This window comes from Cobetia sp. MC34 (assembly GCF_018340035.1).
GTDB classification, from domain to species: domain Bacteria; phylum Pseudomonadota; class Gammaproteobacteria; order Pseudomonadales; family Halomonadaceae; genus Cobetia; species Cobetia amphilecti.
This window is the reverse complement of sequence record NZ_JADPPY010000003.1, coordinates 173,015-230,138: the sequence shown is the minus strand read 5'-3', so window position 1 is coordinate 230,138 and position 57,124 is coordinate 173,015. Positions and strand designations below refer to the sequence as shown.

At 64.1% G+C, this 57,124-nt stretch carries 44 protein-coding genes and 1 pseudogene (1 of these 45 only partly in view); 16 read left to right on the top strand and 29 right to left on the bottom strand.

Annotated elements, in window-relative coordinates:
• Nucleotides 1-587: 587 nt before the first annotated feature.
• Together cobA and IZU87_RS03155 are read right to left on the bottom strand one after the other, a co-directional pair.
• On the bottom strand, nucleotides 588-1,574 hold the full coding sequence (gene cobA, locus IZU87_RS03160) for a uroporphyrinogen-III C-methyltransferase (protein WP_249330406.1): 987 nt from the start codon (nucleotides 1,572-1,574) through the stop codon (nucleotides 588-590).
• Nucleotides 1,543-4,407, bottom strand: coding sequence for a nitrate reductase (locus tag IZU87_RS03155; RefSeq protein ID WP_213113648.1), 2,865 nt, complete (start codon nucleotides 4,405-4,407; stop codon nucleotides 1,543-1,545). Before IZU87_RS03155 ends, cobA begins: the two co-directional genes overlap by 32 nt.
• An 828-nt stretch (nucleotides 4,408-5,235) precedes the next feature.
• On the opposite strand from IZU87_RS03155, the gene IZU87_RS03150 reads away from it, so the two are divergent.
• From IZU87_RS03150 to nirD, 3 genes are read left to right on the top strand one after another with little or no spacing between them, the layout of a single operon-like run.
• On the top strand, nucleotides 5,236-6,678 hold the full coding sequence (locus tag IZU87_RS03150) for an NAD(P)/FAD-dependent oxidoreductase (protein ID WP_213113647.1): 1,443 nt from the start codon (nucleotides 5,236-5,238) through the stop codon (nucleotides 6,676-6,678).
• Nucleotides 6,675-9,332 carry a nitrite reductase large subunit NirB gene (gene nirB / locus IZU87_RS03145; RefSeq protein ID WP_213113646.1) on the top strand — a complete coding sequence of 886 codons (2,658 nt, stop codon included), beginning with the start codon at nucleotides 6,675-6,677 and terminating at the stop codon, nucleotides 9,330-9,332. The genes IZU87_RS03150 and nirB overlap by 4 nt, the downstream gene beginning before the upstream one ends.
• On the top strand, nucleotides 9,329-9,793 hold the full coding sequence (nirD, locus tag IZU87_RS03140; RefSeq protein ID WP_213113645.1) for a nitrite reductase small subunit NirD: 465 nt from the start codon (nucleotides 9,329-9,331) through the stop codon (nucleotides 9,791-9,793). Before nirB ends, nirD begins: the two co-directional genes overlap by 4 nt.
• A 450-nt stretch (nucleotides 9,794-10,243) precedes the next feature.
• Here nirD and IZU87_RS03135 read toward each other — a convergent pair whose 3' ends face one another.
• The 6 genes from IZU87_RS03135 to IZU87_RS03110 all read right to left on the bottom strand — a co-directional run bounded on the left by IZU87_RS03135 (nucleotide 10,244) and on the right by IZU87_RS03110 (nucleotide 17,327).
• Complete coding sequence (locus IZU87_RS03135) at nucleotides 10,244-11,173, bottom strand: branched-chain amino acid ABC transporter permease (RefSeq protein WP_199852415.1); 930 nt, start codon at nucleotides 11,171-11,173, stop codon at nucleotides 10,244-10,246.
• A gap of 73 nt (nucleotides 11,174-11,246) precedes the next feature.
• Nucleotides 11,247-12,134 carry a branched-chain amino acid ABC transporter permease gene (locus tag IZU87_RS03130; RefSeq protein WP_043334657.1) on the bottom strand — a complete coding sequence of 296 codons (888 nt, stop codon included), beginning with the start codon at nucleotides 12,132-12,134 and terminating at the stop codon, nucleotides 11,247-11,249.
• Between the two features lie 107 nt (nucleotides 12,135-12,241).
• On the bottom strand, nucleotides 12,242-13,423 hold the full coding sequence (locus IZU87_RS03125; protein ID WP_213113660.1) for an ABC transporter substrate-binding protein: 1,182 nt from the start codon (nucleotides 13,421-13,423) through the stop codon (nucleotides 12,242-12,244).
• A gap of 246 nt (nucleotides 13,424-13,669) precedes the next feature.
• Complete coding sequence (locus IZU87_RS03120) at nucleotides 13,670-14,443, bottom strand: ABC transporter ATP-binding protein (protein WP_474373301.1); 774 nt, start codon at nucleotides 14,441-14,443, stop codon at nucleotides 13,670-13,672.
• Nucleotides 14,444-14,451: 8 nt separating this feature from the next.
• Nucleotides 14,452-15,285, bottom strand: coding sequence for an ABC transporter ATP-binding protein (locus IZU87_RS03115; protein WP_213113643.1), 834 nt, complete (start codon nucleotides 15,283-15,285; stop codon nucleotides 14,452-14,454).
• A gap of 659 nt (nucleotides 15,286-15,944) precedes the next feature.
• Entirely contained in the window at nucleotides 15,945-17,327 is a 1,383-nt protein-coding gene (locus tag IZU87_RS03110) for an L-serine ammonia-lyase (protein ID WP_213113642.1), read from the bottom strand.
• A gap of 258 nt (nucleotides 17,328-17,585) precedes the next feature.
• On the opposite strand from IZU87_RS03110, the gene IZU87_RS03105 reads away from it, so the two are divergent.
• The 3 genes from IZU87_RS03105 (at nucleotide 17,586) to IZU87_RS03095 (ending at nucleotide 20,224) form a co-directional block, all read left to right on the top strand.
• On the top strand, nucleotides 17,586-18,596 hold the full coding sequence (locus IZU87_RS03105) for a LysR substrate-binding domain-containing protein (protein WP_082388931.1): 1,011 nt from the start codon (nucleotides 17,586-17,588) through the stop codon (nucleotides 18,594-18,596).
• A gap of 153 nt (nucleotides 18,597-18,749) precedes the next feature.
• Nucleotides 18,750-19,484, top strand: coding sequence for a hypothetical protein (locus IZU87_RS03100; protein ID WP_107335965.1), 735 nt, complete (start codon nucleotides 18,750-18,752; stop codon nucleotides 19,482-19,484).
• Between the two features lie 413 nt (nucleotides 19,485-19,897).
• Nucleotides 19,898-20,224 (top strand): S24/S26 family peptidase, encoded by a 327-nt coding sequence (locus IZU87_RS03095; protein WP_054557224.1) that lies wholly within the window; start codon nucleotides 19,898-19,900, stop codon nucleotides 20,222-20,224.
• Between the two features lie 211 nt (nucleotides 20,225-20,435).
• On the opposite strand, the gene rpoD is transcribed toward IZU87_RS03095, so the two are convergent.
• The 3 genes from rpoD to rpsU form a co-directional block, all read right to left on the bottom strand.
• On the bottom strand, nucleotides 20,436-22,274 hold the full coding sequence (rpoD, locus tag IZU87_RS03090) for an RNA polymerase sigma factor RpoD (RefSeq protein ID WP_043334650.1): 1,839 nt from the start codon (nucleotides 22,272-22,274) through the stop codon (nucleotides 20,436-20,438).
• Between the two features lie 326 nt (nucleotides 22,275-22,600).
• Entirely contained in the window at nucleotides 22,601-24,697 is a 2,097-nt protein-coding gene (gene dnaG, locus IZU87_RS03085) for a DNA primase (protein WP_213113641.1), read from the bottom strand.
• A gap of 228 nt (nucleotides 24,698-24,925) precedes the next feature.
• A complete protein-coding gene (gene rpsU, locus IZU87_RS03080; RefSeq protein WP_024951433.1) occupies nucleotides 24,926-25,141 on the bottom strand; it encodes a 30S ribosomal protein S21 in 216 nt (71 codons plus the stop codon).
• 425 nt (nucleotides 25,142-25,566) lie between these two features.
• On the opposite strand from rpsU, the gene tsaD reads away from it, so the two are divergent.
• On the top strand, nucleotides 25,567-26,607 hold the full coding sequence (gene tsaD, locus IZU87_RS03075) for a tRNA (adenosine(37)-N6)-threonylcarbamoyltransferase complex transferase subunit TsaD (RefSeq protein WP_213113640.1): 1,041 nt from the start codon (nucleotides 25,567-25,569) through the stop codon (nucleotides 26,605-26,607).
• A 180-nt stretch (nucleotides 26,608-26,787) separates the two neighbouring features.
• Here tsaD and folK read toward each other — a convergent pair whose 3' ends face one another.
• Both folK and folB read right to left on the bottom strand, forming a co-directional pair.
• The gene (gene folK / locus IZU87_RS03070; protein WP_213113639.1) at nucleotides 26,788-27,327 is read right to left on the bottom strand and encodes a 2-amino-4-hydroxy-6-hydroxymethyldihydropteridine diphosphokinase; all 540 of its coding nucleotides are present in this window, start codon (nucleotides 27,325-27,327) and stop codon (nucleotides 26,788-26,790) included.
• On the bottom strand, nucleotides 27,324-27,701 hold the full coding sequence (gene folB / locus IZU87_RS03065; protein ID WP_213113638.1) for a dihydroneopterin aldolase: 378 nt from the start codon (nucleotides 27,699-27,701) through the stop codon (nucleotides 27,324-27,326). Before folB ends, folK begins: the two co-directional genes overlap by 4 nt.
• A 161-nt stretch (nucleotides 27,702-27,862) precedes the next feature.
• On the opposite strand from folB, the gene IZU87_RS03060 reads away from it, so the two are divergent.
• Nucleotides 27,863-28,483: a glycerol-3-phosphate acyltransferase gene (locus tag IZU87_RS03060; protein WP_213113637.1), complete on the top strand. Its 621-nt coding sequence runs from the start codon at nucleotides 27,863-27,865 to the stop codon at nucleotides 28,481-28,483.
• Between the two features lie 213 nt (nucleotides 28,484-28,696).
• On the opposite strand, the gene IZU87_RS03055 is transcribed toward IZU87_RS03060, so the two are convergent.
• The 8 genes and pseudogenes from IZU87_RS03055 to IZU87_RS03020 form a co-directional block, all read right to left on the bottom strand.
• Nucleotides 28,697-29,941 (bottom strand): tRNA nucleotidyltransferase/poly(A) polymerase-related protein, encoded by a 1,245-nt coding sequence (locus IZU87_RS03055; RefSeq protein ID WP_213113636.1) that lies wholly within the window; start codon nucleotides 29,939-29,941, stop codon nucleotides 28,697-28,699.
• A gap of 91 nt (nucleotides 29,942-30,032) precedes the next feature.
• Nucleotides 30,033-30,359, bottom strand: coding sequence for a thiosulfate sulfurtransferase GlpE (glpE, locus tag IZU87_RS03050; RefSeq protein WP_054557228.1), 327 nt, complete (start codon nucleotides 30,357-30,359; stop codon nucleotides 30,033-30,035).
• A 78-nt stretch (nucleotides 30,360-30,437) separates the two neighbouring features.
• Entirely contained in the window at nucleotides 30,438-31,277 is an 840-nt protein-coding gene (locus IZU87_RS03045) for a symmetrical bis(5'-nucleosyl)-tetraphosphatase (protein ID WP_043334635.1), read from the bottom strand.
• Nucleotides 31,278-31,348: 71 nt separating this feature from the next.
• Nucleotides 31,349-31,729 carry a Co2+/Mg2+ efflux facilitator ApaG/CorD gene (gene apaG, locus IZU87_RS03040; protein ID WP_043334633.1) on the bottom strand — a complete coding sequence of 127 codons (381 nt, stop codon included), beginning with the start codon at nucleotides 31,727-31,729 and terminating at the stop codon, nucleotides 31,349-31,351.
• A 185-nt stretch (nucleotides 31,730-31,914) separates the two neighbouring features.
• Nucleotides 31,915-32,703, bottom strand: a pseudogene (gene rsmA / locus IZU87_RS03035) (16S rRNA (adenine(1518)-N(6)/adenine(1519)-N(6))-dimethyltransferase RsmA); the annotation flags it as partial.
• Between the two features lie 194 nt (nucleotides 32,704-32,897).
• On the bottom strand, nucleotides 32,898-33,914 hold the full coding sequence (gene pdxA / locus IZU87_RS03030; protein ID WP_213113634.1) for a 4-hydroxythreonine-4-phosphate dehydrogenase PdxA: 1,017 nt from the start codon (nucleotides 33,912-33,914) through the stop codon (nucleotides 32,898-32,900).
• 27 nt (nucleotides 33,915-33,941) lie between these two features.
• Nucleotides 33,942-35,225, bottom strand: coding sequence for a peptidylprolyl isomerase (locus IZU87_RS03025; protein ID WP_043334629.1), 1,284 nt, complete (start codon nucleotides 35,223-35,225; stop codon nucleotides 33,942-33,944).
• A gap of 82 nt (nucleotides 35,226-35,307) precedes the next feature.
• Nucleotides 35,308-37,692, bottom strand: coding sequence for an LPS-assembly protein LptD (locus IZU87_RS03020; RefSeq protein WP_213113659.1), 2,385 nt, complete (start codon nucleotides 37,690-37,692; stop codon nucleotides 35,308-35,310).
• 381 nt (nucleotides 37,693-38,073) lie between these two features.
• On the opposite strand from IZU87_RS03020, the gene IZU87_RS03015 reads away from it, so the two are divergent.
• The 4 genes from IZU87_RS03015 (at nucleotide 38,074) to speD (ending at nucleotide 41,902) form a co-directional block, all read left to right on the top strand.
• Nucleotides 38,074-39,321: an aminoglycoside phosphotransferase family protein gene (locus IZU87_RS03015; protein WP_213113633.1), complete on the top strand. Its 1,248-nt coding sequence runs from the start codon at nucleotides 38,074-38,076 to the stop codon at nucleotides 39,319-39,321.
• Nucleotides 39,321-40,190 (top strand): nucleotidyltransferase family protein, encoded by an 870-nt coding sequence (locus IZU87_RS03010; protein ID WP_213113631.1) that lies wholly within the window; start codon nucleotides 39,321-39,323, stop codon nucleotides 40,188-40,190. The genes IZU87_RS03015 and IZU87_RS03010 overlap by 1 nt, the downstream gene beginning before the upstream one ends.
• 178 nt (nucleotides 40,191-40,368) lie before the next feature.
• Nucleotides 40,369-40,794, top strand: a complete 426-nt coding sequence (locus IZU87_RS03005; RefSeq protein ID WP_043334623.1) for an OsmC family protein — start codon at nucleotides 40,369-40,371, stop codon at nucleotides 40,792-40,794.
• Between the two features lie 313 nt (nucleotides 40,795-41,107).
• Nucleotides 41,108-41,902, top strand: coding sequence for an adenosylmethionine decarboxylase (speD, locus tag IZU87_RS03000; RefSeq protein ID WP_043334620.1), 795 nt, complete (start codon nucleotides 41,108-41,110; stop codon nucleotides 41,900-41,902).
• 121 nt (nucleotides 41,903-42,023) lie between these two features.
• On the opposite strand, the gene IZU87_RS17870 is transcribed toward speD, so the two are convergent.
• From IZU87_RS17870 to IZU87_RS02980, 4 genes are all read right to left on the bottom strand, one after another.
• A complete protein-coding gene (locus IZU87_RS17870; RefSeq protein WP_213113630.1) occupies nucleotides 42,024-42,908 on the bottom strand; it encodes an ion transporter in 885 nt (294 codons plus the stop codon).
• A gap of 141 nt (nucleotides 42,909-43,049) precedes the next feature.
• Entirely contained in the window at nucleotides 43,050-43,817 is a 768-nt protein-coding gene (locus IZU87_RS02990) for a hypothetical protein (protein ID WP_213113628.1), read from the bottom strand.
• A gap of 79 nt (nucleotides 43,818-43,896) precedes the next feature.
• Nucleotides 43,897-46,986 (bottom strand): bifunctional [glutamate--ammonia ligase]-adenylyl-L-tyrosine phosphorylase/[glutamate--ammonia-ligase] adenylyltransferase, encoded by a 3,090-nt coding sequence (glnE, locus tag IZU87_RS02985; RefSeq protein WP_213113627.1) that lies wholly within the window; start codon nucleotides 46,984-46,986, stop codon nucleotides 43,897-43,899.
• A gap of 102 nt (nucleotides 46,987-47,088) precedes the next feature.
• Nucleotides 47,089-47,460 carry a diacylglycerol kinase gene (locus tag IZU87_RS02980; protein ID WP_043334615.1) on the bottom strand — a complete coding sequence of 124 codons (372 nt, stop codon included), beginning with the start codon at nucleotides 47,458-47,460 and terminating at the stop codon, nucleotides 47,089-47,091.
• Between the two features lie 287 nt (nucleotides 47,461-47,747).
• On the opposite strand from IZU87_RS02980, the gene nhaB reads away from it, so the two are divergent.
• On the top strand, nucleotides 47,748-49,280 hold the full coding sequence (nhaB, locus tag IZU87_RS02975) for a sodium/proton antiporter NhaB (protein ID WP_213113626.1): 1,533 nt from the start codon (nucleotides 47,748-47,750) through the stop codon (nucleotides 49,278-49,280).
• 198 nt (nucleotides 49,281-49,478) lie between these two features.
• The gene (locus IZU87_RS02970; protein WP_213113625.1) at nucleotides 49,479-50,456 is read left to right on the top strand and encodes an MDR family oxidoreductase; all 978 of its coding nucleotides are present in this window, start codon (nucleotides 49,479-49,481) and stop codon (nucleotides 50,454-50,456) included.
• A 303-nt stretch (nucleotides 50,457-50,759) separates the two neighbouring features.
• On the opposite strand, the gene dacB is transcribed toward IZU87_RS02970, so the two are convergent.
• From dacB to IZU87_RS02955, 3 genes are all read right to left on the bottom strand, one after another.
• On the bottom strand, nucleotides 50,760-52,310 hold the full coding sequence (gene dacB, locus IZU87_RS02965; RefSeq protein ID WP_249330404.1) for a D-alanyl-D-alanine carboxypeptidase/D-alanyl-D-alanine endopeptidase: 1,551 nt from the start codon (nucleotides 52,308-52,310) through the stop codon (nucleotides 50,760-50,762).
• 67 nt (nucleotides 52,311-52,377) lie between these two features.
• Nucleotides 52,378-52,707 (bottom strand): DMT family transporter, encoded by a 330-nt coding sequence (locus IZU87_RS02960; protein WP_043334608.1) that lies wholly within the window; start codon nucleotides 52,705-52,707, stop codon nucleotides 52,378-52,380.
• 4 nt (nucleotides 52,708-52,711) lie between these two features.
• Nucleotides 52,712-53,161: a PACE efflux transporter gene (locus IZU87_RS02955; protein WP_213113624.1), complete on the bottom strand. Its 450-nt coding sequence runs from the start codon at nucleotides 53,159-53,161 to the stop codon at nucleotides 52,712-52,714.
• Between the two features lie 141 nt (nucleotides 53,162-53,302).
• Between IZU87_RS02955 and IZU87_RS02950 the strand changes: the two genes are divergently transcribed.
• Complete coding sequence (locus IZU87_RS02950; RefSeq protein WP_192839139.1) at nucleotides 53,303-54,229, top strand: LysR family transcriptional regulator; 927 nt, start codon at nucleotides 53,303-53,305, stop codon at nucleotides 54,227-54,229.
• A gap of 6 nt (nucleotides 54,230-54,235) precedes the next feature.
• On the opposite strand, the gene trmB is transcribed toward IZU87_RS02950, so the two are convergent.
• Nucleotides 54,236-54,925: a tRNA (guanine(46)-N(7))-methyltransferase TrmB gene (trmB, locus tag IZU87_RS02945; protein ID WP_213113620.1), complete on the bottom strand. Its 690-nt coding sequence runs from the start codon at nucleotides 54,923-54,925 to the stop codon at nucleotides 54,236-54,238.
• A 478-nt stretch (nucleotides 54,926-55,403) separates the two neighbouring features.
• On the opposite strand from trmB, the gene IZU87_RS02940 reads away from it, so the two are divergent.
• A protein-coding gene (locus tag IZU87_RS02940; protein ID WP_213113658.1) for a beta-ketoacyl synthase crosses the window boundary here: on the top strand, nucleotides 55,404-57,124 show its 5' portion. It continues 154 nt past the right edge of the window; the window shows 1,721 of its 1,875 coding nt (coding positions 1-1,721); the start codon lies at nucleotides 55,404-55,406; the stop codon falls past the right edge of the window.

Below are 57,124 nucleotides of genomic sequence, written 5' to 3'. Positions count from 1 at the left end.
ACCAAACTTGGTTCAGAGTCAAACTTCTCGTGAGAGGCTTGCTCCGATATTTGGTGACCTTGTCACCACTCATCGGCAAGCGCTCACACGAATTACCTGATCAAATTTTTAAAGAGCGTCGCTGTTAAGCGAGGAGGCACATTCTACTTGGAACGCTTGAGAAGTCAAACACTTGATGATGAGTCAGTCGACTGCCTCTAAGCATCATCAAGCGGTGAGGAGCATTGCTCGATCACCTGTTCCGTAAGGAGTGCGGCGTATTCTAGCGAATCGCCCGGGATTGTCAATCGATGATATCGAAGCGGACTTCAAAAACATCAAGCAAAACAATCACCTGCAAACCTCTTTCACCGCTGGCAACGCCATGCGTCCCCGGCAGCGGATGCGTACTTTACGCACGAACCGCCGTGAGGGCAAGGGCTTTTTGGCCACAATGTCCAAAACAGTGCAAAACGGGCCTATGCACTTATCTAGCGCCAACAGGACGACATCTATAATGGGTTCAAGATGGGAGCCCTCTATACAGACACTTCCTTCTACCGGTGCTTCCAGCGCCGCCCCATCAAGCGCACCTTCCATTCTCCCCCTCAACAAGCTTCTTCAAAAGCTTCCCTGCAAGACATGTGAGCCGCTGCATGCGCGACAGCATCGGCCAGCGCACTCTCTCGCCCCGCCGCCATCTGGCAGACACTGCCCACGATGATCAGGCACGGTGTCGGCAATGGATGCTCGGCCAGACGACTCACCATATTGCCGAGCGAGCCGTGCAGTGTCTGCTGCTCGGGAAGGCTGGCATTGGCGACCAGCATTATCGGCCAGTCCGCCGGCAGCCCATGACGCTGCAACTCATCACAGATCACCTCGAGACGATTGAGTCCCATATAGAAGAGAAGCGTTTCATCACGACGCGCCAGCTGCTGCCATTCAGGTTGCTCGCTCTTGCTGCAGAGCTGAGCGGTCACGAAACGCAGGCGCTGTGCATGCGCCCTGTCCGTCAATGGCATCCCCAGAGCAGCGGCCGCACCGGAAGCCGCGGTGATGCCCGGCACGATATGCCGCGGGATGGCGGCATCATCGAGGGCCGCCAGCTCTTCCCCCATGCGACCGAAGACACCGGGGTCACCGCCCTTGAGGCGCACGACTCGCATGCCCTCCCCCGCCAGGCGCACCATCAGCGCGCCGATCTCATCCTGCGGCACGCTATGATTGCCGCAAGCCTTGCCAACGTAGTAGCGCTCACAGTGCACCGGTAGCTGAGCGAGAATCTCATCGCCGACCAGGCGGTCATAGACCACCGCATCCGCGGCATTCAGCATTCGCCAAGCCTTGAGCGTCATCAGGTCCGGATCCCCCGGCCCCGCGCCCACCAGCGCGACCTGGCCCGGAAGAAACGCCTCCCAGGCGGGAGAAATCCCGTTGGCATCGCTGCGCGCTGGCACATGCCGATTCTCGCCACTCCACTCGCGCCGCGACATCAGGCCATCGGTCAGCCGCGACATGAGAATCCCGAGAGACTCTGCACTGCTGGATACCGACATCAGGTCACGCCATTTCCAACGAATCAGTCCGCTCATCGGATCGCTCCTCTTCCACAAGACGTTTGAGTTCAGGCAGGCAGGAACCGCAGCGAGTGCCGCAGGCCAGTCGCGCGCCCAGTGCTTCCACGGAACCGTCACCGGACTGGATGGCCTGACGAATGGTCAGCTCGCCGACCTGATGACAGGCGCAGACCATCGCCCCGACATCCGCCTGCCCGGAGAGACGGCCGGCCAGCAGGCTGCGCCGCTCATGCGCGGAGAGCTGCTCTGATGCGAAGCATTCGCCCAGCCAGGCGATATTGGGTTGGCGATCGAGGCGTGCGTCACCCGGCATCACCTTCAGCCACCAGACAAGGCGTCCATCACGAAAGCCCGCTGCGCTGATGCCGCCCTGAGCGGCGTCCTGTGCCCAGAGCCCCGCCGGGACACCCAGATGGCTTTCGCACCAATGCTGCCAATCCGGCTGGCCCTGACCTGCCAGCTGGTAGCGCACCAATGCCGATTGCGGAATACGCGCCCAGTAGCGCCCGTCGAGCTGGGCCACGGCATCCACCAGATCCTCACGCCCGGCCAGGATGGAGGGGGTAATCAACAGAGTGGCCTGCCACTCGCATGGCAATGGCGCGACCTCGACCGCGCCATGCTTGGATTCCGGCTGTCCGGAGAAGGGATCGACGAGCCCCGCCAGCAGCGCACCGGCCCGAGCGTGACTCGCGAAGTGGTCGCTCCAGTGCATCGGAATGAATACCTCCCCGCGACGCTGACCACTGCTGATGCGGACGCGAGCCCGATAATCTCCACGCAGCCCGCCCTGCTCATCGCGCCCCTTGAGCTGCGCGAGACCGCCATCCTGCAAATCGCGAGCCGCCGCATCCTGCGGATGAAGCTCCACGAAAGGCTCGGCACGATGATTCATCAGGCGAGCACTGCGCGCGGTGCGCGTCATGGTGTGCCACTGATCACGGATACGTCCGGTATTGAGGCGCAGCGGCGCCGCATCGCTCAGCGTCTGTTGTGGCAATTGCGGTACCACGGGCACCAGGCGGGCGCGCCCATTGGGGGTGTTGAAGGTGGCATCCTCGAACAGGCGCGGCGTGCCGATCAGCTCGCCCTTGTCCCCGCGGTGTACCGGCCACTGGATCGGCTTGAGCGCGTCGTAACCCGCGCGATCCAGCTCCGCCAGCGCCGCGATGTTGAACAGCCGCTTGACCGAGGAAGTCGCCGATGGCTTGCGACCGGCCTTGAGACGCGGCGCAGAATTGCGAAACCCCGAAAGACGAGCGTGCTCACGAAAGATCGCGTGGGGCCCCGAGTAGTCGAAAGCCTCCTGATAGCCCATGCGCTTGCCGACCTCCGCCAGCTGCCACCAGTCATGACGCGCCTCACCCGGCGGAGTGAGCAGGCCACGCTGGCGCGAGATGCAGCGCTCGGAGTTGGTGACGGTGCCATCCTTCTCGCTCCAGCTGCTGGCCGGCAGCACCACATCGGCGTACGCCAGGGTGTCACTGTCGGCCATGCACTCGGAGACGATCACCAGTGGGCAGGCCGCCAGCGCCGCACGCACTCGCGCGCTATCCGGCAGGCTCACCGCCGGGTTGGTCGCCATGATCCACAGCGCCTTGATCTCGCCACGCCCCAGCGCCGCGAACAGCTCGACGGCCTTGTGACCAGGCCCCTCAGGCAGATTCGGCGCCTTCCAGAACTCGCTGACCAGCGCCCGCGCGCCCGGCGTGTCGTAATCCATATGTGCCGCCAGCTGGTTCGCCAGCCCACCGACTTCGCGACCGCCCATTGCATTGGGCTGCCCGGTGATGGAGAACGGCCCCGCGCCCGGTAGCCCGATCTTGCCGCCCGCCAGATGGCAATTGATGATCGCATTGCCCTTGTCGGTGCCACTGGTCGATTGATTCACGCCCTGGGAGAAGAGCGTGACCACGTGCAGCTGGGTGGCGAACCAGTAATAGAAGGTCTCGAGACGCTCCACATCGATATCGCAATCCCGCGCAATCGCGGAAAGCGAGCAGTCGTCACGCTTTGCCTGCTTGAGTGCCGCATCGAAACCCTGGGTGTGGGCCTCCAGATAGAGGCGATCGGTGCGTCCGCGCTCGGCCATATAGGCCAGCAAGCCATTGAAGAGGCGCGCGTCGCTGCCGGGGCGAATGCCCAGATACAGGTCCGCGATCTCGCAGCTGTCGGTCAGGCGCGGGTCGATCACCACGATACGCAGCAGCGGATTGTCGATACGCGCCTGCTTGAGACGCTGGAACAGCACCGGGTGATTCCAGGCCAGATTGCTGCCGACCAGCACCACCAGCTCGGCACGCTCGAGATCCTCATAGCTGCAAGGCACGGCGTCTGCCCCGAAGGCACGCTTGTGCGCCACGACCGCCGAGGCCATGCACAGCCGCGAATTGGTATCCAGGTGCGGCGTACCGATGAAGCCCTTGAACAGCTTGTTGGCGAGGTAATAGTCCTCGGTCAACAGCTGCCCCGACAGATAGGCGGCGATGCTGTCCCCACCATGGGTGCTGCGCAGCTCACCGAAGCGAGCGGCGATCAGCTCCAGCGCCGTATCCCAGCTCACCTCTCGCAGCACGCCTGCGGCGTCGCGTATCTGAGGCCGTGTCAGACGGCCGCTGGGTGACAGTGTCTCGGCAAGCGCAGACCCCTTGACGCACAGACGCCCGTAATTGGCCGGATGGTCGTTATCGCCGCTGACGGCGGTGATCCTGCGCTTGAGCTCACCGCCCTCCTGCACCTGGGTTTCCAGCTCAAGCGATACGCCACACCCGACACCGCAATACGGGCAGGTCGTCGAGGCGCTGCAGGAGGAAGACTCACTTGTGCTCTGGGGCTTGCTGGCCTGCATCGACATCACTCCCTGGTGCAGTAAGCATGAAAAAAGGCGCCTGATGACCCGCCACGTAATGTGCGGTCATCAGGCGCCTTTGCCTGTCGTTGTCAGTCCTGGTCTGCCCTGCAGACTGACAGTGGATACGGTCTCGTCATGCCGATGGGTGCGCAATCTCGTCTTCGAGACGTCGACATGGCGTGCATGATTGAAGAGCCGCCGTTGGCCGGTTCGCGAGTCTCGCAACAGTGAAGCTTGCGGAGACGCGAACCCTCAATCAGGTATCACACCAATGACCTGACAGACGCACTTAACAGACCAACCCTGACCAATCATCAGAAATAACAATCACTTGGCCGTCATAAGCTACCGAAGCAGGAGGCGAACAGCGCGAGACGGCCAGCGCCAGGCACCGCTGACGCACCAGCCATGTGCATCAGCGCATGCGACTGCACCAATCCCTGCCTTGACGCCTCCCGCAACCGCGACCGGCTCGACCATGCCAGGACCTCGCCTCGAGCATCTTCAACTGCAAGTAAATGAAAAATAGCGACTTTCTCTGAAGCGGCACCGAATTCGCCTGAGTATCGGCAGGTTGGGTCAATGAAGACCCCGAATCGCAGGTCTCGCAGCGCATCACTCCGATGAGTGACATGCAGCAGCCAACGGTCCGCCAGACCTGCCGCAGTTGCAGGTGACAGCGACATCGTCACCTGACGCTGCAACTCGCTATCCAATGCTTAGCCCTCATCTTCCAGGCAAAGGCGCCTGCTTGACGTCGTGATCATCACGGCGGCAAGCAGGCGCTTTTTTTATGCGTCCAGAACGTCAGCGCAAGGAGGCAGAATGCATCCGTCATCTACCACCCGCGAGCCTACGCCAGCACTGGTCATCATCGGCCACGGCATGGCGGCACAGAAGCTGCTGGAACAGCTGGTCTCGCTGAGCCCTGATCAGCAGCTGCCCTGGCCGGTCACGGTGATCGGCGAGGAGCCCCACCTCCCCTACAACCGCATTCAGCTCTCGCCGCTATTGGCCGGTGAGACACAAACCGACGGCCTTATCAGCCAGCAGGCCGACTGGTTCTCGCGGCACGGCATCACACGGATCAGCGGCGACCCCGTCAGCCAGATCGATCGCGCCGCCCGCTGTGTCGAGACCGCCAGCGGTGGCCGCATCCCCTATCAGCGGCTGGTGATCGCGACCGGCTCACGCCCGGCGTTACCCCTGCCTCTGCCCGCTCACCTGCCAAAGGCGTCGTGCGCCAATGACTGGCCGCCGGGACTGATGGGCTTTCGCGATCTGAAGGATGTCGAGCAGATGCAGGCCGCCTGCCTTGCCGGACGGCAGGCGGGCACCGGCGCACTGGTCATCGGCGGCGGGTTGCTCGGGCTCGAGGCCGCCGAGGGCCTGCGCAAGGGTGGCCTTGAGGTGACGCTGCTGCAGCGCAGCGAGCGCCTGATGAACCGTCAGCTGGATCAGGTCGCGGCCGGACTGCTGGAGCAGGAACTTCGCGAGCGTGGCCTCGACATCATCACTGGCGCGCACCTCGAAGAGTGGCTCGAGTCCCCGGCGGGCCGCATCAGCGGCGTGCGCCTCAAGGATGGCCGCGAACTTCACGCCGGACTGACCATCGCCGCCACCGGCATTCGCCCCGAAATCGAGCTTGCGCGTGCTTCAGGGCTGGCCTGTCAGCGCGCCATCCAGGTCGATGGCCATCTGCTCACGAGCGATCCGCACATTCATGCGCTGGGCGAATGCTGTGAGGTGGCTGGCGAGACCTTCGGCCTGATCGAGCCCATCTGGGCGCAGATCGAAGTGCTCGCCCGCCAGCTTCTCGCGCAACCGACTCCGCCCTATCGCAATGCGCCACTGGCGACGCGCCTCAAGGTCAGCGGCATCGACCTCTATAGCTGCGGCGAGCTTGCCCCCCAGCCGAATGACGAGGTGCTGGTCTATCAGGACCACGCCCTGGGCGACTACCGCCGACTGCTGCTGCGCGAGGAGCGCCTGGTCGGCGTGGTGCTCTACGGCGACGTCAGTGCCGGCAACGCCCTGTTCGAAGCGCTCAAGGCCGGCACACCACTGACCAGGATTCGCGAAGACCTCCTGCTGATGCCGGCAGAAGCCCTGGCAGGACTGACCCAGGACGGCCCGCCGACGGCGCCCGATGACCCCAGTGGCAAGCCGGGCACTCAAGACATGACAGACCAGCATCGTGATCGCGACACCACAAACAAGACCGACAAGACCGACAACACCCCTGACACCTTCGAGGAGGCCGCATGAAACACCTGATCATCATCGGCAATGGCATGGTTGGCCATCACTGCGTCGAGCAGCTGATCGCACTGGGCGCCACCGCGCACTACCAGATTCATGTCTTCGGCGAAGAACGCCACATCGCCTACGACCGCGTGCATCTCTCGGAGTATTTCACCGGGCGTGATGCCGAATCACTCGCGCTCGGCACCGCCGACGACTACCGCAAGGCGGGCGTCACCCTGCATCTCGACGAGTGCGTCACCGCCATCGACCGCGATGGCGGCCATGTCATCACCTCGCGCGGGCGCTACCCCTACGACAGCCTGGTGCTGGCGACCGGCTCGACCCCCTTCGTGCCGCCCATCCAGGGCCTCGGTGAGCCGGGAAGCGAGGCCGCCGCCAGCAATCGTCTGGTCTACCGCACCCTGGAGGACCTTGATCAGATTCGCGCTGCGGCCGATGGCAAGACACATGGCGTGGTGGTCGGCGGTGGCCTGCTGGGGCTGGAAGCCGCCAATGCCCTCAAGTCACTCGGCCTGGAAGCGCATGTCGTCGAATTCGCGCCACGCCTGATGCCGGTGCAGCTGGATGAGGATGGCGGCCTTGCGCTCAAGCAACACATCACTGCGCTGGGCGTGGGGGTGCACCTCAATCGCGCCACCACCGACATCGTGCCCGGCGAGCACCATCAGTGGCGGATGAACTTCGCCGATGGCGAATATCTGGAGACCGACCTGATCGTGTTCTCCGCCGGCATCCGCCCTCAGGATGCGCTGGCACGCAGCGCCAGCCTCGAGATCGGCGAGCGCGGCGGCATCATCATCGATGATGAATGTCGCACCTCGGACCCGGAAATCTTCGCCATCGGCGAGTGCGCTCTGTGGCAATCGCGCATCTTCGGGCTGGTCGCGCCGGGCTATCAGATGGCACGCGGCGTGGCGTCCCTGCTGGCCGCCAGCGCTGGCGATGCGGCAAGCGCCTCTCAGGAGAGCTTCCGCTTCCAGGGTGCCGACATGTCCACCAAGCTCAAGCTGCTGGGCGTGGATGTCGGTTCCATCGGCGACGCCCATGGCAAGAGCGAGGGCGCGATCAGCTATCGCTACTGTGACGAGGCCGACGGTGTCTATCGCCGCCTGATCGTCTCGCAGGACCGCAAGCAGGTGCTGGGCGCGGTGCTGATCGGCGACAACTCACGCTACGACACCTTGCTGCAGTACGTCACCAATGGCATCGCGGCGCCCAAGGACCCGGCGGCACTCATCCTGCCGGATGCCAGTGGCGAAGCCATCACGCTGGGCGCGGATGCCCTGCCCGACAGCGCCACGCTGTGCTCCTGCCACAACGTCTCCAAGGGCGATGTCTGCAGTGCCATCGATGCCGGCAACAGTGACCTGGGCGCCATCAAGGCCTGCACCAAGGCCAGCACCGGCTGCGGGGGCTGTGCGGCGCTGCTCAAGAAGGTGGTGGATGCCGAGCTGGAAAGTCGTGGCGTCGAGGTCGACCGCTCACTGTGCGAGCACTTCGCGCACACGCGTCAGGAGCTCTACTCGCTGGTGCGCGTCGAAGGCATCGAGACCTTCGCCGAGCTGATGGCCAGCCACGGCCGCCATCCGGACGCCCTGGGCTGCGAGATCTGCAAGCCGGCGGTGGGCTCGATTCTGGCCTCGTGCTGGAACGCGCCGATCACCGAGTCCTCGCACATTCCGCTGCAGGACACCAATGACACCTTCATGGCCAACATGCAGAAGAACGGCACCTATTCCGTAGTGCCGCGCATCCCCGGCGGCGAGATCACGCCGGACAAGCTGATCGCCATCGGCGAGATCGGCAAGCGTTACAACCTCTATACCAAGATCACCGGCGGTCAGCGCATCGACCTCTTCGGGGCCCAGCTGCATGAACTGCCGGACATCTGGAGTGAGCTGATCGCCGCCGGCTTCGAGACCGGCCACGCCTACGGCAAGTCCACCCGCACGGTGAAATCCTGCATCGGCAGCACCTGGTGTCGCTATGGCGTACAGGACAGCATGGCGATGGCGCTGACGCTGGAAGACCGCTACAAGGGCCTGCGTTCACCGCACAAGCTCAAGTTCGCCGTCTCCGGCTGTACCCGTGAATGCGCCGAGGCCCAGAGCAAGGATGTCGGCGTGATCGCCACCGAGAACGGCTGGAACCTCTACGTCTGCGGCAACGGCGGCATGCGCCCGCGTCATGCCGAGCTGTTCGCGACCGACCTGGATGACGAGAGCCTGATCCGCACCATCGACCGCTTCCTGATGTTCTACATCCGCACCGCCGACCGCCTGCAGCGCACCTCCGTCTGGCGCGAGGGCCTCGAAGGCGGCCTCGACTATCTGAAAGAGGTGATTCTCGAGGACAGTCTGGGGCTTGGTGAGACCCTCGAAGAACAGATGCAGCAGGTGGTGGACCGCTACGAATGCGAATGGGCCAATGCGCTCAAGAGCCCCGAGAAACTCAAGCGCTTCCGCAGCTACGTGAATGACCAGCGCCCGGACCCTGACGTGGTCAATATCGTCGAGCGCGACCAGATTCGCCCCGCCAGCCGCGATGAACTGGTCAGTGGCAATCTGATCATCAGCGACGGTGGCGCCCGCGAAGCAGTGGCAGAACACCAACCTCAGTCAACGACCCACCTGGCCACGGAGGTACGCTCATGACATCGCCTGCACTCGCCACGACATCTACCGATCCGCTCTCCAGCCCGTCCTTTACAACACAGGACACCTCTGCCGCGGCACAGACGCCGCTACGCTGGGTGACACTCTGCCAGCGCGAGGACCTGGTGCCGGGCTCCGGCGTGGCCGCCTGGCTTGAGGCGGACGGCCAGGCCTGCCAGATCGCCCTGTTCACGCTGCCGGCCACAGCCGATAGCGATGACCTCACACTGTTCGCCATCGACCATCATGATCCGGTGTCAGGCGCCAACGTGATTGCCCGCGGCCTGCTGGGTGATCACGCCGGAGAGCCGCTGGTGATCTCGCCACTCTACAAGCAGCGCTATCGACTCAGTGATGGCCAATGCCTGGACGACGACACACTCGCATTGACGGTGTGGCCTGTGCGTCTGGCTGGCGGCGAGGTACAGGTACAGTGCCAGCGGGCAGACGATGCCTGCTAGCCACACCCGCTATCCACACCCGCAAGCCACATAAGTTATTGATGACGTACGCATATGCTCGAAAAACGGCACATATTTGGTGCACAGCCATGCTGCAACGCACCATGAATCGCCCAACAGCGCGCACACCTCGAGCCATCTGACCGCCCGCAAACAGGCATCAACATCTCAAGCCATTGTTTTTATTGAGGATACTGAAAAGCTGGCATCGAGCATGCAATCTATACAGCGAGATGGCAAATGGCGGCTATCTCGCATGGCGTGCTCATTGCTGAGTCGAGGATCTGGGACCGGCGTATCCCCCTCGATATACAATGGCATTTAAGTCCATCCTATTTGGGGTGGACTTTTTTTATGCCTGCAGACAGCGACAAGTCATTGATTTCTTTGCTTCAGAGCACGATGGGCCACTCACACTGTCTTGCTTCCCCCCCTCTCGCTTCTCGCCACTCATTTTTCTTCCCGCTGCTGACGACGCGCGATCCAGCGCTGACATTCCCCGATGATGCCGCTGCGGAAGCTGAGCACGCAGACCACGAAGATGGCGCCCAGAATCACGCTGACCCAATCCCCCAGCGCGGATTGCGCCAACTGATGCTGCAGCCCGATGACCAGCCCGGAGCCCACCAGTGGCCCGAGCAGCGTGCCGACGCCGCCCAGCAATGTCATCAGGATCACCTCCCCCGACATGTGCCAGCTGGCATCACCCAGCGAGGCGAGCTGGAACACCAGCGTCTTGGTCGCTCCCGCCAGGCCTGCCAGCCCCGCCGACAGCACGAAGGCCACCAGCTTGTAGGCATCGGTGTGATAGCCCAGCGAGATGGCGCGCGGTTCATTCTCGCGGATGGCCTTCAGCACCTGACCGAAGGGGGAATGCACCACGCGCCGGATCAGGGCAAAGGCCGCCACGAAGATCGCGAACACGAAGTAATAGAGGGTGTGGTTGTTCGCCAGATCGAACACGCCGAACAGCTCACCGCGCGGCACGCCATGCAGGCCATCTTCTCCGTGGGTGAACGGCGCCTGGATGAAGAAGAAGAACATCATCTGGGCCAGGGCCAGCGTGATCATCGCGAAGTAGATGCCCTGCCGCCGGATGGCCAGCGCCCCGAACAGCGTCCCCAGCACTACCGCGCCGAGCGTACCGGCCACGATGCCCAGCGCCGGACTCAGGCCCGGATATTCCGCGAGCAAGAAGCCGGTGATATAGGCGCCCGTGGCCAGGAAGGCGGCATGCCCGAAGGACAGCAGCCCCACGAAGCCGAGCAGCAGATTGAAGGCGCTGGCGAACAGCGCAAAGCACAGAATCTTCATCAGAAAGACGGGATAGGCGACCCAGGGTGCCAGCAACCCGAGCAGGAACAGCACGAGATACAGCATGCCCAGCGGGGTGATTCTGCGCGGCGCGCTGCCTGCACGCGCGGCCTGGTGATCCTGTTGCAGTACGGCCATGTCAGGCCTCCTTTCCGAACAGCCCGGCAGGGCGAAGCATCAACACCATCACCATCACCACGAAGATCACGGTATTGGCGGCCTCGGGATAGAACACCTTGGTCAGCCCCTCGATCAGCCCCATCGCAAGCCCGGTGAGGATGGCGCCGAGAATCGAGCCCATCCCGCCGATGACCACCACCGCGAACACCACGATCAGCAGGCTCGAGCCCATGGTCGGCGAGACGGGATACAAGGGCGCGGCCAGCACGCCGGCGAAGGCGGCAAGCGCCACGCCGAGTCCGTAGGTCAATGACACCATCAAGGGCACATTGATGCCGAAGGCCTGCACCAGCTCGGGATTCTCGGTTCCCGCGCGCAGATAGGCGCCGAGGCGCGTGCGCTCGATCAGGAACCAGACTCCGAAGCAGACCACCAACGCCGCCACCAGCACCCAGGCGCGGTAGGTGGGCAGGAACATGAAGCTCAGCTTGAAGCCGCCACTCAGCGCCTCGGGGATCGGATAGCTCGACCCCGAGACACCGAACAGATTCACCAGCGTGCCCTCGAAGATCAGCGCCAGCCCGAAGGTCAGCAACAGGCCATAGAGGTGATCAAGATGCTGGATGCGCCGCAGCAGCAGACGCTCGACCACGATGCCCAGGGCCCCTACCACCAGCGGCACCACGATCAGCGCCGTCCAGTAGTTGAGCCCCAGATATTGCGCTCCCAGCAGCGCCGCGAAGGCGCCCAGCATGTACTGGGCACCATGCGCGAAGTTGATGATGCGCAACAGACCGAAGATCACCGCTAGCCCAAGGCTCAGCAATGCATAGAAGGCACCGTTGATCAGCCCCAGCATCAGCTGACCGAACAGCACCATCAGGGGTATTCCAAAAATCATGGTCATCCGCACATTCCTTTTCAGCGCCCATTCGCGTCAGCCGCTCGGCGCTGCCGATCATCCGACCGGCAGCGCCATGTCATACCCCTCAGCGACTCGACTGACGTTCGGCTTCAGCCCTTGACCAGCTCGCACTGGCTGTCCGCCAGCGGTCGGTAGGCTTCAGCGCCGGGAATGGTGCGGATCACGTCATAGACATCCCACTCGCCTTGGGACTCGGAGGGCGCCTTGACCTTGACCAGATACATGTCATGCACCATGCGCCCATCGGCACGGATGGTGCCGTTGTTGGCGAACATGTCGTTGACCGGCGTCTCGCCCATTCTGGCGCGCACGGTGGCGGTGTCATCGCTGCCGGTGGCCGCGACCGCATTCAGGTAATGCAGGGTGCTGGAGTAGATACCGGCCTGCACCATGGTCGGCATGCGCTCATTGCGCTCGTGATAGCGCTGGGACCAGGCGCGTGTCTCGTCATTGAGGTCCCAGTACCAGCCGGTGGTGAGCTGCAGCCCCTGCGCCACCTCAAGCCCCAGGGCATGCACGTCATTGAGGAAGATCAACAGCCCCGCCAGCGACTGCCCCGCCTGCACCACGCCGAACTGACTCGCCGTGGTCAACGCATTGACGGTGTCCGACCCGGCATTGGCCAGCCCGACGATCTTGGCCCCGGAGCCCTGCGCCTGCAGGATGTAGGAGGAGAAATCACTGGTCGGGAAAGGATGGCGTACCTTGCCGACGATGGTGCCGCCGTTCTCGTTCACCACCTTTTCCACATCGCCTTCCAGGGCATGACCGAAGGCGTAGTCCGCGGTCAAAAGGAACCAGCTGTCGCCGCCTTCATCGACGATCGCCTTGGCCGTGCCGTGCGCCAGCGGATAGGTGTCATACACCCAGTGGACATGATTGGACGTGCAATGCTCATTGGTGATGCTGGAAGCCGCCGAGCCGGAAACGATACCCAGCGTGTCCTGTTCGGCGAGAATCCGCGTCACCGCGATGCTCACCGATGAGGCCACCAGCCCGGCGACCATGTCGACATTCTGCTGATCGATCCAGCCGCGCACCGTATTGGCACCGACATCAGCGCTGTTGCGGTCATCGGCACTCAATACCTCGATCGGCATGCCGTTGACGCTGCCGCCGAAGTCCTCGACGGCCATCTTGAGCGCATCGAGACCGCCCGGGCCGGCCAGGTCACGATAGGTGCCCGACATGTCGGCCAGATAGCCGATCTTGATCACGCCGTCGCTGATATCGGCCTGCGCGATTCCTGCCGACAGCAGTGACCCCATCATGAGCGCGGACAGCGGCAACAGGCGCCGGCGTGTGGCCGCCGTGATGCGGCGTGACAACGGTGACGCGGCAGGGGTGGCGTTGGATGTAGCAGTGGCGTTGGATGAAGCGGTGGCGTGCATGACATCTCCAGACCGGATTGCCCGGCAATATTGTGATTGTTGTGATGAGACGTACGGACTTCAGATTGGCGAGTGAAAAGGCCGTGCATGGCGGCCAGCCCTGTGCAGCTCAGCTCGAGCGGGAGCTCAGACCCCCAGTACCTTGTGCAGATATTCGTGGCGGGCCGGCAATTCGGCCGCGCTGATCTCTTCCAGAATGGTGCCGTGCTCCATCAGGTAATGACGGTCGGCCAGCGGTGCAGCAAAGCGGAAGTTCTGCTCCACCAGCACGATGGTCATGCCGCGCGCCTTCAGCATCATCAGTACTTCGGCCAGCTTCTGGTTGATGACCGGCGCCAGACCCTCGGTGATCTCATCCAGCAGCAGCAGGTCTGCCCCGGTGCGCAGGATGCGCGCCAGCGCCAGCATCTGCTGCTCGCCACCGGAGAGACGCGTGCCCTGACTGGTGCGCCGCTCATGCAGATTGGGGAACAGCGCATAGAGCTCATCCAGCGACAGGCCCTGGCCTTGGCTCTGGTCATGTCCTGTGCTCCTGACCAGCGGTGGCAGCAGCAGATTCTCCTCGACGCTCAGGCTGGCGAAGATGCCACGCTCCTCGGGGCAGAAGCCGACACCGAGGTGGGCGATGCGATGCGGCGCCAGCCCCATGCTGTCCTGCCCCTTGATGAGGATGTCGCCGCTGCGCCGGCCGACCATGTTCATGATCGCGCGCAGCGTGCTGCTGCGACCGGCCCCGTTGCGCCCCAGCAAGGTCACCAGCTCGCCGCGCCGCACCGTCATGTTGACGCCATGCAGCACATGGGACTCGCCATACCAAGCGTTCAGCTCGCGCAGGCAGAGCTGCTCTTCCCCCAGCGGCGAGTTGGCCGCCGAGGCTTGCCTGTCCGTCGCCTGCTCCATAACCACCGTCATGAAACCTCCTTGTGCTCATCCGCCGTGGACTCGGGCACTTCACTGCCCAGATACGCTTCACGCACCTCAGGATTGGCCGACACGCTGGCGTAGTCGCCTTCCGCCAGCACCCGGCCGCGCGCCAGCACGCTGATGCGATCGCACAGACGGCTGACCACGCTCAGATTGTGCTCGACCATCAGCACCGTACGGCCCCGCGCCGCGACACGAATCAGCTCGACCACGCGGTCCACATCCTCGGCGCCCATGCCCTGGGTCGGCTCGTCCAGCAGCATCAGCGTGGGCTCAAGCGCCAGCGTGGTCGCCAGCTCCAGCGCGCGCTTGCGGCCATAGGGCAGACTGGCGGTCACACGGTGAGCGTCATCGCGCAGCCCTACCTGCTCCAGCAGATGCAGCGCCTGCTCGTTCAGGCTGTCGAGGCTGCGTTCCGGCTTCCAGAAATGAAACGAGGTGCCCTGGGGGCGCTGCAGGGCGACCCGCACGTTCTCGAGCACCGTCATCTGGGAAAACACCGCCGATATCTGGAAGGAGCGCACCAACCCTAGGCGCGCGATCTCATGCGACTTCATGCGAGTGATGGATTTGCCGCGATAGAGAATCTCGCCGCGGGTGGCCGGCAGAAAGCGCGTCAGCAGATTGAAGACTGTCGTCTTGCCGGCGCCATTGGGGCCGATGAGGGCATGGATATGCCCTTCCTGCACCTGGAGATTGACGTCATCGACGGCCGTGAAACCCCGAAAATCCTTGCTCAAGCCACGCGTCTCGAGAATCGGGGCTGTCGCTGATGCGCCCCCGCTGGCACGCGACCCCTGAATGGGCGGTGATGGCATGTCAGTACTCCGTCCTGACCGGCAAGCCGGTGGTCTGTGTCTTCCAAGAGACATGAGGGCTGTTCGTCAGCGCGGATGCTCGCAACATCGCGGCTCGTCATCGATACGCAGCATCAACAGGCGCTATTCACAGGCGCCATCAACAGACGCCACCGACAGGCCCTCGATACGCTCCATCGTTGCGATCAGCGCAACTGACGTTAACGTAAACTAGAACAGCGAGAGGCGCGCTGCCAGCGGCAAGCGCGCTCACTCGACCAATAGCCGATATATCAGCGACTTCTTTACAACGCAGCCCTCCCGAGACATCTCAAGGCTGGCAGATTCCCCCGCCAAACCGAGCCGAACAGTCGAGATGAGCGCTATTTCCGCCATAAAAAAGACGCCTGTCCGTCGCGGAATACCGCGCCGAAGAGGCGTCAACGAGGGTTGCCGAGATCATGACCTCTGGCCGGAGATCATGTACCTGACAAGAGACAACAGGTTTGGCCGGAGGCGGCAGGCCTCCGGCGGAAAGTCATGGCAGTTCGACTCAGGCTCACATCACACAGGTTCACATAGCGTGGGTTAAATTCACGCAGACTCAATTCACGCAGACTCAATTCAGTCAGACTCAATCCAGTCAGAGTCGGTGAACCTGCCAGTGGCTAGCGGCCGTATCAGCATTCGATGGCGTTGACCGCGAGACCGCCCTTGGAGGTCTCCTTGTACTTGTCCTGCATGTCGCGGCCGGTGTCACGCATGGTGCGGATCGCCTTGTCCAGCGAGACGAAGTGATCGCCATCGCCGCACATCGCCATCTGGGCGGCATTGATCGCCTTGACCGAGGCAATCGCATTGCGCTCGATGCAGGGAATCTGCACCAGGCCGCCGATCGGGTCACAGGTCAGCCCCAGATTGTGTTCGAGACCGATTTCCGCCGCGTTCTCGACCTGCTCCGGCGTCGCGCCCATCAGCTCGGCAAGCCCGGCGGCCGCCATGGCGCAGGCGGAACCCACCTCGCCCTGACAGCCGACTTCCGCGCCGGAGATGGAGGCGTTCTTCTTGCACAGGATGCCCACCGAGGCTGCCGTGAGCAGGAAGTCGACCACGTCCTCCTCGCGAGCATCTTCCTGGAATTTCATGTAATAGCTGAGCACCGCCGGAATGATGCCGGCCGCGCCATTGGTCGGCGCCGTCACCATGCGACCACCGGCCGCGTTCTCTTCATTGACCGCCAGCGCGAACAGGTTGACCCAGTCCATCGCCGAGAAGGTCGAGGTGATGATCGACTTGCTGGATTCCACATCCAGCAGACGTGCATGCAGACGCTTGGCACGGCGCTTGACGTTGAGACCGCCGGGCAGCACGCCTTCATGCGTCAGGCCGTTGTCGATGCACTCATTCATCACTTCCCAGATGCGCCATAGCCCACGACGCACCTGGGTCTCACTGCGCAGCGCACATTCGTTGGCCATCATCAGCTCGCTGATGCGCATCTTGTGCATGCGACATAGCGCCAGCAGTTCATTGGCGGTGTTGAATTCATACGGCAGACGCAGGCTTTCGTCTTCCAGCAGCGGGTCACGCGCGGCCTCGACTTCGTCGACCACGAAACCGCCGCCCACCGAGTAATAGACATTGCGATACAGCTCATCGCGATGGCCGTAGGCGATCAGACGCATGGCATTCGGGTGATACGGCAGCGGCGCATCGTGCCACTGCATGTCACGCACCCATACGAAGGGCACCGCGATGCGGTTGTCGAGCAGCAGTGTCTGGGACTCCAGCAGCTCTTCGATGCAGGGGTCGATGATCGCAGGGTCGATCGTTTCCGGCAGCTCGCCCATCAGGCCGAGGATGGTCGCCTTGTCGGTGCCGTGGCCTACGCCAGTGGCAGACAGCGAACCATGCAACTGCACCTCGATGCGCGCCACGCGCTCCAGCCGGTCACGCGAGCGCAGGGTCTCGACGAACTGCGCGGCAGCCCGCATCGGGCCGACGGTGTGCGAGCTGGAGGGGCCGACACCGACCTTGAAGAGATCAAATACACTGATGGACATGACAACACCTCATCTCGGAAACTCGCCGCGCCTGAGCGCCTGCCAGTGGATGAGGCAATGATGATGGATGGGGGCGGGATGCGACAAACCATAAAAATTGGTCGTGGGTTTAGCCTGACTAAACCCTATGCATCAAAAACGGCGTAAACTATGCTCTTCGCGCCACCTTGTGCCCTGATGCCTTTAGCTATCACCGCCATCTGGCCATCGCGGCTTCTCCCTCACTATCTGCCTCCAGCGCTTGCATGAGACCCGCCCATGACGTCTTCCCTCGACAACACGCCTGGTACTGGCCCCGCCGCGCCGCCGACGGCGACCGGCACGCCCGCCACCACACCGAGCCTGCGCCACCTGAATGGTCAGACCCATGCCTGGCTGCAGGTATTCGCCTGCGCCGCGCGTCACGGCTCCTTCACGCGTGCGGCGGAAGAACTGCACGTCACCACCGGCGCGGTGAGTCAGCAGATCAAGCAGCTGGAGGAGCGGCTGGGCTTCAAGCTGTTTCTGCGTCGTTCACGCGGACTCGAGCTGACAGGGGAAGGCGCGCGATTGGCGCGCGTGGTGGAGCAGTCCTATAGCGCGGTGGGACTGGAGGTCAAACGGCTGCGCAGCGGCTTGATGAGCGGTGTACTCAGGTTGCGTTCGGTGCCGTCATTCCTCTCCAAATGGCTGGCGCCCAGACTGCCGCGCCTGCAGGCACGCTTTCCGGATATCGAGCTGCACGTGCGCGCCGAGGACAGTGACTCGCCGCTGCGCGAGGGTGATTTCGAGCTGGCGGTCGACCTCAACGACGGCCACTACCCGGGAATGCAGGTCACCGACCTGATGGAAGAGGAGATCTTCCCCGTCTGCCATCCCGGCCTGATGCGCGGCCGCCCGCCACTGCGCAGCGCAGAGGACCTCGCCTGGTATCCGCTGCTGCACGACATCACCGCCTGGCGCGGCAGTCACGACCACGCCGAGTGGGAATTCTATCTGGCCAGCATCGGTGCGCCCGAGATCAACGTTCAGCGTGGCTATACCTTCAACCGCAACCACCTGTCGATGGAAGCTGCCATCGCCGGCATGGGAGTCGCGATGGCAAGGCGCACGCTGATCACCGACGAGCTGTCGCGCGGCACGTTGATCGCGCCCTTCGCGCAGCGGGTACTGACCGGCAAGCGCTACGTCATCGTCCATCCCCACGGCACCCTCGATGATGGCCGCATCCAGGCCGTGCATGACTGGATCGTCGAGGAAGCCGAGCGGGATCGGTTACGTCAGAGCTGACGAACATTTCCGCTCGGCGCAACATCGATGCTGAAATGGAATCTCACAGTTTTCTTACCAGAATATTAACTGAGCACCTTTGCATCGTTATAATGAGCAGGCAAACAACACCCTCACCCTGACTGGCAGTCCATGGACTGTCCGGAGAGTCCCTTGTCTCGCCTGACTTCGCATACCCAGCACCATAACGCTGTCCCGCTCCCCATCAGCGCCGAACAGCCGCTGTATGGGCGCAAGCCCACTTCGCTCTTCATGCAAGCCTGCCTGCGCCTGGCCATCTATGCGCCGCTGGTGGCCGCGATGATGTCGCTGGTCATGCATGATGCCCACCACTTCGGTGATGTCGGCTTCAGCGAAGCCAGCTGGACAGAACACATGCAGAGCACTCTGCTGGCCTTGAGCGCAGCCACCATGTGGCTGGTGCATTCACGCCTGCCGGACCTGCGCACCATCAGCCTGCTGCTGTTCGGCCTGTTCGCGGCGTCCCTGATCCGTGAACAGGACGCCCTGCTCGACGGCATGATCGGCGATGGCAGCTGGCAGTTCCTGGTCAGCGTGGTCGCGATACCGGTCATCATCGGCGTATGGCGCAACCGCAGCCGCTTCATTGCCGAGTTCGAGCACTTCGGGCGCAGCTTCGCGTTCGGCCTGTTCGGCGCCGGCTTCCTGGCGACCTACGTCTTCTCACGCCTCTACGGTCGCTCGGAATTCTGGGAAACCCTGATGGGGGACTCCTACCTGCGTTCGGTCAAGAATGCCGCCGAGGAAGTCACCGAACTGTTCGGCTACACCCTGATGGCCATCGCCGTGATCGAGATCGTGCTGCTGGCGATCCGCATGGGCCGCCAGCGCCGCGCCCTGCTGCGTGAGCTCAACGCCAACGACTGAGCCCGGCAGCAAAACCCTCTTGCCGAGCTGCACGCAAGACCTGGCGCACGACCGTCACTTCGCCCTGCCCCATGAAACAACGCGAAGTGACGTGACATGACATGAAGCACAGCACGAAGCGCAAGAGACAGACAGACCCGTGACTCTCCCAAAAGCCGCTGCTCACCTGAGCCGCGGCTTTTTTCGTTTCTACTCTCAACAGGCTTCGCGAGACAGTCTTCTCTCGACAGGCTGCGCTAGACAGCCGACTCTCGATAGCCATTGCGCGAGGCGCTGACTGGAAACGGCTGGATATCAAATGAGAATGATTATATTTTACTAAGCAGTGGATACAATTCAACTATCGCCACTGCCACAGGAAAGCACCGACAGGATCTTGACCGTGTCATGCCCTCATTCTCAAGGAGCCTCACATGCGCTGGTTCAGTAGCTACCGCTTGCACGGTCATAGTCTTGCCCCCAGTCTCCCGCAGCACAGCCTCATCATCAGCATGCGCTGGCCCAGTCGCTGGCGATTGACGCCCGGCGCCACCGTCGTGGTGGAACATCCCAGGCTCGGCCAGCTGGTCAAGCGCCTGCATCGCATCGACGACAACGGCCGCCTGTGGCTGCGCGGCGAGCATCCCGACGGCTTGAGCAGCGAGCAGATGGGGCCGGTCTCCCGTCAATGTATCAAGGGCCGTGTCGTCTTCAGCGTGGCGGCAACGCCTTCGTCTCACCAGCTGCGCCACGGCGCCTGATAGCCCCACAGGGCACATCACGCAGACCTTTAACGACGCAGTTCGAAGGTGGTAAGGTCCGTAAAGACAAGCCTGAAGGCGACACAGCCCGTAGAGAAAGACCCGCAACGTAAAGCCCACAAACGACAACGCCCGCCTCCCATTCGCATGGGGGCGGGCGTTGTCTTGTCAGCGAGGCCAGCAGTTGAGGCGTGGCCCCGAGCGCTTCAGATCACTCTTCCATGAAGGAACGCAGTGACTCGGAGCGTGACGGGTGACGCAGCTTGCGCAGCGCTTTCGCTTCGATCTGACGGATACGCTCACGGGTGACATCGAACTGCTTGCCGACTTCCTCGAGGGTATGGTCGGTGTTCATGTCGATACCGAAACGCATGCGCAGCACCTTGGCTTCACGTGCGGTCAGGCCGGACAGGATGCCACGGGTCGCTTCGATCAGACCTTCGCCGGTGGCGGAGTCGATCGGCGAGACCATGGTGCCGTCCTCGATGAAGTCACCCAAGTGCGAATCATCATCGTCACCGATCGGCGTCTCCATGGAGATGGGCTCCTTGGCGATCTTGAGCACGCGACGCACCTTGTCTTCCGGCATCTCGAGGCGTTCGCCCAGCTCTTCCGGCGTCGGCTCGCGACCCATTTCCTGCAGCATCTGACGCGAGACACGGTTCAGCTTGTTGATGGTCTCGATCATGTGCACCGGAATACGGATGGTGCGCGCCTGGTCCGCGATGGAGCGAGTGATCGCCTGACGGATCCACCAGGTGGCGTAGGTCGAGAACTTGTAACCACGACGGTACTCGAACTTGTCCACGGCCTTCATCAGACCGATGTTGCCTTCCTGGATGAGATCCAGGAACTGCAGACCACGGTTGGTGTACTTCTTGGCGATGGAGATGACCAGACGCAGGTTGGCCTCGACCATTTCCTTCTTGGCACGACGCGCCTTGGCTTCACCGATCGACAGGCGACGGTTCACTTCCTTCAGCTCGCTGACCGGCAGCTGGACCATGTCCTGCTCGAAGGCGATCTTGCGCTGGGCACGCAGCACGTCGGCACGGAACGGCTCGAGCTTGTCGGCGTACTTCTTGCTGCCACCGATGAAGCTGTCGAACCAGTCCATGTCGGACTCGTGGCCCGGGAAAGCCTTGATGAAGCTCTTGCGAGGCACCTTGCCGCGCTTGACGAAGATCTGCAGGATGACCTTTTCCTGCTCGCGCACCTGCTCGACGGACACGCGAACCTGGCCGACCAGACGCTCGAAGTGCTTGGGCACCAGCTTGATCGGCGAGAACAGCTCGGCAAGACGGTCCTGCTCGGCTTTCGCCTCGGCAGAGCCGGAACCGTACTTCTCGATGGCGGCCTTGGTCGCTTCGTTCTGCTCACGGATCTGCTCGAAGCGGACGCGGGCCAGCTCGGGGTCCGGGCCGCCTTCAGAGGCGGAATCGTCGTCTTCGTCTTCGTCGCCTTCGGACTCTTCGCCCTCGGGAATCTCTTCGACTTCCTCGACTTCGACTTCAGCGACACCCGGCACGCCTTCGTCAGGGTCGATGAAACCGGAGAAGAGATCGGACAGACGTCCGCCGTCTTCGCCCAGAGTGCCGTCGTAGGCTTCCAGGATGGAGTCGACTGCCCCCGGCAAGAATGCCAGCGACGACATCACCTCACGCGTGCCCTCCTCGATCCGCTTGGCGATCTTGATTTCGCCTTCGCGGGTCAGGAGTTCCACGGTGCCCATCTCACGCATGTACATGCGGACGGGGTCGGTGGTGCGTCCCACATCGCTTTCCACCGCGGCGAGAGCGGCAACGGCCTCTTCGGCGGCAGACTCGTCAGTGGAGGAATCAGACATCATCAAGGTATCGGCATCGGGCGCTTCTTCCGCGACCTTGATGCCCATATCGTTGATCATGCTGATGATGTCTTCCACCTGTTCGGGATCAGCGATATCCTCGGGCAGGTGATCGTTGACCTCGGCATAGGTCAGGTAACCCTGTTCCTTGCCGCGCGCGATCAACTCCTTGAGACGCGACTGCTGCTGCGCATTACCAGCCATAGAACCCCTATCTCGACGAAGAAGAATGAAGCACCTGGACGCGACGCGGCTCAGCGAGTGAGCATGGCGCCGGTATAGGGACGAAGAGAGCATCAAGCGCACCAGTATAGCGTGCCATCAGGAGATGCTGCCAGCGGCGTATTTGCCGGACCATCCAGGTGTGTTAGCGTTATCGGTTACGTTGCGGCAGTCCGCATCGGGAGCTACCTCATTAAATAGTGGGCATGAGTGCGTCTTTCAAGGCCATGGGGCGTATTTTCCTGCGCCATCGCCTCAGCTCTCACGGCATTTCCACCATTGTCGGCCTTCCTGGCACCGAGACTGCGTCAGCGCCGTGTTGCCAGCTCCATCAGCAGGGCCATCAGCCGCTGCTTCTCTTCTGCCGACAACTTCTCGCCACGCTTTTCCTTGGCCAGCAAGGCCTGATATTCCGCTTCCGGCGTGGTGCGCGCCTGCTGATGCTGGCAATGCTCCACCAGCCCCTTCAGCTCTTCGCTGCGCACGTCACGCGGAATCAGCAATTCCCGGGCTGCCAGCTGCTCAAGTCTCGGCCCCTGTGCGGTACCGAGGAAGTGCGCCAACAGCACCTGAGGCGAACGATACTGCCCCGCCTTCAAGAGACGCACCACATCGTTCAACAGCTGCGCATCCTCACTGTCGGCCGGCTCGCCCGCTCCTTCGATCCACTCATTGGTGTCAGGTAGCTCGGCGACCAGCTGCGGCTCGTGCACCAGAAGATGCAACAGGCGCGTCAGCATGCTGACCGAGGTGCGCTTCTGAGACCTGGCCGGCGTCGCGCGCGCGGCTTGAGCGCCCTGTCCCGCAGGCATCTCGCCATGCGACTGCCAGTCATCCGGCTGCCAGCCATCGGGCTCGCTGTCGCCGAAACCGGCATCTGCCATCGCCTCCAGCGACGACCACTCGTCCTGCGCGTCACTCAGCGTCGCGCCGTCCTGAGGACTGGCAGCGGGCGCTGAGCGCGGTGCCGAGTGTGTCGCGCCGGGCTGACGTTGTTGCGGTTGCGAACGCTGCTGTTGCTGAGGGTGCTGTCGTAGCTGCTGGTGCTGACGCAGCCGTGCCTGCTGGGCTTCACGCGCCGCGGCGCGCTCCACCAGCATGGCGTCCAGCCGCTCACGCTCCAGACCACTGCGCCGCTCCAGCTCCTTGAGCAGCAGCGAGCGCAGCACCCCTTCGGGCACGCGCGAGATCCACTCCAGCGCCTGGGTCACGAACCGCTCGAGCTGCTCCATGCGCTTGAGGTCGCGTCCTTCCGCGGCCTGCTCGAACAGGAACTCGGAGAGCCCGGAGGCGCAGGTGACACGCTTCTCGAATGCCTCCTGACCCTCGCTACGCACCAGGGAATCCGGGTCCTCGCCTTCCGGCAGGAACAGGAAGCGCGCCTGACGCCCATCGATCATGACCTCGAGCACAGTTTCCAGCGCGCGGCGCGCCGCCTGGCGGCCGGCCTTGTCGCCGTCGAAGCAGAACACCACCTCATCGACCAGGCGATAGAGGCGCTTGAGGTGCTCCTCACTGGTCGCGGTGCCCAGGGTCGCGCAGGCATTGCGAATGCCGTACTGCGCCAGCGCCACCACGTCCATGTAGCCTTCGACGATCAGCATGCGTTCCAGCTTGCGATTCGCCTCACGGGCTTCAAACAGACCGTAGAGCTCGCGCCCCTTGTGGAAGACGGGAGTCTCGGGAGAATTCAGGTATTTGGGCTTGGCATCGCCCATCACGCGACCGCCGAAGGCGATGGTGCGGCCTTTCCAGTCACGGATCGGGAACATCACGCGATCGCGGAAGCGGTCATAGCGGCGACCGCTTTCCTCGTGATGGATCAGCAGACCGTATTCGATCTGCACATCCTCGCTGACACCCAGCTTGCTCAGGTGATGCTTGAGGTGCTCCCAGCCTTCCGGCGCGAAGCCGATGCCGAAGTCGCGCATGACCTCACGCGACAGACCACGGCCTTCCAGATACTCACGTGCAGGCTGCGCGGCCGGTTCCGTCAGGCGCTGACGATAGAAGTCCGCGGCCGCCTCGAGCAGATTGACGCCCTCTTCGCGGGCCTGCTCGCGACGCTGGCGCTCACGACGCTCGTGCGGACTCTGGTTGCCGCCTTCGCGCGGCACTTCAAGCGCCAGTCGCGAGGCCAGCTGCTCCACGGCCTCGGGGAACGGCAGGCGATCGAACTCCATCAGGAACTTGAGGGCACTGCCGCTCGCCCCGCACCCGAAGCAGTGATAGAACTGCTTGTCCGGGATGACGTTGAACGAGGGAGAGTTTTCCTGATGGAACGGACAGAGGCCGACATAGCTCTTGCCGGCCTTCTTCAGCTGGACGCGCTCACCCACCACCTCGACCACGTCGGTGCGGGCCAGCAGATCGTCAATGAAGCCTTGGGGGATGAGACCAGCCATGATTCGCCAGAAGTCGTGGAAAAACGGACTGACCGCAAGATAGTGTCGGCTCAGCAAAGTGAGCGGCTACCTTCGGGTCAGGCCATTCCTCGAGTTAGCGACATGCGCCAGGCAACGGCACACGGCTCGAGAACAAACGGACCACTAGAGACAAAAACAAGCGGCCACCGTGAGGCAGCCGCTTGGTGTCCTTCCAGAGAGCAGAATATCACTCCCCAAAAGTACGGATCAGTAGAGACGCTCGAAACGCTTGCGCTCACGCTGAACCTTCTTGGCGTGGCGCTTTACAGCGGCCGCCTGCTGACGCTTGCGAACAGCTGTCGGCTTCTCGTAGTGCTCACGACGACGCACTTCGGAAAGAACACCGGCTTTTTCGCAGGAGCGCTTGAAACGGCGCAGGGCGACGTCGAACGGCTCGTTGTCACGTACTTTAACTGAAGGCATTAAACACTCACCTACCTTGAGATCATGAGTTCGGTTTGAACGCACATCCGGTGCAGCCACTCCTCAGGAGCCACCAGCCAGCGACGGTAAACCGCCACCTGCAGGTCGATCCAGCATCAATCAGTCGCCTGCGACACCACCGGTGAGGGTAGCCGTCGCTGGCTGGAATCATGATTCGGGGAGCTTTTGCGGAGTGGTCGGATGCACGACCCAGTCTTGCAGAGTGCCATATTCTAGACACCCGCCCCCGGCTTTGCAAACGCGGAAACCGGAAATCCTCTCTGCCTCAACGCCAGCTGGCGCGACACCCGTGCTCACAGCCAGTAGAATGTCGCGCATTCACGGCACACACGCCTCTCGGGCTCGCTCAGGCAGCCTCGCTGGTCGTGCCGCCCTCTACTTCTGATATTTCCTGAGAGTCAGCCATGCGTGTGCTCGGCATCGAGACTTCCTGCGACGAGACCGGCGTCGCCATCTACGACACGGACCAGGGCCTGCTTGCAGATGCCCTCTACAGCCAGATCGCCATGCACGCCGAGTTCGGCGGCGTGGTGCCGGAACTGGCGTCGCGTGATCACACTCGCAAGCTGCTGCCGCTGATCCAGCAGGTGATGGATGAGGCGCAGCTGAAGGCCGCTGACATCGATGCCATCACCTATACCGCAGGCCCGGGCCTGGTCGGCGCGCTGATGGTCGGCGCGTCCACCGCGCATGGCCTCGCCAAGGCATGGGGAGTGCCGGTGCTCGGCGTCCACCACATGGAAGGCCACCTGCTGGCGCCGATGCTGGAAGACGATGCACCGGAATTCCCCTTCGTGGCGCTGCTGGTCTCCGGCGGGCACACCCAGCTGGTCGCGGTGCGCGGACTGGGCGAATACGAGCTGCTCGGCGAGTCCGTGGATGATGCCGCCGGCGAAGCCTTCGACAAGGCCGCCAAGATGCTGGAACTGCCCTACCCCGGTGGCCCGCAGGTCGCGAAGCTGGCCGAACAGGGCGACCCCAGGCGCTATCGCTTCCCGCGCCCGATGACGGACCGCCCGGGCCTCGACTTCAGCTTCTCCGGCCTCAAGACCCACACCATGGTCACGCTCAAGAAGGCCAAGGCTGCGGATGACCTGGATGAGCAGCACTGCGCCGATATCGCACGCGCCTTCGAGGAAGCCGTGGTCGACACCCTGGTCATCAAGTGTCGTCGCGCACTGGACCAGACCGGCCTCAAGCGCCTGGTCGTCGCCGGTGGCGTGAGTGCCAACGCCCGCCTGCGTGAGCGCCTGAGCCATGAGCTGACCAAGCGCAATGCCCGCGCCTACTACCCGCGCGGCCGCTTCTGCACCGACAACGGCGCGATGATCGCCTACGTGGGCGCGCAGCGCCTGAATGCAGGCGAGCAGGACACCGGCCCGATGAAGGCCGTGCCGCGCTGGCCGCTGGACAGCCTCGCGGCCCCGAGCACAGCGCAGGACTGAGGCTCAGTCCTGCCAGACGCCAGCGCCCTGCCAGACGACAGTACCCTACCAGACAACAACGCCCTGCCGATGAGAATCGGCAGGGCGTTGTCATTGAGGGGCCGGTCACACTCACCGCCGGACACTGACACCAGCAATATGGCGCCTGATAGCGTCAGGCTGGGACATCAGAGAGCAGCGTCAGACCGTGGCATCAGCGTGAGAGATCATGCGGCAGCGCCAGCTGAAGTCCACCGGCCACAACGGCTGCTGTTCGGCGCGCCCGGCGGCCACGAACGCCTTCCACAGCGAGGCGTAATCCTCGCCGGTGACGGGGTGGCGCTCTTCGCCGAACGACTCGGCCAGCGGCAGCAGCACGAAGGCATTGCGATCGACCTCATCGCGCGGCAGCATCACGCCATCGATCTCTCCTGTCAGGGTACCGACGGTCAGCAGGTCCAGATCCAGGGTGCGCGGACTGAACTTGGCGCTGTTCTTGAGGCGACCATTGGCCAGCTCGAGCTGCTTGCACCAGGCCTGCAATTCGCCGACGCTCCAGTCACTCTCGAAACCCGCGACCAGATTGAGGAAGTTGCGCCCGTCGACGAAGCCCACCGGCTCGCTCTCGTAGACGGAGGACAGCGTCAGGTTGCCGAAGGTCGCCTCCAGCGCATCCAGGCAGACCCGCACATGATGCTCGCGCTCGATATTGCTACCGATGGAGATCAGCACCAGACTCATGCCGGCGCATCCGAGACGGTCTCGAGGCTGCCGCGCACGATACGCACGCCAACGGCGGCGGCTTCCGGCACGGCGCCCGGCTTGCGTACCGTCATGGTCAACCAGGGAATGCCGAACTCTTCACGCAGCAGCGCTGCCAGGCGCTCGGCGAAGGCTTCCACCAGCTCGAAGTGGCTCTCTTCGGCGAAGGTCTGGATGCGCGCGCTGATGGCGGCGTAGTCCAGGGTGTGCGTCAGGTCATCGTCGGCAGCTGCGGCACGAATATCCGTGGCCATTTCCAGATCCATCACCAGACGCTGGCGAATGGTACGCTCCCAGTCATAGACACCAATCACGGTTTCCACGGCCAGAGCCTCGATCAGCACACGATCCACGGCGTTACCTCTATGCTTGTCGAATGAACGAATAAAAACGACGCCCAAGGCCCCGCCATCATGCGACTGATTCTACTGCACCCGGCCCCTGCTTGGCCAAGCTGCCTGCCCCTCTCTCCCTGCCTGTGTGCGACACCTCGGGCACGCAGCGAGTCGACAGCATGCTGACGGGCCTGATCGAGTGGGCCGCGCAACTGGCCGCCTGGCAACAGCTGAGCCTGCTGATGGCCGTGGCCTATGCCAGCGGTTCGGTGCTGGGCGCGGTGTGGATCTGTCAGCGACTGGGGCTGGCCGACCCACGCCTGGCGGGGTCCTTCAATCCGGGCTTCTCCAATGTGCTGCGGCTGCATGGCGCGCTGCCCGCCGCCCTGGTGCTGGTCTTCGATGCCGCCAAGGGCATGCCGGCACTCTGGCTGGGGCTGGCGCTCTCGCTGCTGCCCTGGGCACTGGGATTGATCGGGCTGGCCGTGCTGATCGGCCACAGCCTGCCGCTGTGGCACCGTGGCCATCGCGGTGGCAAGGCCGTGGCCGCTGCCTTTGGCGTGCTGCTGATGCTGGCGCCGGGCGTCGCCTTGAGCTGCGCCGCGCTGTGGGTCGGGCTGGCCTGGCGACTGCGCACGGCGGCCATCGCCTCGCTGGTGGCCGGACTGGCGGCCCCCCTGTTCAGCCTGTGGCTGGCGCCGCAGATGAGCGGCGTGATTCTGGTCTTCGCCAGTCTGATCGTGATTCGTCATGCACTGAATCTGCGCCGCCTGAGCGATGGCAGCGAGCCGCGCCTGTAAGCATGCTTTGCTCACACGCAGCGCACTGCTCATGAAAGACACGCTCTGCTCACACGCTGCGTTCCGCTTATAAAAACACGCTCTCCCTCACAAAACCCTTCCTGCGGCCAAGACGCAAAAGCCCCAGCGCAGGGCCGGGGCTTTCGGGGTCATATACTCGGATCATTTGCTCAGAGCAGGTGCTCAGGCCAGGTGCTCGGCAGCGGGCGGTGATCAGTGACTGTGTCCGCAGCCGCAATGAGGCGCGTGCACTTCCGGCATGGCCTGCCATTCGCTCAGCGCCTGCTCGATGGCATGCTGGCGCTGCTCACTGAGCGCACGCCCGATCTCCGCCCCTTTCAGGCCCTGTTCGACCAGAGACTGCGGCGACACCGCCGTCGCGGCTTGCCAGACGGCATTGCCCAGCCGCGCCAGGCCCTTGTCCTCGACGGCCAGCAGGGCCACCAGCACCGACTGGCGCTCGCCACGCCGCCAGGCATCGACACCATCCAGCCAGGCCTTGAGATCGGCTGCGCTAACGCCACCTTCCCGCCGCGAGGCCTCGTTCAATTCCCGGCACAGACGTGCCTGCTGGGCGGCGTCACGCACGGCGCTGGGCAGGCGCAAGTCCTGCGCCAGGGCATCGATCTCGTCGCGTGACAGGTGCTCCACCAGGCGCGCCATGCGCCAGCAGACCATCTCCGCCTCATCGACCAGCTGACGCGGCAGGCGGTCCAGACGCGCCAGCGCCGCTGTGAGCTGTTCGGCATCGCGGGTCAGCGGCGGCATCAGCACCGCCAGCGCTCCCAGCTCATCGAGCAGCTGGAAGTAGGCCTCGGGACTGGCCTCGCCCAGCGCCTTCTCGGTCTCCTTCCAGACCCGCTCGGCCACCAGATGCGAGACCTCACCGCTCTCGACCATGGCGACCATCATCTGCCGTGTCTCCTCCGCGACCGTGAAGCCGAGCCCCTGATAGCGCGCCAGAAAGCGTGCCACGCGCAATACGCGCAGCGGGTCTTCACTGAAGGCGCTCGAGACATGACGCAACACGCGCGCCTCGAGATCCGCCAGGCCACCGTAGGGGTCGATCACCTCGCCCTGCCCCGGCGTGCTGTCGAGCGGCTCGGCCATGGCATTGATGGTCAGGTCGCGACGAATGAGGTCCTCTTCCAGCGTCACATCGGGGCTGGCATGCACGCTGAAGCCGACATACCCGTGGCCGGACTTGCGCTCGGTACGCGCCAGCGCGTACTCCTCCTGGGTCTGCGGATGCAGGAAGACCGGGAAGTCCCGTCCGACCGGTCGGAAGCCACGCGCCTGCATGCCTTCCACCGTCGCGCCCACCACCACGAAGTCGCACTCGTGCCACGGCCAACCCAGGCGCGCATCACGCACCGCGCCGCCCACGCGATAGACCTGAAGCCCGCTCAACAGGCGGTCACGCGAATCGGTCAGTGAAGAAGGCGTCGTCTGAGTCATGCGAATGTCCTTGCCCTGCGGCACGAGATACAAAGCTGAATGAGGAAAGCGAGGAAGTACGACCAGTGATGGCAGTCACGTGCAGGCGGCGTCAGCTACCGCTCTCGACGTCATCGCCATGCGTCAGTTGGTACTGGGTAAAGCCACCATCGAGGGAATAGACCTTCTCGAAGCCCTGCCCCGCCAGCCAGGCGGCGGCCTGCTGACTGGAATGGCCGTGATAGCAGACCACCACCAGCGGCTTGTCGCGCGGGGTGTCTTCCAGGATGGCACCGGCACTGGCGTTGTCCAGATGACGGCTGCCCGGGATACGCCCCTGCGTGAAGCTGAGCGGATCGCGGATATCGAGTACCACGAGCGACGGGTCGCGTTGACGCCAGTCACTGAGGGTTGCGAGATCAAGATGTTCGAAACTCATGCGGACTCCGCTTGTTGAGTAAGGGAAAGGCATTCGCTAGCGACGGCAGACCTGCTGTCACTGGCGACGGGAGGGCGCTCAGCGCGAGGTCAGCGCCGGCTCGAAGACGCGCTCTTCCGTCTCGAGATTGAGCGCCGTCAGGCCACCGCCCCACACGCAGCCGGTGTCCAGCGCCTCGACATCCTGACGCGCCGCCGGCGTCTCGCCTTCCAGAGCAGCCCAGTGACCGAACAGCAGGCGCGGCGAATCATCCCAGGCCCCTTCGGGACGCGGGTACTGGAACCAGGGACGGCACCCCTCCGGCGCGCTGTCCAGTCCTTCCTTGGCCGCGAAATCCAGTCGGCCATCACTGTGCAGAAAGCGCATGCGCGTGAAGACATTGACGATGCAGCGCAGGCGCGGCGTGCCTTCGAGATCCTCCTGCCAGCGGTCCGGCGTATTGCCGTACATCTCGCCGAGAAAGCCTCGATAGTCGTCGCCCGCCAGCACGGCGTGCGCTTCGCGGGCATAACCGGCCGCCTGGTCCAGCGTCCAGCTCGGCAACACGCCGGCATGGCTCATCACCGTGCGGCGATTGCCGACCAGCGCATCCACCATCAGCGGCTGACGACGCAGCCAGTCCAGCAGCTCCTCACGGTCCGGCGCCTCGAGAATCGGCGTCAGCGTATCGGAGCGCTTGTGGCGGCTGAAGCCTTCGGCCACCGCCAGCAGGTGGAGGTCATGGTTGCCCAGCACCACCCGCGCATCATCGCCCAGCGACTTGACCAGACGCAGGCACTCCAGCGAGCCCGGCCCGCGATTGACCAGGTCTCCCGCCAGCCACAGCACATCGCGCCCCGGCGTGAAATCGAGGCGCTGCAACAGAAGTTCAAACTCTTGATGGCAGCCCTGCAAATCGCCAATCGCCCACTGCGTCATGCCCACTCCCTGACCGCCGTGGCGGCCTGACTTGCTGTCTTGAATACGAAACGCTGCGTCACGCGGCCACCCTAGTGAACCTGATGCGGACCGGCGAGACGGAACGGTGCGATGGCGACCTCGAAGGTGCGCGCATGGGTCGCGTCACAGAAGGTATAGGCCCCCTGCATCACGCCGACCGGCATGTCGAGCACGGCGCGCGAGGTATAGCGAAAGCTCTCGCCGGGCGCGATCAGCGGCTGCTTGCCGACCACGCCCTTGCCACGCACTTCCTGCTCATCGCCGCTGCCCTGGGTGATCTTCCAGTAGCGCGCCAGCAGCTGCACGGTCTCATCCGTCCCGTTGTGCACGGTGATGGTGTAGCGGAACACGTGTCGGTTCTCGCTCGGACGACTCTCGTCGGCGCAGTACTCGGGTACGGCGTCGATACGGATGTCCGCCACGCTACTCATGCGTCGTGGTCGCTGGCGTTGCGGGCGTCGCCCTTGGCATCGCTCTCGATATCGAGACGCTCGCCACTGTCACTATTCCCATCACTACCACTGGCACTGTCGGCTGCCGGCGCACCGTGACCGACATTGCTGCGCGGACGCTTCTTCGGTGCCTTGTCGGCCTTGTCCACCGTCATGCCCTGCTCACTGAGGTGGTTGCTGATCATCACCAGCTCAGCGACGGTCAGTGTCTGCGGACGACGCGAGGGATCGATGCCCAGCGCGGTCAGCTGGTCGGCATCGATGCGGCCCTTGAAGTTGTTGCGCAGCGTCTTGCGGCGCTGGGAGAAGGCTTCGCGCACGATGACGGCGAGCAGCTTCTCGTCCTTGGCCGGATGCGGCAATTCACGGTGCGGCACCAGACGCACGATGGCGGAATCCACCTTCGGCGCCGGGAAGAAGGCGCTCGGCGGCACCAGGAACAGGTTTTCCACCGCGCAGTAATACTGGGTCATCACCGACAGGCGGCCCCAGTCGGTGCCACCCGGCTCGGCGGCCAGACGCTCGACGACTTCCTTCTGCAGCATGAAGTGCATGTCGGAGATCGCGCCGCGTGCTTCCAGCAGGTGGAAGATCAGCGGAGTGGAGATGTTGTACGGCAGATTGCCGACCACGCGCAGTGCCGGACCATCACCGACCAGCTCCGGGAAATCGAAGCGCAGGGCATCGCCTTCGTGGATCACGAAGTCCGGGTAGTTGAAGAACTGCACGCGCAGACCCGGGATGAGATCACGGTCCAGCTCGATGACTTCCAGCTTGCCTGCCGCTTCCAGCAGCGGGCCGGTCAAGGCACCCTGCCCCGGACCGATCTCGACCAGGCGCTCGCCTTCCGCGGGACGAATGGCATTCACGATTCGAGAGATGACGCCAAGGTCCTGCAGAAAGTTCTGACCGAAACGCTTGCGAGCGCGATGCGCGGGGAAATGTTGGGACATGGGACTGACCTTCCTCCTGGGAATCCGTCGGGATTCCCGACAACAAGACGCCGCCATGGCCTGCAGGGACACAGGCAGACCGGGGCGGCGAGACCATCCTCGATGGTCGAATGACTGGGGTAGCGAGACGCCACGCTGTGGCGCACGCCTGACGTGCCGCCATGCGGTCACGCCCGAGTGATGCGGGGATTATCTCAGGCTCGCGCGGCGGCTGCCATCTCGATGGCGACACGCACGGCCTGCAACAGGCTGCCGACGTCGGCACACCCGCTGCCGGCAAGGTCCAGCGCCGTGCCGTGATCCACGGAGGTACGCACGATCGGCAGGCCCAGCGTGATGTTGGCGGCTTCACCGAAGCCGGCATACTTGAGCACCGGCAGGCCCTGGTCGTGGTACATCGCCAGAACCGCATCCACGCCCTCCAGATGCCGCGGCGTGAACAGGGTGTCGGCTGGCAGCGGACCATCCAGCTGCATGCCGGTCGCGCGCAGGGCGTCGAGCGTCGGGGAGATCACCTCGATCTCCTCATGCCCCAGGTGCCCACCCTCGCCGGCATGCGGATTGAGCCCGCACACCGCGATGCGCGGCGCGGCACAGCCGAAGTAGCGCGTCAGATCCTTGGCGAGGATCTTCATTACCCGCGTCAGGCCCTCGGGCGTGATGGCATCGGCCACCTCGCGCAGCGGCAGGTGCGTGGTGGCCAGCGCCACCCGCAGCCCGGGGCACGCCAGCATCATGACCACTTCCTCGACCCCGCAGACATCGCGCAGGTATTCGGTGTGGCCGGTGAAGCCCGCATGCCCGGCCTCGATCACGGCGGCCTTGGACAGCGGCGCCGTCACCATCGCACTGGCATGACCCGCCTGGCAGGCGGCGATGGCGACATCCAGCATCGCCAGCACATGATCGCCATTGCGCGCATCGATCACGCCCGGCTCGCTGGGCACTGCCAGCGGCACCGGCCACACGGCCAGCTCACCATTGCGGGCCGGCGGCAGCGGGTCGCCCGGCGACAGCTCATGCACCACCAGCGGCAGTCCCAGCAGGCGGGCACGACTGACCAGCAAGGCGGGGTCCGCCACGGCGACCAGCTGCGCGGGGAACGCTTCCGCCTGACCGGCGAGCATGACCAGCAGTTCCGGGCCGATGCCCGCCGGCTCACCGGCGGTCAGGGCGATGATGTCGGGCGCAGTCTCTTCGCGACGATTCATGACGGTGTCTCGCTGCTCCACTCGGACTTACTGCTCATCGAGACGGTTGTCGACGTAGGCCTCGGCACGCACCTGCTGCTGCCAGGCTTCGAGCTCATCATTGAGCTTGCGCTGGAACAGGGTCTTGCGCACCTTGTCACGCTGGCTGGAGTTGGTCACATCCTGCTGGCGACGCTCCTCGACTTCGATGATGTGGTAGCCGAAGCGGCTCTTGACTGGCTGGCTGATCTCGCCCACGTCCAGACCATTCATGGCCGTCTCGAAGGAGGAGACCGTCTGGCCCGGGCTGACCCAACCCAGCTCGCCACCCTTGAGGGAGCTGCCCTTGTCGTCGCTGAACTCCTGAGCCAGCGCGGCGAAGTCCTCGCCCCCCAGCAGACGGCGGCGAATGGACTCGGCACGCTCAAGCGCCTGTTGATCGCTGAGGTTCGGGTTGGGCTGGATCAAGATGTGGCGTGCGCGCGTCTGGGAAATCAACGCCTTGCCCGCGCCACGCTTCTCGATCAGCTTGACGAGGTGATAGCCGCTGGCACTGCGCAGCGGCTCGGAGACCTGACCGGCCTGCATGTTCGGGATGACATCGGCGAACACCGTCGGCAGCTCACCGCCGGAACGCCAGCCGAGATCACCGCCGCTCAGTGCCTGACTGCCGGCGGATTCGGCGGCAGCCAGCTGGGCGAAATCGGTGCCCTGCTCGATCTGCTGACGCAGGCTGTCGGCCTTGGCGCGCGCGGCCTTGACCTGGTCCGGCGTCGGCTCCTGGGGCAGTGCCACCAGCAGGTGGGCCAGATGGTACTGGACGTCGCTGCCGACATTCTGCTGATTGAGATAGCGGTCTATCTCACGATCGGAGATCCGCACCCGGCTGGCGACGCTGCGCTGCTGGATCTGCTGCACCAGCAGCTCACGACGCACCTGATCGCGCACCTGGGCCAGTGACATGCCATCCTGCTCGAGCTTGTCGGCGAAGGCTTCCAGGCTCATGCCGTTGTCCTTGGCGATGCCGCGCAAGGTAGCGTTGAGCTGGGTATCGTCGATGCTGAGGTTGGCCTGTTCCGCCAGCTGCAGCTGAATCTGCTCATTGACCATACGATCAAGAACCTGACGCTCCAGCACGTCGCGCGGCGGCAGGTTGATGCCACGGCTCTGCAACTGCTGACTCGCCTGGGTGACGCGCTGCTCCATGTCGCTTTGCATGATGGCGTCCTTGTTGACCACGGCAACCACGCGGTCGAGCAACTCGGCGGCACCGGCCGGCAGACTCGCCAGCACAAATGCCAGCCCCAGCGGGGCAATCAGGGTCTTGCGCATCACATGTTCTCTCGGCGTAAAAATGTTGATGGCGCCGCCCTGCGGCGGCGCCTTGGCGTCATTCACGGCCTGGCGCGGCGACTCAGAAGCCCGCGTTGCGATAGCCCGGTACGGCCTGTTCCAGGTAGCTGTCAGCACTCTGGCCAACGCCTCCCAAGCCCTTGAATTCAAAGGTCAGGAAGATGCCATTCTTCTCTTCGTCATCCGAGATGGTGTTGGCGGTGTCGTTGTCATCCTGCCATTCACGCCAGGTGACCTGCACGCCGTAGCAGCAATCGTTGTACTGCACGCCCAACACCTTCTCCAGTGAACGGGAATTGGTGCTGTCATACATGTAGCGGCCCAGCAGCGACCAGCTCTCGCTCATCGGCGTCGCGAAGGAGAAATCCCACTCGTTGCGGGTATAGCCCAGCACGTCATCCGCGTCCTCATCGTCGTAAGGCACGAAGCCTTCGATCTCACGATTGAAGCCAAAGTTCAGTACCGTGCCTTGTTCCGCACGATAACGCAGCGAGGTCTGGGCACTTTCGGTCACGCCACGATCGAAATCCTGGAACACGGCCTGGGAGGCGGTCCACTGGTCGTTGAGCACCACATCGGCCTGGAAGACCACCGGCGAGCGGTCACGCGTCGCACGATAGTAGTCGGAGTAGCTGTCGAAGTCGGAGCGTGAGGTCTTGTCCGGATCACCGTCCATGTCGATGTTGCGGTCCGACAGGTAGCTCGACTGGCCGACGCCCAGCTTGAGGCGTTCACGGCCGCTTTCATCGCTGATGAAGCGTGACGACACGCCGTAGGAGACCTTGTTGGTATCGCCGACACGGTCCCCCCCGCTGAAGCGGTACGGAGACCACAGCTGATTCCAGCTGAAGGCGTCTTCCGAGGTGTCGAAGTCGGGCAGATCGGACTGGTCGACCTCCGGCACGTAGGCGTAATAGAGGCGCGGTTCCAGCGTCTGGGTATAGCCGTCGCCGAACCATTCGGTCTCGCGATCGAAGATCAGGCCGCTGTCCAGCGACAGTACCGGGATGGTGGCGGACGGGCTGGTGCTGCGGTCCGTCTCGCGATCACCGTAGTCCAGGCTGTACGACAGGCTGACCAGCTGGGCGCGCGGCTCGATGAAGCTCCAGCTCTGATCGCTGCGCCAGCCCAGCGCCGGCGCCAGACGCAGGCGCGAACCATTGGCGGCCTGGTCTTCGTCGATGTCGGTATCCGTCTGATCGACATCACGCCAGAAGTAGGTCGCGTTGGAATTCCACTCTTCGTAGAAACCGTTGGACTGACTCCAGCGCCCATCCGCGGTCAGGCTCGGCAGACGGTAGAACGGCTTGTCGTCGTTATCCAGCGGGTAGTCCATGCGCTGGTAGCCCTGCGCCTTGAACTGCAGGTCCCAGACATCGCCGTGATAATCGAGCTGTGCCAGACGCTCGAGGCTATCGGTTTCCGTTTCCCCGAAGTTGCGCCCGAAGTCGTCGAAATAATTGCCATCGGAGGCGGCGCCGTACTTCAACTGGTAGTCGGTACGGGCATCATAGCGGCCAGCATGCTGGTAGTTGATGTACCAGCGGTCCTCACCGATCAGGTCTTCCTCGTCATCGTCGGGGTCGCTGCCGCCATCATCATCGGCGAGCCAGGCACCCTCGATGCTGCCTTCATCGCCACGTGGCAATAGATAGCGGAACTCGCCTTCCAGCATCTCGCCACGCTCGGAGATGTAACGCGGCGTGAGGGTGGCATCGTAATTGGGCGCCAGGTTCAGGTAGATCGGCTGGGCGTAATCGAAGCCGCTGGAGCTGGTGTAGCTGAACTGCGGCCACAGCAGGCCCGTATGGCGACGGTCATCGACCGGGAAACGCACATAGGGCCAGTAGAAGACCGGCACACCGCCCATTTCCATGCGCGCATGCTTGGCCGTTCCCCAGCCGGAGTCCTGATCGATGGTGATGTCGCTGCCAACCAGACGCCACAGGCTATTGCCCGGCTCGCAGGAGGTGAAGCTGGCATCCTTCAGGCGGTAGCGACCATCCTCGAGACGCGCCAGCTGCACCGCGTCGCCGCGCACATGCTGCTCGTGAAAGACGTAGTGGCCGTTGTCGACGCTGGCCGCATCGCTGTTGAGCGAGACCCGCGCGTCGTCGCCACGCAGCAGGACCCCGGGCTGGCGATAGGTGACAGGCCCCTTGGCGGTGGCGGTGTCACGCGCCTCGTTGACGCTGACCTCAGGCGATTCCAGCTGGGAATCGCCGCGGCGCAGCACCACCTCCCCCATCAGGGTGGCGACGCCATCGTTGCCGTAGTTGGCCTTGTCGGCCGAGGTCGTGACCTGCTCCGGCGTGTCGCCCGCCTCGATACGGTAGGCCGGCGTGACATAGCGCCCGGAGCACAGCTTGCCCTGCGGCACCTCATCATAGGGCTGCCAGTCGAGCTGACTGGCTGACAGGGGCTCGGGCGGAGCGGCCTGTGCCATCAGAGGGGCGCCGGCGGCCAGAGGCGCCAGGGTCCACAACAGACGGAAAACCAGTGGCTTGAGCTGCCAGACCGGGCGGTCATCGCCCAATCGGGCTATCGGTGCCTGCCGGGAATGAGCAGACAGAGAGGGAGTCGCGAAGCGACGCTGACGTCGCCCGGGAGCGGTCGTCGGCTTGCCCGGATGGGATGAATGGCTGCGCTGGGCCATGGCTGCTCTGTGTCCTTGGCTGGGGGAATCGGTATTATACAGGCCCAGCAACCGGCCTTCCTGCTTGCCGGTTCCGCCTGCCTTCTCGTCACCACACGACAGCATGCGGGGCCGCGGCACAGGCGTCAACTGACAGCCGGCCCCGCACACGCCGACAGGAGCCCAAGCCCCATGACATCCGACGCCCGCCGCCAGGCGCTGCACGCCTGGGCCGCCGCCCGCCACGACCTCACGCCAGAGGCCGTGCGCATGAGCGCCGTGGCTGACGACGCCAGCTTCCGCCGCTATTTCCGCCTGCACCTCGAGGAACTCGACCCGGCCACGCCGGCGCGCATCCTGATGGACGCCCCGCCCGAGAAGGAAGACAGCCACGGCTTCGTCGCCATCGCCCGCCAATGGCGTGACGCCGGCCTGCCGCTGCCCGAGGTCTTCGCCTTCGACGAGACACTCGGCTTTCTGGAGCTGGAAGACCTCGGCGACACCCCGCTGATGACCGCCCTGACCAGCACCGAGCACGCCGACCACTACTATGGCGAAGCCATCGGGCTGCTCGAGCAGCTGCATCAGCTGCCGCCCGGCAACCTGCCGGCCTATGACGACGCCCGCCTGTCCGCCGAACTGGCGCTGTTTCCGGAGTGGTGTCTCGGCCAGCTGCTCGACATGCCACATGACCGCCGCTACGCCGCCTGGGGCAAGCTGACGGGGCAATTGCTCGCGGCCGCCAGCGCGCAACCGGTGGTGACCGTGCACCGCGACTTCCATGCCCAGAACCTGTTCCTGCATCAGTCAGCATCCCAGCACCAGCCCCGGCTGTGGATCATCGACTTCCAGGACGCCGTCAGCGGCCCCGAGAACTACGACCTGATCTCGCTGCTGCGTGACCGTCACTGGCGCTGGCCGGAACCCGCCATGGCGCGCTGGATCGAGCAGGCGCGTCTGGCCGCCTTGCCACGCTACGCCGCGGCCGGCCTGCCGGCACCGAGCCCGCTGGAATACCGCCAGAGCGTCGAGCGCATGGGCGTGCAGCGCAATCTCAAGATTCTCGGCATCTTCGCGCGTCTGACACTGCGGGACGCCAAGCCTCGCTACCTGACGCTGATGCCGCGTTTCCTCGGCCACCTGCGCGAAGGTCTGGCCTTCTGCCCGGAACTGATCTCCTTCACCCACTGGCTGGATGAGGTGCTGACGCCGGCGCTGTCGCTACGGCTGGCCGAGGAATGCGAGGCGCGCGATCTGCGTCTCGCCAATGGCGAGCGCCCCGAGATCAACCTCGATGATTACGATGAGCTGGCAGCACTCGCCGATCGCGCCGCCCGCCTGCAGCGCAATGCGGCCGCCGCTACGGCGAAGAGCGCTGCGGCAAGTGGGGAAAGCAATGAAAGCGCAGCAAATGCCGACAACGAGTCAGGGAGCCACTGATGCGCGCGATGATTCTGGCGGCCGGTTTCGGCACGCGCATGCGCCCGCTGACCGACCACACTCCCAAGCCGTTGCTGGAAGTCGCCGGGCTGCCGTTGCTGGAGCACCATCTGCTGCGTCTGGAAGCGATCGATGTGGACAGGGTCGTCATCAATGTCGGCCACCTGGCCGACAGGATTCTGAGCCACTTCGCCGCCACACCCAATGAACAGGGCCAGCTCGAGGCTTGCTGGCAGGGACGCAAGCGCCGCCTGACGCTGATCTTCTCGCGCGAGGAGACGCCGCTGGAAACCGGCGGCGGCATCGCTCGCGCCCTGTCACTCTCCGATGCGCTGACGCAGGACGCAGGCGATGACACGCCCTTCCTGCTCATCAATGGCGATGTCTGGTGTGACGTCGACCTCACGCTGCTGACCATCCAGGCACTGGCGAGCCATTCACTGGCCCCGCTCGCCGACCAGCCGCAGGCGCTGGCGGGTCTGGTGCTGGTGGATAACCCGCCACATCATCCCGAGGGGGACTTCCTGCTCACCCCGACGGGGATAGTGAAGGATGAAGCCGGCGCCGCGAGTGACGAACAGGACGAGAAGGAAGAGAAGGAAGAGAAAGACGAGCAGGAAGAGCAGGCCGGCAGCCGGCTGACCTTCTCCGGTGTGTCGTGGCTGTCACCACGCCTGATCCGCCGCGCCATTGCCGAGACACCGGCCTATCAAGGCCCCGACAGCGTCTTCAAGCTGGCGCCGCTGCTGCGTGAGGCCATGCAGCATGGCGAGGTGCGCGGCCTGCATCATCGCGGCGCCTGGATCGATGTCGGCACCCCACAGCGTCTGGCCGAGCTGGATGAGCTGCTGAGCCACGCCAGGGCCTGAGCCAGCGCGATATAAGCTCAGCGCTGGACGTTCCTCCGGGCACGCCGATGACAATGCTACCCTGTGCGCCATCGTGCTCACCGCGCCCTTATTCCTATCGCCCCTGGCCTTTATAGCCACTAGCTCCGGGCCGGTGGCGCATCAACGACTTATCAGAAGGAGAAGTTCCGACATGGCAATGAACGCCAGCATCAAATGGACCGATGGTCGCCAGTTCCTCGCCGAATCCGGCAGCGGCCACAGCGTGGTCATGGACGGCAATCCGGACAACGGCGGTCGCAACACCGGTCCGCGTCCGATGGAAATGCTGTTGATGGGTCTGGGCGGCTGCACCAGCTTCGATGTCATCCAGATTCTGGAAAAGGCCCGCCAGCAGGTCACCGACTGTCACGCCGAACTGAGCGCCGAGCGCGCCGATAGCGTGCCGAGCGTGTTCACGAAGATTCACGTCAAGTTCGTGGTCACCGGTCGCAACCTCAAGGAATCCCAGGTCAAGCGTGCCGTCGAGCTGTCCGCCGAGAAGTACTGCAGCGCCTCCCTGATGCTGAGCGCCGGGGGTGTCGAGATCACTCACTCCTACGAAGTCATCGACATCACGGCCTGATCACGCCTCGCCCTCCCGCCGTTCAAGGCCCCGCCGACGGCGGGAGGGAGCGCACCACTGACGACGTCTCGCCAGGATCGGCGGGAATTGTCGCTGGCGTGTCAGCCCTGCCTGTGCATAATACGCCCCTCAAACCGGTCGTCTCACCGGTCGTCTCGTGGCAAAGATGGTACGCAATGCTCCCTGTGAGTCATGCTGCCAGCGCCCGGGACGGGCCTTTCGAGATGTCCTCTTCGGCCCGATGCCTGCCTCTGCCCCATTGCAATGGCGCATCGGATGTCATACCACCCTCCCATTTCAAGGAGGCCTGGACGTGAGCGATCAACTCCGCCTTCACGGGTTCAACAACCTCACCAGTTCGTTGAGCTTCAATATCTACGACATCTGCTACGCGCAGACCGAAGAGCAGCGCACGGCGTATATCGATTATATCGATGAGCTCTACAATGCCGAGCGTCTTACCCAGATCCTCAAGGATGTCACCAACATCATCGGTGCCCACGTGCTGAACATCGCACGCCAGGACTATGAGCCGCATGGTGCCAGCGTGACCATCCTGATCGCCGAGCACGAGCTGGAAGAGCAGGACGTGTCCCAGACCGCGCCGGGCCCGGGCCCGCTGCCGGAAACGGTCGTCGGCCATCTGGACAAGTCTCACGTCACGGTGCACACCTATCCCGAGTCCCACCCGGACAACGGCATCAGCACCTTCCGTCTCGATATCGATGTCTCGACCTGTGGCATGATCAGCCCGCTGAAGGCGCTGAACTATCTGATCCACAGCTTCGATTCCGATATCGTGACCATGGACTACCGCGTACGTGGCTTCACGCGCGACGTGGATGGCAAGAAGCTGTTCATCGATCACGACATCACTTCCATCCAGGATTACCTGGCGGAAGACACCAAGCGTGCCTACCAGATGGTCGATGTGAACGTGTATCAAGAGAACATGTTCCACACCAAGATGCTGCTCAAGGACTTCGAGCTGGACAACTACCTCTTCGGCACCTCGCGTCGCGAGCTGACCTTCGAGGAAGCCACCAACATCGAAGGCCGTCTGCGTCGTGAAATGCTCGAGATCTTCTACTCGCGCAACTTCGACTGATCATCGCCTGTGTCATGCACGGCAGTCGCAGCGCCTGTGTCTGCTTGCCTGAGGCCTGATGACAGTTCGAAAAAAGCCCCTGACACCTCACGGTATCAGGGGCTTTTTGTTGCCTGCCGGCTCAGCGATCGCCGACGGGGCCCTCCTTGTCTGGCGGAGCGGCATCCCCCAGGCGCTGTTCCATCTCCTCATTCACCTGACGATGCAGCGCCTCGCGGTGGCGTTCGCGCTCAGCCAGCGACTCGCCCCGCTCCTGCGCGACCTGATCCAGCCGCTCACGCAGCTCGCGCACTTCCGTCGTCAGCTCGCTGATCTGATGATAGAGCGCCCGCGTCATGTCGCGCTGGGCACGCGCCGCCCGGGCCTCCTGCTCGCTGTCATCCTCGATGAAGATCGAGCTGATATAGGCGGCGAAACTCCCGAACAGCCCCACACCCCCGACCATCAGCAGCACCGCCACCACGCGACCGAGCGTCGTGATGGGATAGTAGTCGCCATAGCCGACGGTGGTCACCGTCACCACTGCCCACCACAGCGCCTCCTCGGCGGTATTGATGGGGCTGTCGGGATTGGGTGTCTCCACCATCAGCATGGTCAGGGCGCCGAACACCACCAGCAGCACCGTGGCGGTGGCCGCCGAGGCGAAGACCCCCTCGGCCCGGTTGCGGAACAGCAGCTTCCAGATCATTTCCATCGACTTGATGGCGCGCAGCACCCGCAGTACCTGCACCACGCGAAACAGCCTCGCGCCCTGGAAGAGTCCCGCCGGAATACAGGCCAGCAGGTCGATCCAGCCCCACTTCATGTACTCGCGCTTGCTCTTGGCACTGGCGAAGCGCTTGCAGAAATCGATGAAGAAGAACAGGCAGACCACGTAATCCATGTATTCCAGCAGCCGCTGGACCTGGGGTGACAACACAAAGACAAGGTCCACCACCATGGCGCCGATCACATAGATCGACAGCACCAGGATGAACAACTGAAAGGGCGTGACGCGTTCCTGCATCCGAAGACTCTCCGTGAATGGGGCTCTGGAAAGCCTACCCCATCCTCGTCGCCCTGACAGTGTGCAGCCACCGCTGGCGTGCGCCCGGGCACTCATCTGTCCGGTGGTTCATGCATCCCTGGGCTCAGGCGCCCGCGCTCATCAAGCCTTGTTACGCGACTCCTCGTCACTCGGGGGCTGGAAGGTGGACTGCTCGCTGATGTCCTCCCCACTGATGCGATTCAAAAGCTTGCGCAACTTGTGACGCTGCCTGCGTGATGACAGGCGATTGGAATCCCAGCGCTCCGGTACCAGCGCACATTCTCCATTGGCATCGTGCAGGCGGAAGGCACGCTCGACGCCGATCGGGTGGTCCTCACTGCCGTAGATGCCGATGATGCTCAGCGTCAGGCGCTGGAATTCCAGTTGCTCATTGCTGGGCCAGTGACCATCGAGCGAGATGCCATTGCGGCGCGCCATGCGCTCGATGACTTCAGAGAAAGTCCCGATATGCAGGAAGTCGCCCGAGCCCAGCGGCCCCTGACGCGTGGTATCGGAGATACGCCATTCACTGCTGCTGGAAGCCTCCTGCGCGGGCTGTTCGCTCTCACCGTTCTGCGCATCCTTGCGCTGCTCGTCACCTTCCTGATAGCTGCGTTCGAACTCGGTGACATCCATCAGCAGGCTGCCATGACTGGTATCCAGACGGGCGATGATGTGCTCGATGAAGATCGATTCGGCACTCATGTTGCTGACGATGCACAGACTGTCGATACCCTTGGACTTGCCGCGATTGATCAGCACTCGCGGGCGACGCTGGCGACGGAAGTTGTGATACAGCAGCTGCGCGTAGACCAGCCAGATAAAGAACGAGCCGATACTGGCAATCGCCGAGATGGTTTTCGAGTGATTCGCAATCCACTCCATCATGCTGACCTCCCCTGTCAACGTTGTCTGGTGCCCCCTTTCTTGGGGACAGCGACAGGGGATTGCGAGCATTGATTTGGCGTTAAACTCCCTCGTGACTGACCTGATCCTCGCCCAGCAGTGACTGCCAGAGGGTGATGACCCGCTCACGGTGGGCGGCAATCACCGGGTGCTGCTCCAGCCGCATCAGGCTGCCGTGCTTCTCCAGCGCCAGGCGATGGCTGACATCGCGGTAGGCCAGATAGGCCTCGCGCAGCTCACCGGCCTGCTCGCCCGGCAACCGTCCGCAGGACTCGAGGGTTTCCAGCAACCGCATGTTGTCGCTCCACTCGAGCAGAGCAGGCACCTGATGACTCAGCGCCAGCACGCAGTACTGGGCGAGAAACTCGATGTCGACGATGCCGCCGGCATCCTGCTTGAGATGGAACTGTCCGGCCTCGCGGTCCTTGGCGCTGCTGCCCAGGTGATCACGCATCTTGTGGCGCATGGCGATCACCTCCTGGCGCAGCGCCTTCTCGTCCCGCTGCTGACCGAGCACCTCACGGCGCACCTCCTCGAAGGCCAGCGCCAGCGCCGGGTCTCCCGCCACGGCCCGCGCGCGCACCAGCGCCTGATGCTCCCAGGTCCAGGCTTGCGTGAGCTGATAGTCCCGGAAGGCCGCCAGACTCGAGACCAGCAGCCCCGAATTGCCCGACGGGCGCAGGCGCATGTCGACCTCGTAGAGCGCGCCGGCCGGCGTCACCGCCGTCAGCAGGTGGATGATGCGCTGCCCCAGACGCGTGAAGAACAGCGGATTGTCCAGCGGCCGCGGGCCATCCGTCTGGCCCTTGCTGGCCGCATCATGCAGGAAGACGAGATCCAGGTCCGAGCCATAGCCCAGCTCGATGCCACCCAGCTTGCCGTAGCCGACGATCACGAAGCTGCCACTCAGGCTGTCGCCGGTGATCGGCTGGCCATCGCGCCCGATGGGGAAGCCATGCTTGCGGGTCAGGGTCTTCCACGCCATCGCCAGCACCTGTTCCAGCACCACCTCGGCGATGAAGGTCAGATAGTCGCTGACCTTCATCAGCGGGCGGGCACCGGCGATATCGGAGGCCGCCACGTGCAGCACCTGGGCATGGCGGAACACCCGCAAGGCCTCGAGCAACGCCTCTTCATCATCTTCGGGAATGCGCGACAGCGCGGTGCGCAGCTCATCGGCGAGGCGCGTCTTGTCGGCGGGTGAGTACAGATTATGCGGGTGCAGCAGCTCATCGAGCAGCACCGGATAGCGCGCCAGCTGTTCGGCGATCCACGGGCTGGCCGCACACAGGCGCATCAACTGCGCCAGCGCATCCGGGTTCTCGCGCAGCAGCGCCAGATAGGCCGTCCGCCGCAATACCGCCTCAATCAGCGGCAAGACGCGCTCCAGCACTCGGCTGGCATCGTGCTCGCCGGGCTTCTCGGGGTCGCCCGCCGCCGAGCCCAGCGCCTGCAGCAATGGCGGCATCAGCGCATCGAGACGATCAAAGCCGATGCGCTGCATGCCCTGCACCGCACGTGACCGCCGCAGGCTATCGAGACGCCGGAAGCTCTCGGCCGCACTCTCAAAGCCGCTCTCGGCGAGCAGTGCCTCGCCCTCCTCCGCCGTCAGCTCGCCGCGCCACAGTGCTCGCCACTCATCCAGCGCCTGCTGACCTTCGCCCTGCTCGGCCTCGTCGTCTTCCGGCGCGGCGATCACGTTGTCGAAGTGATGGCGGATGCGCGTACGCACCTCTTCCAGCCACGCGGTGAGCGCCTCCCAATCGGGCAGCTTCATGGCCAGCGCGAGGCGCTCGCGGCCCAGCGGGTCCAGCGGCAGTGTCTGGGTCTGACGGTCGGCCTGTGCCTGCAGAGCGTGTTCGAGATCGCGCAGGAAGACGTAGTCCGGCACCAGCTCATCCACCACCGCCTGCGGCAGCAATCCCAGGGCCGGCAGGCGCGCAAAGGCCTGCTTGAGCGAGGTTACCTGCAATTCCGACTCACGTCCGCCCCGAATCAGCTGGAAGGCCTGGGCGACGAACTCCACCTCGCGAATGCCGCCGGAGCCGAGCTTGATGTTGTCGGACAGCCCGCGCCGCTTGACCTCGCGATTGATCATCGCCTTCATCTCGCGCAGCGACTCGATGGCACCGAAATCCAGATACTTGCGATAGACGAAGGGCCGCAGGTGCGCGATCAGGCGCTCGCCGGCAGCCACACTGCCCGCCACCGGGCGCGCCTTGAGCATCGCGTAACGCTCCCATTCGCGGCCCTGATCCTGGTAGTAGCTGGCCAGCATCGAGAAACTGCCGACCAGTGGCCCGCCGTCCCCCAGCGGACGCAGCCGCATGTCGACGCGGAACACGAAGCCATCGGCGGTCATCGCGTCCAGCGCGGCAATCAGCTTCTGGCCGAGACGCGTGAAATATTCCTGATGATCCAATGACTTGCGGCCGCCAGATGTCTCGCCCTTGTCGGGGAAGGCGAAGATCAGGTCGATATCGGAGGAGAGGTTGAGCTCGCCGGCGCCCAGCTTGCCCATGCCGAGCACCACCAGCCGCTGCGGCTCGCCGAAGCGGTCCGGCGCGGGGCGGCCGTAACGCGGCTCAAGCGAGGCTTCCAGCCAGCCAAGCGCGCCCTCGAGAGTGACTTCGGCGAGGTGCGAGACCGCCGCCGCGGTCTGCCACATGTCGGCGCCGTTGAGGTCGCGCCACACGATGCCCAGCATGCGCAGCTGGCGGAAGCGCCGCAGCACCTGCTGCATCGCCTTCTCATCTTCGGCGCTGCCGAGGCCGGCGGAGAGACGCTCAGTGAGCTGGGCGACCGGCAAGGCGCGCTCCAGCTCGCCGCTCTCGAGCAGCTCGGACAGCAGTTCAGGGCGACGGCACAGCGTCTCCAGCGCGAAGTCGGACAGCGTGATCAGACGTCCCAACTGGCTGCGCTGACGCTCATCGAGGGCCAGAAAGGTCGCCAGCGGTGAGCTGTCATCGCCACGCATCTCGCAGAGGTTCTCAGCCTGGGTCAGGCTCTCTTCGAGGCGCTCCTGGGCGGCGCACAAGGCGCTCTCGAGCGTGGCACGGCTGTCAGCCGACTGCTCGGCGAGCAGCGATGACGGCGCAAGGAAATCAGCGGGCAACAGTGGGCGGGACTGCGCGGGGGATGGCTGGGGCATGGTCGTCTCCTTCGATCCAGCCCTCAGCATAACGGAGGCCGCAGGCACATGACACGGCCCTGCCCGCTGCCCCTTTCATTGATGTGGTCGGGGCTTGGGCGCTCAGCCGAACAGCTTGTCGTAGAGCAAGGTGCCCCAGGTCAGGCCGGCGAAGATCAGGCTGATCATCACCGCCGCCGAGCCCATGTCCTTGGCGCGCCCGGACAGCTCATGGAATTCCGGGCCGATGCGGTCAATCGCGGATTCCACCGCCGAGTTGAGCAGTTCGACCATCAGCACGATCAGCGTGGAGCCGACCAGCAGCAGCCATTCGACATGCGAGTCACCGATCCACCAGGCAAACGGCAGCAGCAAGGCGCACAGCACGATCTCCTGGCGGAAGGCCTCTTCGTTGCTCCAGGCGGCCTTGAGGCCCTTGAGCGAGTAACGCGCGGAATGCTTGAGGTGGGTCAAGCCGGTATGCCGTGATTTCATCTTCGGGTCTCGTACAGAAGCAGCACGGAGGCTGCAAAGGCCGATCTTTCAATCGGACGACGTCTGCCAGCAACACGCCTCGGGAGAGCTCGCAGCACACCGGCCAGCGACAGCGCAGCGCTGCCTGCGCGATTTTCACGACCAAAGGCTACCCGAGACCTCATCGACGGGCGTGCTCTAATACCGCTAGGCGCTCGATGACGGCGGCGATGATAGCAAAGCACGCGCTGAAGCGGCATTGCCGATCCCGTCCTCCAACAACAACAAATCAACGCCGGGAACTGCCCATGCCTTCGCTATCACACGACACACGCCAGACGCTCAGCCGCGGACTGGCGCGCAACTTCCTCGGCCAGTCGCCACGCTGGTACAAGCAGCTGATGTGCCTGTTTCTGATCACCAATCCGCTGCTGCTGTGGTTCAGCGGTCCGCAAGGTGGCGTGATCGTCGGTTGGCTGCTGCTGGGGGAATTCATCTTCACGCTGGCGATGGCGCTCAAGTGCTATCCCCTCCAGCCAGGCGGTCTGCTGGCGCTGGAGGCCGTCGTCATCGGCATGGCCTCGCCGGAGGCCATCATGCAGGAGATGGAGCGCAACCTGCCGGTGATCCTGCTGCTGATGTTCATGGTGGCCGGCATCTACTTCATGAAGCCGCTGCTGCTGTATGCCTTCACCAAGATCATCCTCGGCGTGCGCTCCAAGACCTGGCTGTCGCTGATGTTCTGTCTCTCCAGCGCCCTGCTGTCCGCCTTTCTCGATGCCTTGACGGTGACGGCGGTGATCATCAGCATCGCGGTGGGCTTCTACTCCGTCTACCACAAGGTGGCCTCGGGCAAGCATTTCGATACCCAGCATGACCATGCCAACGATGTCAGCGTCGAGGCCGTGCACAGTGAAGACCTCGAGGATTTCCGCGGCTTTCTGCGCTCGTTGCTGATGCATGGCGCGGTGGGAACCGCGCTGGGAGGCGTCAGCACCATGATCGGCGAGCCGCAGAATCTGGTGATCGCCAAGGCCGCCGAATGGGACTTCATCGACTTCTTCCTCGCCATGGCGCCGGTCACCGTGCCGACCTTCTTCGCCGGCCTCGCCCTGTGCGTCCTGCTGGAGCGTGGCCGCTGGTTCGGCTACGGCCAGCGCCTGCCCGCCAGCGTGCGACGCATTCTCGAGGATTATGATCATCACCAGGATTCACGGCGCACGCCGCGGGAACGCGCCGCGCTGATCGTGCAGGCCGTGGTGGCCGTGCTGCTGGTCCTGGCGCTGGCACTGCACATGGCAGAGGTCGGGCTGATCGGGCTGGCGGTGATCATTCTGCTGACCGCCGGCAATGGCATCACCGATGAGCACCAGATCGGCCGCGCCTTCCAGGAATCGCTGCCCTTCACCTCACTGCTGGTGGTGTTCTTCACCATCGTCGCGGTCATCCACGAGCAGCATCTGTTCCAGCCGTTCATCCAGTGGGTACTGAGTCTGCCCATCGAGGAACAGGCCGGCGCGCTGTTTCTGGCCAACGGCCTGCTCTCGGCCATCTCGGACAATGTCTTCGTGGCCACGGTGTACATCACCCAGGTCAAGAACGAGTTCGTGGCCGGCAATATCAGCCGCGAGCACTTCCATGCGCTGGCGGTCGCGGTGAACACCGGCACCAACCTGCCCAGCGTTGCGACTCCCAATGGCCAGGCGGCGTTCCTCTTTCTGCTCACCTCTGCCATCGCGCCGCTGGTCAGGCTCTCCTACGGGCGCATGGTGTGGATGGCGCTGCCCTACACGGTGCTGATGACGCTGGTCGGACTGGCCACCGTGCGCAGCTTCATCTAGCCAGCGCCTCCTGTTCCTGGGGCCAGCCGCACATCCGGCTGGCCCCGGTTGCGTCAGTCTCATCCCAATGTCGATATCGCGAGGCTTCCCCACAGCGTCGCTTGCAGGCACTGTGAGATGACGCGTCTCGATCAGACGCCGTGACACCCTTCAAGCAGGAAGACCGCCAACACCCACGCCATCCACAAGGAGACAGCCATGTCCCGCGCACTGATGCTGCACGAAGAGACACCTCGCGCCCGAGTCGTCGACCTTTCCGATGATCAGCTACCTGACCTGCCTGTCACGGTGGCCATCGAGCGTTCCGGGCTCAACTACAAGGACGCGTTGGCCATCACCGGCCGTGGCAAGATCGTTCGCGAGCTGCCCTTCGTGCCGGGCATCGATTTCGCGGGTCGCGTCGAGGCCTCCGACTCGCCGGATTATCAGCCGGGCGATGAGGTCCTCCTGACCGGCTGGGGCGTGGGCGAGCGCCATTGGGGCGGCCTGGCCGAGCGCATGCGCGTCAAGCCCGAGTGGCTGGTCAAGCGCCCTGCCAATCTGAGCGCCGAGCAGGCCATGGCCTTCGGTACCGCCGGCCTGACCGCCATGCTGTGCGTGATGCGCCTCGAGGAAGCCGGCCTGACGCCCGAGCAGGGCCCGGTGATCGTCACCGGCGCCACCGGTGGGGTCGGCAGCTGGGCCGTGCAGATGCTGGCCGGGCAAGGCTTCGAGGTTCACGCGGTCAGCGGCAAGGCCGAGCAGCGCGAATGGCTCGAGTCACTGGGCGCGAGCGAAGTCCATCTGCGCAGTGATTTCGAGGACAAGGGCCGTCCGCTGGAAAAGAGCCGCTGGGCAGGCGCCGTGGATACCGCCGGTGGCCAGGTGCTGGCCAATCTGCTGGCGCAGATGAATTACGATGGCAAGGTGGCGGCCGTGGGCCTCGCGGCGGGCGCCGACCTGCCCACCAGCGTGATGCCGTTCATCCTGCGCGGCGTCTCGTTACTGGGCGTCGATAGCGTCATGATCAATGCCGAACGCCGTCAAAGGGTATGGCAGCGTCTGGCCGACCTGCCGGACGAGATGCACGCCCAGATGCAGCTCGAGACGGTCGGCCTGGAAGGCCTCGCCGAACGCGCCGAGGCGATGATCGACGGACGCGTCAGCGGTCGTGTGCTGCTCGATCCGACGCGCTGAAGACACTCGACGCACGACCCGCGACGGAAAATTTGCCCTCACAGCGCCAAAAACGCTTCAAGTCCTTGATTGTTGCGGTGCAATAGCGATTTTGGCGTTAGCCAACGCCGTCACACAACGCTATGCTCTTGTTATCTCGTTGCGCCCTGTCGAGCGTCCCGAGTGCCCTCCCCTCAGCCATGCCGGGCGTGTGGAGGACCACCCCGCCTTCGGGCGGGGTTTTTTGTGTCTGTCACTCAGGCCATGAACACGAAAGCCCCGCCGATTGGCGGGGCTTTCGTGTTCATGCGCGCGATCAGGAGCTCAGTTGCGCTCGATCATCGCGGTCAGGTCCTCGGCGACCGGATCCAGCACCTGCGGCCAGGACAGATAAGGCACCGCCGCTCGGCCGTTGACCATCACCGCGAAGGCGCCCCAGCGGCCACTTTGCGTGCGGAAGTATCCCGAGATGGCGCGAACCGGCACCGGGTTGTTGAGCGTGCCCGTCTTGACCATCACGTGATTGCGGAAGGTCTCGCTGCCACGGCGGATGAAGCGCATAGGGCCATTGACCGGTGCCTGCAGGCCCGCCACGAAGGTGGGGAACAGCGCCGGGCGGTGATACATGCTGTCGAGCAACGCCACCAGCCCACTGACGCTGGTGCGGTTCTGTGAGGTCAGGCCGCTGCCGGAATACATCGTCAGCGGGCCGTGACCGGGAATCGCGCTGGCGAAGGTCTCGAGCTTGGCACCGCCCTGGCGCAAGGTGGCCTGGCTGCCGCCGACCAGCGCCAGCGTCAGCTGGTCCGCCATGAAGTTGTTGGAGTAGTTGAGCATGCGCGTCAGCAACTCCTGCATCGGCTTGCCTTCGACGCTACCGAGCTGCGCGGCGCTGGAGGGCGGCGCCGTCGAGGTGATGTCCACCCCGCCGGTCACCGTGATCCCGGCGCGCGCCAGGATGTCACGCATCAGCTCACCGGTGTACAGCGCAGGATTGGAGACGGCGCGGTAGATGCTGCGCGGCTGGCTGTCGGCGGCGATGGTGCCGGTGACGACCAGCGTATCGCGACCGTTGCTGGTGGTGCGGCGGGCATTGATGGCGCTCTTGCCCCCCGCGCCGACCGTGGTGACCTGGTTATCGAAGATCTCGGTGGGCTGTGTGGTGTCGCAGCTGGCCAGTCGCGCCGGCGCCTGACTGCCCGCACCCGGCATCACCTTCACGCACCAGCTGGCATAGTTGCTGGCCGCGGACGACAGCAGCGCATCATAGGCATTGCTGGAACGCCGCGAGGCATTGCAGCGATCGGTACTGATGCAGGGCACCGGCCCGAAACGCCACTGACTGATCAACAGGCGCCCTTCGACGCGGCGGATGCCCCGAAAGCGCAGCTCCTCGGTCAGCCGCCACAGCTCTTCACTGGTCAGCGCCGGGTCGCCGCTGCCCTCGAGCACCAGGTCACCGGTCAAGACGCCGCCGCTGATCGTGCCCGTGCTGCGCAGACGCGTCGAGAAACGGTACTGCGGGCCGAAACGGTCCAGCGCCGCACCGGCGATATAGAGCTTGGACAGCGAAGCCGGCGTCAGTTGCTGGTCGGGATTGACCGAGGCCAGCGTCTCGCCGGTATCGAGCATGCGCGCCTGGGCACTGACGATGAAGCCCTTGTCAGTCAGTCGCGTCAGGTTGTCAAAGCCCGCCGCCTGCGCCGGGCCCGCCACGACAAGCGTCGCCCCGGCCGCCATGGCCAGTCGGCGCAGCGAGCGCGTGAAACGCAGCGACTTGCCCGCTGCTGCGGGGCGCGCCGCCTTCAGCAAGGGCAACAGGGGAGACAGTCGGGAGGGTCGCGCAGAGGTCGGTGCAGTGCGAAATAGGGGCATGAGGCATCCAGTGACGTCGTCGGTGAGCATCCATGTCACAGCCGGGAGGCGCCGTGATGCCCCTAGCTTAATGAGGACTGGCGCTGGAAAACAGATGCAGGACGGCGACACCGCCCACGATCATCGCCAGCCCCAGGATGGCCGGCAGGTCCGGCATCTCGCGATAGACCACCGCACCGAACACGGTGACCAGCACGATGCCGAGCCCGGACCACACCGCATAGGTCACGCCCAGCGGCAGATCACGCAGTACCAGCGTCAGGAAATAGAAGGCGATGCCGTAGCCCACCACCACGATCACGCTGGGGCCGAGTCGCGAAAAGGACTCGGAGGCCTTGAGCGCGCTGGTCGCGATGACCTCTGCCAATATGGCCACTGCCAGGAAGACATAACTCATCGAATCACCTCGTATTGTGGGGGGCCAGCTGCTGCTCACGCGCGGCCTTGCGCGCCAGCAGACGACTCATCACGGCATCGAACAGCGGATTGAAGATCATGGCCCAGACCAGGAAGAAGGCAACGAAGCCCAGATCCAGCAGCAATGCCTGCCACAGCCCCAGGTCGAGCCAGGCGGCCACGATGAAGACGGTCACCAGTACCAGGCCGAGCTCGAAGCCGAGTGCCTGAGCGATGCGCTGGGTCGCGCTGCGCTGGCGGGTCGGCACCCAGCGATCGAACATCCAGTTCCAGACCGTACTCCAGATCACCGCCAGTGTGGACATCACCACCGCCAGGCTACCCATGCTCGCCAGGTCATGCCCCGTGACCCGTGCCGACAGCGGCGCCACGAGCAGGATGCCGCCCAATTCCAGCAATCCTGCCTGGGCCAGACGTTCTTTCTTGGAACGCATGTCATACCTCCTCTCGATCACCGCGCGTGATGCCGAATGGGCTGAACGACGCGGATGGAGGAGGCATTCTAGAGAGATACAAGATGGTTTAAAGTTGGTATCCATCTATTATTCAGATGGATCAAGGCGCGAGGCGAGGCAATGAACTGGACACTGGAGCAACTGCAGACGCTGCGCTGCGTGGCGGAGACGGGCTCGTTCTCGGCGGCGGCGCGGCGTCTGGGTCGCGCGCAATCCGCGGTCAGCACCGCCATCGCCAATCTGGAGCTGGACCTGGGCTGCGAGCTGTTCGATCGCCGCCCCCGTACGCCGGTGCTGACGCCCGCGGGCGAGGCCATGCTGCATGAAGCCAACAGCGTGCTGATGCAATGCCAGCGCCTGGAGGCACGCGCCCGCACCCTCAGCCAGGGGCTGGAAGCCAGCCTGACGCTGGCGATCGATGAGGCGCTGGTAGAAATGCCGCCGGTGATGGCGGTGCTGGAAAAGATGGCGGTGCAATACCCGACGCTGACGCTGAATCTGCTCAATGGCGCGCAGGATGAGGTGGCCCGCTGGGTGGAGCAGCATCAGGCCAATCTCGGCATCCTGTTCTATCAGCCGCTGGGTGTCATGGCGCTGGAGCGCGAGGCGCTGGGACGACTGGAGCAGGTGCTGATCGTGGCACGCGATCACCCGCTGGCGCAGCTCGAGAGCCCGACCCACAGTGATCTGGCCGATCACCGCCAGCTGATGATCGGCCAACGCCAGCAACTGGAACCCGGCCACGAGGGGCCTCGCTCACAGCGCTTCTGGCAGCTCAACAGCTTCTATGCGATGGCTGAGCTGACGACGCGCGGTCTGGGCTGGGCGCAGGTTCCGCGCCATATCGCCCACTACCCGCCCTTCCAGCAGCGCCTGAAGATTCTGGACTTGAGTGCGCTGGGCGCCACCGCCGACATCGATATCGAACTGATCTCGCGCCGCGACAGCCCTCGCGGCCCCGCAGCCAGCTGGCTGCGCCAGTCACTGCGCGACACCTTCCACAACAGCCACGCCGCTATCGCCAACCAGAACCTGCCACCGGCGTGATTCGCGTCAGACCTGCAGCGGGTAGCGCTCGGGCGTGTGTTCAAGCTGGCATTCGAGTCGCCACAGCGCCTGGCCAGACTCGTGATACTTGCGCTCGAAGTGCGTCAGATAATCACCCTGCGGCGCGAAGGCGTGCGCCGTCACCTCGACACCGGTGGCATGCCCGATGGCCTGGGCGAATTCCCGAGCGTAGATCTCCCAGTTGGTGCGCAGCTCAAGCTGACCGCCCAGCGCCATGATGATCGGAAATACCGGATGGCCCTGCCAGCGCATCTTGAGATGGCGCGCCTTGGGATAAGGATTGGGGTACAGCAGGGTGTGATGCGCAGGTGCCCAGCCCGCAGCGAGCGCCAGGCGCCAGAAGTCGACGAGGTCCGCGCGCACCAGCAAGGCGTTGTCCGGCAGCTCGCCATGCTTGCGGCTGAGACGGTCTTCGCTGCGGTCCACGCCGATGACGGCATGGTCCGGATGCGTCAGTGCCAGCTGGCGGGTCGATCGCCCGACGCCGCAGCCGCTGTCCAGCCACAGGGGCTTCGCCTGAGCCGACAACCACTGTTGCGCTTGCAGGAACGCTTCGCGGGTATGCTCCGCCACGGGTTTGCGCAGCGGATGCGCCATCGCACGGCGCACGCGACGCTCGATATCCTCGTGGGGGCCGGTCTGGGGGGAATCGATCTGGCGGGAGTTGGCGTACATCAGCAGTTCCGATAGCAACGGGCAGGAAAATCACGCGCGGAGTCTAGCAGATGCGCCTGCATCGGGCTGCGCCATATGGCGTACAGCCCATCCGGGGCCGGCGGTGCAGGAAGGCCTGGACACAAAAAAAGGCGCCTGCCTCGCGGCACGCGCCTACACCAACTCAAACAGCCACGACAGAATGGCAGCTTGCGATTCGAAAATCAAACAAACGTTTAATCACGATCATCCCGCGCCACGACGAGTACAAAAACAGGCCAGTGGGACTCGCACTGAGCGCAGAGATATCGCACAGTGTTCGCAGCAAGCGCTCGCTGGCGCGCCCGCGTAGAGGCGGGGGTGCATGACGCCTGTATTGAGGGGGTGTTATCATCCGCCCATCATTTGGACGAATATCCGCAGAGGTATCGCCCAGACCAACGACTCACAGTATTTTTACGAGGAAAGCGGCTTGTCACACTTACCGGTGATCGTCGGCATGGGCGGCGTCAATGCCGCCGGCAGAACTTCGGGCCATCAGGCGTTCCGACGCACGGTGCTCGACTCCCTGCCGGAGACAGACCGTCAAGAGACCCTGCTGGGTCTCGCGTCGCTCATGAACCTCGCCCGCTGCGATGATCAGGGCCAGTGGTTCGATGCCGAAGGCCAGCCCGCCGAGGCTCAGGCGCTTGCGGAGCGTCTGGCAGACCAGGTGCTGTCCCACACCCTGATTCGTCGCATTGAAGACGAGCGCTTCAACGCGACCGGCATTCCTGCCAATCGTCAGTCAAAGCTGACGCTGGGCCAGGACTTGACCTTCACGCTGCGCAGCCGCCAGCTGCCGGAACAGCCGCCCGCTGACTGGCAGATCCGCGAGCTGGATAACCGTCATGTCGAAGTCACGGTACCGGCCGGCGAATTCGATGTCCTGCTGCCCGATCATCGTCAGGCGCTGGTGCGCGCCGCGGGTCAGCTGCCCAGCGGCTTCGCGCCGGAGCAGCTCTATCGCAGCGTGCATCACCCGCGCGGCCTGTCGATGACCATCTTCGGTGCCAGCGATTGCCTCGGCGACAGCGGCCTGGACTGGGATGCGCTGCGCGATAGCCTCGATCCGGACGATATTGCCGTCTACGCCGGCAATTCCATCGGCCAGATGGACGCCGAAGGCTGGGGCGGACTGATGAAGTCCTTCGTGGCCGGCGAGCGCGCCACCTCCAAGCAGATGCCGCTGGGCTATGCCCAGATGCCCGCCGACTTCCTCAATGCCTATGTGCTGGGCAATGTCGGCGGCGCCGGTGCCGCGATGGGCGCCTGCGCAAGCTTCCTCTACAACCTGAAGCTGGGCCTGAATGACATCCGCAGCGGCCGTCGCCGTGTGGTGATGGTCGGCACCGCCGATGCGCCGATCACGCCGGAAGTCATCGAGGGCTTCCGCAGCATGGGCGCTCTGGCCGATGACGAGAGCCTCAAGGCCCTCGACGCGCTGGAAGTGCTCACCGACAGCGATTACCAGAAGGCCTGTCGCCCGTTCGCGCGCAACTGTGGCTTCACCATCGCGGAAGCGACCCAGTTCGTGATTCTGATGGCGGATGATCTGGCGCTGGACACCGGCGCTCGCATCATCGGCAGCGTGCCGGACGTGTTCGTCAATGCCGACGGTTGGAAGCGTTCCATCTCGGCGCCCGGCGTCGGCAACTATATCACCCTGAGCAAGGCGGTGGCGCTGGCGCGCGATATCATCGGCGATGAAGGCGTGCGCCAGCGCAGCTTCGTGCACGCCCATGCCACCTCCACGCCGAAGAACCGCACCACCGAATCCCACGTGCTCAATGAAGTGGCTCGCGCCAACGACATCCAGGCCTGGCCCGTGGTGGCGGTAAAATCCTTCGTCGGCCACAGCCAGGGCAGTGCCGCGGGCGATCAGGCGGTATCGGCGCTCGGCAGCATGGCGACCGGCATCCTGCCGGGTATCCCGACGCTGGATGCCATCGCCGATGACGTGCATCACAGCCACCTAGACATCCGCCGCGAGGCGCGCGAGTTCACCGCAGACGTCGCCTTCATCAATGCCAAGGGCTTCGGTGGCAACAACGCCAGTGGCGTGGTGCTGTCGGCAGACGTCACGCTGAAGTTGCTGGCGGCGCGACATGGTGAGGAGGCACTGGCCGCCTGGCGTGAGCGCAGCGGTCTCTGCGAGCAGCGTCGCGCCGACTATCTGGA

What these genes read in the sequence shown, in the direction of transcription:
- cobA (WP_249330406.1), bottom strand. Translation starts at nt 1,574, where the DNA reads ATGAGCGGACTGATTCGTTGGAAATGGCGTGACCTGATGTCGGTATCC.
- IZU87_RS03155 (WP_213113648.1), bottom strand. Translation starts at nt 4,407, where the DNA reads ATGCAGGCCAGCAAGCCCCAGAGCACAAGTGAGTCTTCCTCCTGCAGC.
- IZU87_RS03150 (WP_213113647.1), top strand. Translation starts at nt 5,236, where the DNA reads ATGCATCCGTCATCTACCACCCGCGAGCCTACGCCAGCACTGGTCATC.
- nirB (WP_213113646.1), top strand. Translation starts at nt 6,675, where the DNA reads ATGAAACACCTGATCATCATCGGCAATGGCATGGTTGGCCATCACTGC.
- nirD (WP_213113645.1), top strand. Translation starts at nt 9,329, where the DNA reads ATGACATCGCCTGCACTCGCCACGACATCTACCGATCCGCTCTCCAGC.
- IZU87_RS03135 (WP_199852415.1), bottom strand. Translation starts at nt 11,173, where the DNA reads ATGCTGTATCTCGTGCTGTTCCTGCTCGGGTTGCTGGCACCCTGGGTC.
- IZU87_RS03130 (WP_043334657.1), bottom strand. Translation starts at nt 12,134, where the DNA reads ATGACCATGATTTTTGGAATACCCCTGATGGTGCTGTTCGGTCAGCTG.
- IZU87_RS03125 (WP_213113660.1), bottom strand. Translation starts at nt 13,423, where the DNA reads ATGATGGGGTCACTGCTGTCGGCAGGAATCGCGCAGGCCGATATCAGC.
- IZU87_RS03120 (WP_474373301.1), bottom strand. Translation starts at nt 14,443, where the DNA reads ATGGAGCAGGCGACGGACAGGCAAGCCTCGGCGGCCAACTCGCCGCTG.
- IZU87_RS03115 (WP_213113643.1), bottom strand. Translation starts at nt 15,285, where the DNA reads ATGCCATCACCGCCCATTCAGGGGTCGCGTGCCAGCGGGGGCGCATCA.
- IZU87_RS03110 (WP_213113642.1), bottom strand. Translation starts at nt 17,327, where the DNA reads ATGTCCATCAGTGTATTTGATCTCTTCAAGGTCGGTGTCGGCCCCTCC.
- IZU87_RS03105 (WP_082388931.1), top strand. Translation starts at nt 17,586, where the DNA reads ATGACGTCTTCCCTCGACAACACGCCTGGTACTGGCCCCGCCGCGCCG.
- IZU87_RS03095 (WP_054557224.1), top strand. Translation starts at nt 19,898, where the DNA reads ATGCGCTGGTTCAGTAGCTACCGCTTGCACGGTCATAGTCTTGCCCCC.
- rpoD (WP_043334650.1), bottom strand. Translation starts at nt 22,274, where the DNA reads ATGGCTGGTAATGCGCAGCAGCAGTCGCGTCTCAAGGAGTTGATCGCG.
- dnaG (WP_213113641.1), bottom strand. Translation starts at nt 24,697, where the DNA reads ATGGCTGGTCTCATCCCCCAAGGCTTCATTGACGATCTGCTGGCCCGC.
- rpsU (WP_024951433.1), bottom strand. Translation starts at nt 25,141, where the DNA reads ATGCCTTCAGTTAAAGTACGTGACAACGAGCCGTTCGACGTCGCCCTG.
- tsaD (WP_213113640.1), top strand. Translation starts at nt 25,567, where the DNA reads ATGCGTGTGCTCGGCATCGAGACTTCCTGCGACGAGACCGGCGTCGCC.
- folK (WP_213113639.1), bottom strand. Translation starts at nt 27,327, where the DNA reads ATGAGTCTGGTGCTGATCTCCATCGGTAGCAATATCGAGCGCGAGCAT.
- IZU87_RS03060 (WP_213113637.1), top strand. Translation starts at nt 27,863, where the DNA reads ATGCTGACGGGCCTGATCGAGTGGGCCGCGCAACTGGCCGCCTGGCAA.
- IZU87_RS03055 (WP_213113636.1), bottom strand. Translation starts at nt 29,941, where the DNA reads ATGACTCAGACGACGCCTTCTTCACTGACCGATTCGCGTGACCGCCTG.
- glpE (WP_054557228.1), bottom strand. Translation starts at nt 30,359, where the DNA reads ATGAGTTTCGAACATCTTGATCTCGCAACCCTCAGTGACTGGCGTCAA.
- IZU87_RS03045 (WP_043334635.1), bottom strand. Translation starts at nt 31,277, where the DNA reads ATGACGCAGTGGGCGATTGGCGATTTGCAGGGCTGCCATCAAGAGTTT.
- apaG (WP_043334633.1), bottom strand. Translation starts at nt 31,729, where the DNA reads ATGAGTAGCGTGGCGGACATCCGTATCGACGCCGTACCCGAGTACTGC.
- pdxA (WP_213113634.1), bottom strand. Translation starts at nt 33,914, where the DNA reads ATGAATCGTCGCGAAGAGACTGCGCCCGACATCATCGCCCTGACCGCC.
- IZU87_RS03025 (WP_043334629.1), bottom strand. Translation starts at nt 35,225, where the DNA reads ATGCGCAAGACCCTGATTGCCCCGCTGGGGCTGGCATTTGTGCTGGCG.
- IZU87_RS03020 (WP_213113659.1), bottom strand. Translation starts at nt 37,692, where the DNA reads ATGGCACAGGCCGCTCCGCCCGAGCCCCTGTCAGCCAGTCAGCTCGAC.
- IZU87_RS03015 (WP_213113633.1), top strand. Translation starts at nt 38,074, where the DNA reads ATGACATCCGACGCCCGCCGCCAGGCGCTGCACGCCTGGGCCGCCGCC.
- IZU87_RS03010 (WP_213113631.1), top strand. Translation starts at nt 39,321, where the DNA reads ATGCGCGCGATGATTCTGGCGGCCGGTTTCGGCACGCGCATGCGCCCG.
- IZU87_RS03005 (WP_043334623.1), top strand. Translation starts at nt 40,369, where the DNA reads ATGAACGCCAGCATCAAATGGACCGATGGTCGCCAGTTCCTCGCCGAA.
- IZU87_RS17870 (WP_213113630.1), bottom strand. Translation starts at nt 42,908, where the DNA reads ATGCAGGAACGCGTCACGCCCTTTCAGTTGTTCATCCTGGTGCTGTCG.
- IZU87_RS02990 (WP_213113628.1), bottom strand. Translation starts at nt 43,817, where the DNA reads ATGATGGAGTGGATTGCGAATCACTCGAAAACCATCTCGGCGATTGCC.
- glnE (WP_213113627.1), bottom strand. Translation starts at nt 46,986, where the DNA reads ATGCCCCAGCCATCCCCCGCGCAGTCCCGCCCACTGTTGCCCGCTGAT.
- IZU87_RS02980 (WP_043334615.1), bottom strand. Translation starts at nt 47,460, where the DNA reads ATGAAATCACGGCATACCGGCTTGACCCACCTCAAGCATTCCGCGCGT.
- nhaB (WP_213113626.1), top strand. Translation starts at nt 47,748, where the DNA reads ATGCCTTCGCTATCACACGACACACGCCAGACGCTCAGCCGCGGACTG.
- IZU87_RS02970 (WP_213113625.1), top strand. Translation starts at nt 49,479, where the DNA reads ATGTCCCGCGCACTGATGCTGCACGAAGAGACACCTCGCGCCCGAGTC.
- dacB (WP_249330404.1), bottom strand. Translation starts at nt 52,310, where the DNA reads ATGCCCCTATTTCGCACTGCACCGACCTCTGCGCGACCCTCCCGACTG.
- IZU87_RS02960 (WP_043334608.1), bottom strand. Translation starts at nt 52,707, where the DNA reads ATGAGTTATGTCTTCCTGGCAGTGGCCATATTGGCAGAGGTCATCGCG.
- IZU87_RS02955 (WP_213113624.1), bottom strand. Translation starts at nt 53,161, where the DNA reads ATGCGTTCCAAGAAAGAACGTCTGGCCCAGGCAGGATTGCTGGAATTG.
- IZU87_RS02950 (WP_192839139.1), top strand. Translation starts at nt 53,303, where the DNA reads ATGAACTGGACACTGGAGCAACTGCAGACGCTGCGCTGCGTGGCGGAG.
- trmB (WP_213113620.1), bottom strand. Translation starts at nt 54,925, where the DNA reads ATGTACGCCAACTCCCGCCAGATCGATTCCCCCCAGACCGGCCCCCAC.